A 57,492-nucleotide genomic window follows, 5' to 3' on the forward strand; every position below is an offset into this window, starting at 1 on the left:
CCTCGTGGTCGCGCCCGGTGATGTGATCGGTCTCGTCGGAGTCAACGGCGCCGGTAAATCGTCGCTGCTCCGGCTGCTCGCCGGTCTCGACCAGCCGGAGGAGGGCGAGCTGCGGCTCTCCCCGCCCACCGCCACGGTCGGCCACCTGCCGCAGGAACCGGAGCGCCGCCCCGACGAGACCGTGCGCGAGTTCCTGGCCCGCCGCACGGGCGTCGCCGATGCCCAGGCCGCGATGGACACCGCCACGCAGGCCCTCGTCGACGGGGCGCCCGGTTCCGACGACGCGTACTCCGAGTCGCTGGAGCGCTGGCTCGCTCTCGGTGGCGCCGACCTGGACGAGCGGGCCGAGGAGGTCGCCGCGGACCTGGGTCTCACCGTCGGACTCGACCTGCCGATGACCGCACTCTCCGGCGGCCAGGCCGCCCGCGCGGGACTTGCCTCGCTCCTGCTCTCCCGCTACGACATCTTCCTGCTCGACGAGCCCACCAACGACCTCGACCTGGACGGTCTGGAACGGCTGGAACGGTACGTCTCCGGGCTGCGCGCCGGCACGGTCGTCATCAGCCACGACCGCGAGTTCCTGATGCGCACGGTCACCAAGGTCCTTGAACTCGACCTCGCCCAGCAGCAGATCAACCTGTACGGCGGCGGCTACGCGGCCTACCTGGAGGAGCGCGAGCGGGCCCGCCGGCACGCCCGTGAAGAGTTCGAGGAGTACGCGGACAAGCGCTCGGCGCTCGAAGGCCGGGCCCTGATGCAGCGTTCCTGGATGGACAAGGGCGTCAGGAACGCCCGCCGCAAGGCCACCGACTCGGACAAGATGGCCCGCAAGTTCCGCAGCGAGTCGAGCGAGAAGCAGGCCGCGAAGGCCCGGCAGACCCAGCGCATGATCGAACGCCTCGATGTCGTGGACGAGCCGCGCAAGGAGTGGGAGCTGCGGATGGAGATCGCCTCCGCCCCCCGTTCCGGCTCCGTCGTGGCCACCTTGCGCGAGGCCCAGGTCGTCCTCGGTGACTTCGCGTTCGGACCGGCCTCGCTCCAGATCGACTGGGCGGACCGGGTCGCCATCACCGGTGCCAACGGAGCCGGCAAGTCGACCCTCCTCGCGGCCCTCCTCGGCCGCCTCCCGCTGGACTCGGGGCACGCGAGCCTGGGCTCGGGTGTGGTCGTCGGCGAGGTCGACCAGGCACGGAAGCTGTTCCACGGCTCGGAGTCCCTCCTGGAGGCGTTCTGCGCGGCCGTCCCCGACACGGAACCCGCCGAGGTCCGTACGCTGCTCGCCAAGTTCGGCCTGCGCGCCGACCATGTGATGCGCCCCGCGACCACACTCTCCCCGGGCGAACGGACCCGGGCGGCGCTCGCCCTCCTCCAGGGCCGCGGCGTCAATCTCCTGGTGCTGGACGAGCCCACGAACCACCTGGACCTACCGGCGATCGAACAGCTGGAGTCCGCGCTCGACTCCTACACGGGGACACTGCTGCTGGTCACGCACGACCGCCGGATGCTGGAGGCGGTACGCACTACGCGCCGCGTCGAGGTGGCGGCGGGCCGGCTGACGGAGATCTGACGGGGCGAGGTCTCCAGCCCCTCCGTACCCCGTCCAGCCCCCCGGTTACGAGAAGGGGCGGGGTGGGGAGAAGGCCCGCCGCAGGCACCCCTCTCCCCACCCCGCCCCGATCCGGACCAGGCGTCGGCCGCAGCTACCGCTTCTTGCCGTCCTGCCCGGGATTCAGCAGCCCGGCCCGCCGCAGCGCGTCGGCCATCGCTCCGTTCGCCGTCGTCGCGGCCGGAGCCTGACGGGCGCCGCCGCCACCGTTGCCACCGCCGCCACCGCGCCTGTCACGCCCCTGGCCGCCTGGCTGACCGCCACGCGCGCCCGGTCCGCCCTGCCCCTGCCGCTGCCGCGGCGGACGCCCGCCGCGCTCACCGGCCGGGCCGCGTTCGCCACCGGAACCGGCCCCGGCCCCGGCGCCCGCCTCGTCGTCCAGCCGCAGCGTCAACGAGATCCGCTTCCGCGGGATGTCGACCTCCATGACCTTGACCTTCACGATGTCACCCGGCTTCACGACATCGCGGGGGTCCTTCACGAAGGTCCTCGACATCGCCGACACGTGCACCAGGCCGTCCTGGTGCACTCCGACGTCCACGAACGCGCCGAACGCCGCGACGTTCGTCACGACGCCCTCGAGCACCATTCCGGAGGCCAGGTCGCCGATCTTCTCGACGCCTTCCTTGAAGGTGGCCGTCTTGAAGGCCGGACGCGGGTCGCGCCCCGGCTTCTCCAGCTCCTTGATGATGTCGGTGACGGTCGGCAGCCCGAACTTCTCGTCCACGAAGTCGTCGGCCCGGATGGACCGCAGCACGCCCGTGTTGCCGATCAGCGAGGCGACGTCACTCCCCGTCCGCTTCACCATCGCACGGACCACCGGGTACGCCTCCGGGTGCACGCTGGACGCGTCCAGCGGGTCGTCGCCCCGGATCCGCAGGAAGCCCGCGCACTGCTCGTACGCCTTGGGGCCCAGCCGGGCCACGTCCTTGAGGCCCTTGCGGGAGCGGAACGGGCCGTTGGCGTCGCGGTGCGCAACGATGTTCTCCGCGAGCCCCGAGCCGATGCCGGAGACCCGGGAAAGCAGCGGCGCCGACGCGGTGTTGACGTCGACACCGACCCCGTTCACACAGTCCTCGACGACCGCGTCCAGCGACCTCGACAGCTTCACCTCGGACAGGTCGTGCTGGTACTGCCCGACGCCGATGGACTTCGGGTCGATCTTCACCAGCTCGGCAAGGGGGTCCTGGAGGCGGCGCGCGATGGACACGGCGCCGCGCAACGAAACGTCCATGTCCGGAAGTTCCTGCGAGGCGAAGGCGGAGGCCGAGTACACCGACGCGCCGGCTTCCGACACCATCACCTTGGTCAGCTTCAGCTCCGGGTGTTTGTCGCACAGTTCACCGGCGAGCTTGTCCGTCTCGCGCGATGCCGTGCCGTTGCCGATCGCGATCAGATCGACGTCGTGCGCCTTCGCCAGCTGCTCCAGCTTCGCCAGCGCCTGGTCCCACTTGTTGGCGGGGACGTGAGGGTAGATCACATCGGTCGCGACGACCTTGCCCGTCGCGTCGACGACGGCGACCTTCACTCCCGTACGGAAGCCTGGGTCCAGCCCCAGTGTGGCCCGCGTCCCGGCCGGCGCGGCGAGCAGCAGATCGCGCAGGTTGGAAGCGAATACGCGCACCGCCTCGTCCTCCGCCGCGGTGCGCAGCCGCAGCCGCAGATCGATCCCGAGGTGGACGAGGATCCGGGTCCGCCAGGCCCAGCGCACGGTGTCGCCCAGCCACTTGTCGCCGGGGCGCCCGCGGTCGTTCACCCCGAATCGGCGGGCCACCATGTTCTCGTAACTGGACGGGCCGGGCGTATCGGACGGTTCCTCCGGCTCCAGGACCAGGTCGAGGACGTCCTCCTTCTCGCCCCGGAGCATCGCCAGCACCCGGTGCGAGGGCAGCGCGGTGAACGGCTCGGCGAAGTCGAAGTAGTCCGCGAACTTGGCGCCGGCCTCCTCCTTGCCGTCCCGCACCCTGGCCGTCAGCCGCCCGCGCGACCACATGCGCTCACGGAGGTCACCGATCAGGTCGGCGTCCTCCGAGAAGCGCTCGGTGAGGATGGCGCGGGCCCCCTCCAGGGCCGCCGCTGCGTCAGCGACCCCCTTGTCCGCGTCGACGAAGGCCGCGGCCGCGGCGAGCGGGTCCGTCGACGGGTCGTCGAGCAGCCCGGAGGCGAGCGGTTCCAGGCCGGCCTCCCGGGCGATCTGGGCCTTGGTCCGCCGCTTCGGCTTGAACGGCAGGTAGATGTCCTCAAGGCGCGCCTTCGTGTCGGCGGCCCGGATCTGCGCCTCCAGCGCCTCGTCGAGCTTGCCCTGCTCCCGTACGGATTCGAGGATCGCCGCACGGCGCTCCTCCAGCTCCCGCAGATAGCGCAACCGTTCCTCTAGCGTGCGCAGCTGCGCATCGTCGAGCATCTCGGTCGCTTCCTTGCGGTAGCGCGCGATGAACGGCACGGTCGATCCGCCGTCGAGCAGCTCGACGGCCGCCTTCACCTGTCGCTCGCGTACGCCGAGCTCCTCGGCGATCCTGCCTTCGATGGACGTCGTCACGGTTCTACCGACTCGCCTTCTCCTGCTGGCTGTGCTGGTCGGGCCCGGGGCCGGCCGTGCCGGCCGGCCCGGAGCCACTCGTCTGCATTGTGCCGGGTGGCCGGGCGCCGTGTCGCCCGACCACCCCAGTTACCAGCCGCCGGTTTCCGGCAGGTCAGCCGGTCGCGTCCGACGGGAACGCGCCGGCTGCCAGCGCCGTGCCGAGGAATCCGCGGCCCAGCTCGGTCAGCCGGGCCACCCCCGCCCCGCCGAGGTGCTCGTACGGGGCCAGGTCCATCCGGTCCGTGGCCTCCTCCAGGCCGGCCCGCAGCGCGGTGCCCGCCTCCGTCAACTCGCCCTCGACGGTGAGAAGTCCGCGCTCGCGCAGTCGCGCTGACGCGTCCTCCCAGTCGGTGCGCCGCCAGCCCCGGGTGGCCAGGATCCAGCGCGGTGCCATGCCCTTGCCGGTGGCGGTGTGGCTGACGAGCGCCTCCAGCGGGTCGAGGCCCGCGGCGAGCAGCGCGACGAGGTGGGCGTCGCCGCGGTGCTCGCGCAGCAGGGTCGCGGCGTGCCAGTACGCCAGGTGCGGCTGCTCCGGCACCGGGAGATCGGCGTGCGCCGCGTAGAGCGGCCGGGCGTGTCGCGTGCAGCCCTCCGTGGCGCGCAGGGCGAGCTGTGCGGCCTCGGCCATCTCCGGGGAGGCGATGACCTCCGCGCCGAGCAGCCGGTGCAGCGTCGAGTCGGCGGCACGCAGCCGCGCCGCAAGGACCGCCTCGGGTGAGGCTATGTCCCAGACGGCGGGCACGTGCCGGGCCACGAGCTCGTGGTTGAAGTTGTAGAAGGTGGCGGTGACCGTGCCCGGACCGACCGCGCCCAGAGCGGCCGCGCGCGCGGCGAAGTAGGCGGCGGAGGGGTCGTCGATCCCGATCCCGCCGAGCTCCTCACCGAGGTCGGGGGAGAAGTAGAGCGCGGAGTGCAGCGGGTTGAGGGCGTTGTGGCAACGGCGGCCGGCGCGGGGCGGGAGAGTACTCATGCCCGCACGTTACCGACTGGTCGGTACGGGCCGGAACCCCGGGGAGCCGGTGACCTGCGCCGCATTCGGGCGTGGCAGGAAAGGTGGGAATCTCGTCATTGCGGCCAGCCGTGGGGCCGCCCAGGATGGCCGGTATGAAGCAGCGATCCGTACTCGTCGTCCTCTTCGACGGCATTCAGAGCCTCGATGTGACCGGGCCCATGGAGGTCTTCGCCGGTGCCTCCCGGTTCCCGGAGGTCTCGTACGAGCTGCGCACCGCCTCCCTGGACGGCGCGCCGGTGCGTTCCTCCTGCGGCCTGACGCTGGTCCCCGACGCCACCCTCGCCGACGCCGGAACGCCCCACACGCTTCTCGTCCCGGGCGGCCAGGGCACCCGGGACCCCGACCGCGCCCTCGTCGACTGGCTGCGCGTACACGGCCCGCGCCCCGAACGGCTCGTCTCCGTCTGCACCGGCGCCCTGCTCCTCGCCGCGGCCGGACAGCTGGACGGGCACCGGGTGACCACCCACTGGGACGTCTGCGACCACCTGGCTCGCACCTACCCAGCCGTCGAGGTCGAACCCGAGCCGATCTTCGTACGCGACGGGCGCCTCGCCACGTCCGCCGGGGTCACCGCGGGCATCGACCTCGCGCTCGCACTCGTCGAGGAGGACCACGGCCGGGAGGTGGCACTCACGGTGGCCCGGCACCTGGTGGTCTTTCTGCGCAGGCCCGGGAACCAGTCCCAGTTCAGTGCCCAGCTCACCGCCCAGACGGCTCGTCGCGAACCGCTGCGCGAGGTGCAGCACTGGATCACCGAACACCCGGGCGCGGACCTCTCCGTCGAGTCCCTCGCCGCGCGTGCCCGCCTCTCGCCGCGCCACTTCGCCCGCGCCTTCCAGACGGAGACCGGCATGACTCCCGGCCGGTACGTCGACCGCGTCCGCCTCGAACAGGCCCGTCGGCTCCTGGAGGACACCACCGACGGCGTCGCGGGGATCTCGCGCGCCTGCGGATACGGCACGCCGGAGGCGATGCGCCGGGCGTTCGTCAGGGCCCTGGGCGCGGCACCCGCCGAATACCGGCGGCGCTTCAGCTCCCACCCGGCGGGCGAGGCCCCCGACATCACCGAGTACCTCACTCACTGACCGAAAGGCAGGCAGCCACCCATGCAGATCGCCATCCTCCTCTTCGACCGCTTCACGGCGCTGGACGCCGTCGGACCGTACGAGATCCTGTCCCGCGCGCCCGGTGCCGAGACCGTCTTCGTCGCCGAGTCGGCCGGTGCGGTGCGCAACGACAGCGGCAGCCTGGCGCTGGTCGCCGACCGGACACTGGACGAGGTCCCGGCCCCCGATCTGGTGATCGTCCCCGGCGGCCCCGGGCAGAGCGCCGAGATGGACAACGGGTCCCTCCTCGGCTGGCTGCGCCGGGCCGATGCCACCAGCACGTGGACGACCTCCGTCTGTACCGGATCGCTGCTGCTCGCGGCCGCCGGAATCCTGAAGGGGCGGCGCGCCACGTCGCACTGGCTGGCCCTCGAACAGCTGAAGGAGTACGGCGCCGAGCCGACGGGCGAACGCGTGGTCACCGACGGCAAGTACGTCACCGCCGCAGGCGTCTCGTCGGGCATCGACATGGGCCTCACCCTGCTCGGCCGGATCGCCGGTGACGAGTACGCCCAGGCCGTGCAACTGCTCACGGAGTACGACCCGCAGCCGCCGTACGACGCGGGATCACCCGCGAAGGCCCCGGCCGCGCTCGTCGAGGAGTGGCGCGCCAAGAGCCGCTTCATTCTCGAGTAGCGGGGGCGCTTTCTCCGTCCGGCCAGGTGAAGCGCGGCGAACGGCGCTCCAGGAAGGCGGCGACACCCTCCGCGGTGTCGCCGCTGCGGCGTGCCTGTTCCGCCCAGTGCGCGTCCCGGTCCACGCGCCCCGCGGCGAACTCCTTGGCCGCCGCCTGGGTCAGCTGGGAACGGGACACCAGGGTCCGTACGTAGTCGTCCACGCGCTTGCCCAGCTCGCCGACGGGCAGCACCTCGTCCACGAGGCCTGTCCGCAGCGCCCGGTCCGTCCCGATCAGCTCGCCGGAGAACAGCAGGTGCTTGGCCGTCGCCGGGCCGGTCAGCGCGACCAGCCTGCGGGTCGACGACGCGGCGTAGACGATCCCGAGCCTGGCCGGGGTGACGCCGAACGACGCCCCCTCCTCCGCGAACCGCAGGTCACAGGCGGCCGCCAGCTGGCTGCCCCCGCCCACGCAGAAGCCGCGCACCGCGGCGAGCGTCGGCCGCGGGAAGGCGGCCAGCGCCTCCTCGGCGGCCACGGCGAGTCCCTGCGGAGCGCCCGAGGGGTCGCGGAGCGAGGAGATGTCCGCACCCGCGCAGAAGGTGTCGCCGGCACCCGTCAGCACCAGGGCACGCACCGACGGGTCGGCGGCCAGCCCTTCGAGCAGCACGGGCAGCGTCTGCCACATGTCGGCCGTCATGGCATTGCGCTTGGCGGGGTTGCTGATGACGACGGTGGCGACGCCGTCCGCGACGGTGCGCTCCAGCCGGGGTTCCGTTCGGTCCATACGCCGGATGCTATCCATGCCACTCGAACCTATGATCAAGAAGGGGCCGCGAAGAAAGCACGCACCCCGAGGAGCTTCTGGTGGCCGATCCCGTGAAAGAGGGCAGGAAGCTCAACCGGAGTTTCAGCGGTCTGGCCCTGCTCGGCATCCTGCTCGTCGTCGCCGGCCTGGTCGGCCTCGTCTACACGGGCGTCGCGACGCTCACCTCGATGATTCTCTTCGGCTGGCTGCTGCTGATCGGCGGTCTGGTCGGGCTGCTCCACGCGGTCCAGTCGCGTGGCACCAGCTACTTCTGGCTGGGCGTGGTGGTCGCGGCGCTGAACATCGCCGCCGGAGTCGTCGTCATCCGTCACCCCCACGGCACAGCCGAGGCGCTGACCATGTTCGCCGCGCTGCTCTTCCTGACGGGCGGGGTGTTCCGCCTCGTCGGCAGCGTCGTGGTGCGAGGGCCCCAGTTCGGCTGGACGCTGCTGCAGGGTGCCTTCGGGCTGCTGCTCGGGCTGCTGGTCCTCTTCGACTGGCCGCACAGCAGCCTCTACGTGCTCGGCTGCTTCTTCTCGCTCGCCCTGCTCTTCGACGGGCTCGGGCTCATTGCGGTTGGTGTCGGGGGCCGCCGGATCGTGTCGATGGTCTCGGATCAGATGGCGCCCGGCACAGACGCGGACGGGCTCCCGGAGGAAGGTCAGAAGCGGTCCGAAAGCTGACGCACCCACACCGATTCGGTCAAGTTCCGTCGATTGGAGTCGACTTCTGTTCAGTGGTACGGACCGAACCGACTACGCCCCGCACCCTGTACTCGACGTGCAGTCACCACTGAGTGGAGAGCGGGTACTGGATAATGGAGAGCCGCGGGAGTGTCCCCGCCCGGCCCGTGTCGTACGAGGGGGTCTGGCGGTTCACCGCCCCGGCCACGGACGTCTCCGTACCCCAGGCCCGGCACGCCGTACGCGATCTGCTGGAACGCCAGGGCGTCCCCCTCGACGACGACATCGCCCAGGGTCTGCTGCTCATCGTCTCCGAGCTGGCGACCAACGCCGTGAAGCATGCCGCGCTGCTCTCGCCGGAGCTCGCGGTCGAGGTCGCCGTGGGCGCCGAATGGATCAGGGTGTCCGTCGAGGACAACCACCCCTACCGGCCGACGGCTCTGGAGACGGATTACGCGCAGACCGGCGGGCGCGGGCTGCTGCTGGTCCGTGAGATCACCCGGGAAGCGGGCGGGACCTGCGACGTGGAGCACACCGCAGGCGGCGGAAAGGTCATCTGGGCGGCGCTGCCGCTCAGTACGCGTCTGTGACCCCTCCGCGCCGGCGGTCCGCGCCTACCAGCCGGCAGCTGGTCCGGTCAGCTCCCGGATCGCGGGACGGGCGGCGTCCAGCACGGTCATGAACCAGGCGGAGAAGGGGGCCTGGGCATGCCGCTCGGCCAGCTCCCCGGCCGTCACGAAAGCCGTCTCGCCCACCTCTTCCGGATCCGGGCGCAACTGCTCCTGCGCCATGCCCACGAAGAGGTGGTTGAACTCCTGCTCGACCAGACCCGACGCGGGATCCGGGTGGTTGTAACGCACCGTGCCCGCCTCGGCCAGCAGTGAGGGCGAGATGCCCAGCTCCTCGTAGGTCCGCCGGGCGGCGGCGGCGAAGGGCGCCTCGCCCGGATACGGGTGGCCGCAGCAGGTGTTGGACCAGACACCGGGGGAGTGGTACTTGCCGAGTGCGCGGCGCTGGAGCAGCAGCCGGCCCTGCTCGTCGAAGAGGAACACGGAGAACGCCCGGTGCAGTTGGCCGGGTGCCTGGTGGGCGGCGAGCTTCTCCGCCGTGCCGATGGTGGTGCCGTTCTCGTCGACCAGTTCGAGCATGATCGCTTCTGCTGTGCCGGTCGACGAGCTGTTCGCCGCGGTGGCTGGTGTGGTCGGCATACCCATCCTTCGCTATGGTCCCGGCCCCGTGCGCCGGTCCCGTCGAGTCTGCTCAAGTCTGCCGTACAAAAGCGGCTTGTCCGCACTTAGGGTCCTGGCATGTCCGGCACCGCCCGGGCGCGCGGGGCCGGACGGTGCATCAGACCCCGAACGCGGCCGGATACTCAATCGTGCCCTGCGGAACAGGCACGGAATCATCGAGGACCAGGGCCATCATCGCCTCGTCCGGCACTTCGAACCCCGGCCGGATTCCGTACCGCGACGCGGACACGAAACCGAACCTCGGGTAGTACTCGGGATGGCCGAGGACCAGGACGAGTGTCTCCCCGCGCCGCCGTGCGGCATCGAGCAGGGCCCACACCACGGCCTGTCCGGCGCCCATGCGCTGATGCTCCGGGGCGGTGGCCACCGGGGCCAGCGCCAGTGCCGGTACGCCTGCGACCAGACAGCGGGTGAGCAGGGCGCAGGCGGCGAGGGAGCCGTCGGCGGCCTCGGCGACGTACGAGAGTCCGGGCAGCCAGGCCGAGGGGTCCCTGCGCAGGGCGTCGACCAGATCGGCCTCCGCCTCCGTCGGGAACGCGGCGGAGTTGACCGCGTGCACGGCGGCGGTGTCGGCAGCTGCCTCGGGACGGACCGTCCAGCGGGCGACGGGGCGCGGACGCTCCGGACCGCGGTCGTACGGAGAGGGAGGCGCGGTGTCCTCGGGGGAGTGGTTCTTGTCGGTCAACGTGGGAAACCCTTGGGTGAGCGGGCTCCGGCCGACGGGCCGACTCGGTACGAGCCGGGGTGTCAGCCTGGAAACCTGGAGTGGGAGCGGGACCGGTGGCTGCGCCGGGCGGGCGCCTTCGCGGCGGTCATCAGCCCCAGCTCCTTGCCCGTACACGGGATCTCACGCGGCCGGAGGTTCGTGCACCGCTCCGAAAACCCTACACCTCGGGCTCATCCGGCCTCCCCGCGTCAGTGGCAGAGCTTCGCCTCGTGCTCGGCGTGGCCGCTCGGCTCCAGCTGAAAGGTGCAGTGCTCGACGTCGAAGTGGTCGCCGAGGCAGCCCTGCAGTTCGTGGAGGAGCTTCTCGTGCCCGATCGAGTCGAGGAACTCCTGATGCACCACCACGTGGGCGGAGAGCACCGGCATCCCCGAGGTGATCGTCCAGGCGTGCAGATCGTGGACGTCCAGCACCCCGGGCAGGGCCGTGATGTGGTCGCGCACCTCGCCCATGTCGACCCCTGGGGGCGCGGACTCCAGCAGCACGTTCAACGTCTCGCGAAGCAGCTTCACCGTGCGCGGGACGATCATGAGACCGATGACCAGCGAGGCGACCGGGTCCGCGGCCTGCCAGCCGGTCGCCAGGATGATCCCTGCCGAGACCAGCACGGTGACCGAGCCCAAGGCGTCCGCGAGCACCTCCAGGTAGGCGCCGCGCACATTGAGGCTGTCCTTCTGCCCGCGCATGAGCAGCGACAGCGACACCATGTTCGCGACCAGTCCGACCAGGGCGAAGGCGATCGTCAGCCCACCCCGGGTCTCGGCCGGAGTGATGAAACGCTCCACCGCCTCGTAGAGCAGATAGCCGCCCACCCCCAGCAGCAGGACACAGTTGGCCAGCGCTGCGAGGATCTCGGCCCGGGCGTAGCCGAAGGTCCGGTTGGGCCCGGCCGGCTTGTTGGCGAAATGGATCGCCAGCAGCGCCATGCCCAGCCCCAGCGCGTCGGTCGCCATGTGGGCCGCATCGGCGATCAGCGCGAGGGAGCCCGACAGGGCACCTCCGACGACCTCCATGACCGCCACGGCGAGCGTGATGCCCAGCGCGATCCTCAGCCGGCCCTTGTACGCGGCGGCTGCCGTGCCGGTGGGCGCGTGCCCTCCGTGCGCATGTCCGTGATCGTGCCCTGCCCCCATGGGGACGCCTCCCGGTCGTCTGCGGGCCCGGACGCGAGCGGCCCGGGCACTGTCAGTGAACTACGGGTGGGGGGTATCGGGCAACACGGCACTGAACACCGTTGTCAAATGCTCTGACCTGCAGAAATGGTCGCAGGTCAGAGCGGCGGAGCCACCCGCCCGGCCACCTATGACGCGGAGGTTCCGGGATGGTGCAGCAGCCAGCCCTGCCAGGCCGACCCGACCATCTCCCGCACTCCGCGCCGCGCCGTCCAGCCCAGCTCGCCCGTCATCCGGTCACACGAGGCGACCGCTTTCGCGGCGTCCCCGGCCCGGCGCGGCTCGATCTCCGGCTTCAGCTCGTGGCCGGTGATCTCCGCGACCAGACCGGCGAGCTCGCGCACCGAGACGCCCTCGCCGCGGCCGATGTTCACGGTCAGGTCCCCGGGACCGTCCTGCGCGGCCAGCCGCCGGGCAACGGCCAGGTGCGCGTCGGCCAGGTCGGCCACGTGGATGTAGTCGCGGATGCAGGTGCCGTCAGGTGTGGGGTAGTCGTCACCGAAGATCCGCGGCGCCTCGCCGCGCGTCAGCCGGTCGAAGAACATCGGGATCACGTTGAAGACGCCCGTGTCCGACAGCTGCGGCTCGGCGGCGCCCGCCACGTTGAAGTAGCGCAGGCAGCCGGTGGACAGTCCGTGCGCCTGCCCGGCCGCCCGTACCAGCCACTCGCCGGCGAGCTTGGTCTCACCGTACGGATTGATCGGGACGCAGGGAGCCTCCTCGGTGATGAACTCCACCTCCGGAACGCCGTAGACCGCGGCCGACGACGAGAACAGGAAGCGCCGCACCCCGGCGGCCACGACGGCCTCCAGGAGGACGGTCAGCCCGCCGACGTTCTCCCGGTAGTACAGGAGCGGCTTCTCGACGGATTCACCGACCTGCTTCCTCGCTGCGAGATGCACCACACCCGTCACCTGGTGCTCCGCGAGCACCCGGTCGAGCAGCGCGCGGTCTGTCGCCGAGCCCCGGATCAGTGGGACGTCGTCAGGCAACCGGTCCGGATTGCCGGCCGAGAGGTCGTCGACCACGACGACCTGCTCCCCGGCCCCCCTCATCGCCCGCACCACGTGTGCCCCGATATATCCAGCTCCGCCTGTGATCAGCCATGTCATGCCGGTCAGACTAAGACCAACCGGCGAAGGGCTGTCCCCCACCCGCGTTTTGTCAGGCGAGGCGGCCATCGACGATGATGATCGCGGACGGGCCCGCATGATGCCGGTCCGCGCGGAACGGAGCCCAAACGGGCAGTGAAATCCTGCTTCCGTTCATCCGATAGCCTCTGCCGACATGCCGCCGGCCGCATTTCAGGGCCGCACTGTCGCGCGCCGACCCGTGTCAGCACCAAGGAGTGAGTTCGTCTGTCGACCGCCATTCTCACAGGTGCTCCGGTGCCCGGATCGTCGCTCCAGGATGATCTGAGGTCACTGGGCTTCGACGTACAGATCGCTGCCGACGTCACCGAGGCGGTCCGGTTGCTGTCCGCGGTTCCGGCCGAGAGCCGCGTCGCCCTCGTCGATCCCCGTTTCGTCGGCCACGTCCACGCCCTACGGCTCGGACTGACCGATCCCCGCTTCCCCGCCGCCGCCGTGCCCGGTGCGCTCACCGCGCAGCCGGAGGCGCGCCCCGCCCTGGTCCGTGCCCTGCGCACCACCACCGAGGCGATCGGCGCCGGCGTTGCCGCCGGGCCGCCCGGCAGTACCGTCGTGGTCACCGACCGCACCGTGCCGGGGCGGCTCGCAGCCACGATGGACGCCGAGGGCACTGCTGTCCAGCGCCCGGAGCTCGGCTCGCTCGTCGCCGCCGTTCCGGCGGACGAGGCCGCGCGGGCCACCGCGCAGTCCGGCGTCGCCGCCGTCGACGACGAGGCGGTCCGGCTGCGCAGCGCCGTGAAGGCCCGCGACGGCTTCTTCACCACGTACTGCATCAGCCCGTACTCGCGCTACATCGCCCGATGGTGCGCGCGCCGCGGGTTCACCCCGAACCAGGTCACCACCGCGTCCCTGCTGACCGCACTGGTCGCGGCGGGCTGTGCGGCCACCGGCACCCGTGGCGGATACGTCGCCGCCGGGCTGCTGCTCCTCTTCTCCTTCGTGCTGGACTGCACCGACGGGCAGCTCGCCCGCTACTCGCTGCAGTACTCGACGATGGGCGCGTGGCTGGACGCCACGTTCGACCGGGCCAAGGAGTACGCCTACTACGCGGGCCTCGCGCTCGGTGCCGCCCGCGGCGGTGACGACGTGTGGGCGCTGGCCCTCGGCGCGATGGTGCTCCAGTCCTGCCGCCACGTCATCGACTTCTCGTTCACCGAGGCGAACCACGACGCGATCGCGAACGCCAGCCCCACGGCCGCCCTCTCGGACAAGCTCGACAGTGTCGGCTGGACTCACTGGGTGCGCCGCATAATCGTGCTCCCGATCGGTGAGCGCTGGGCGATGATCGCCGTGCTGACCGCGCTGACCACCCCGCGGATCGTCTTCTACGCCCTGCTCGTCGGCTGCGCTTTCGCGGCCTGCTACACCACCGCCGGCCGGCTGCTGCGCTCCCTGACCCGCAAGGCCCGCCGCACCGACCGTGCCGCCCAGGCCCTCGCCGACCTCGCCGACTCCGGCCCGGTCGCCCAGCTCGTGGCGGCCCGCGGTCCCCGGATCCCCGGCGCCTGGGGCGCCCCGGTGGTGGCGGTCGTCGGGACCGGCGCGCTGATCGCCGCCGCACTGCAGCAGCCCTTCGGCAGCCGGCAGATGATCGCCGCCGCGGTGTTCTACGCGATCTGCTCCGGCATAGCGGTGGCTCGCCCCCTCAAGGGCGCACTCGACTGGCTCGTACCGCCCGTCTTCCGCGCGGCGGAGTACTGCACGATCCTCGTCCTGGCAGCACGCAGCGACATCGACGGTGCGCTTCCCGCGGCCTTCGGCCTCGTTTCGGCGGTCGCCTACCATCACTACGACACGGTGTACCGCATTCGAGGCGGCACCGGCGCCCCGCCCCAGTGGCTGGTGCGCACGATCGGCGGGCACGAGGGCCGGACCCTGGCGGTGGCCGTACTCGCAGCCGTATTCACGGGGGCCTCCGGCTTCACCGTGGGTCTCACCGCCCTCGCGGTGGCCGTGGCACTGGTCGTGCTGGTGGAGTCCATCCGCTTCTGGGTGTCCTCCGCGGCGCCCGCCGTTCACGACGAAGGAGAACCCGCATGATCGGCCTCGTACTGGCAGCCGGCGCAGGACGGCGCCTTCGCCCCTACACCGACACGCTCCCCAAGGCCCTCGTGCCGGTGGACGGCGAGAAGACGGTCCTCGACCTCACGCTGGCCAACTTCGCCGAGATCGGTCTCACCGAGGTCGCGATCGTCGTCGGCTACCGCAAGGAGGCCGTCTACGACCGCAAGGAGGAGCTGGAGGCGAAGTACGGCCTCACGCTCACCCTCGTGGACAACGACAAGGCCGAGGAGTGGAACAACGCCTACTCCCTGTGGTGCGCCCGCGAGATCCTCAAGCGCGGGGTGATCCTCGCCAACGGCGACACCGTCCACCCGGTCTCCGTCGAGCGGACCCTGCTGGACGCGCGCGGCAACGGCCGGAAGATCATCCTCGCCCTCGACACGGTGAAGAACCTCGCCGACGAGGAGATGAAGGTCATCACCGACGGCGACAAGGGCGTCCAGCGCATCACGAAGCTGATGGACCCGGCCACCGCGAGCGGCGAGTACATCGGCGTCACCCTCATCGAGGCCGAGGCCGCCGAGGAACTCGCCGACGCGCTCAAGGCGACCTTCGAACGTGACCCGGACCTCTACTACGAGGACGGCTACCAGGAGCTCGTCAACCGCGGCTTCACCGTCGACGTGGCCCCCATCGGCGAGGTGACCTGGGTCGAGATCGACAACCACGACGACCTCGCAAAGGGCAGGGAGATCGCGTGCCGGTACTGACCCGACTCATCCCCTCCCCGGTCTTCGTCGACATCAGCCGGGGGGCCATGGACGATCTGGCCGGTCTCCTCGTCGACCAGCGGATCTCCGCGTCCGGCAGGCTCGCCATCGCCATCAGCGGCGGCTCCGGGCAGGCGTTGCGCGAGAAGCTCGCCCCGGCTCTGCCCGGCGCCGACTGGTACTGCGTCGCCGGGGGCGACATCGATTCCGCGGTGAAGCTGGCCGACGAGATCAAGGGCAAGCGCTACGACGCCGTGGTCGGCCTCGGCGGCGGAAAGATCATCGACGTGGCGAAGTACGCCGCGGCCCGGGTCGGTCTGCCGCTGGTCTCGGTCGCCACGAACCTCGCCCACGACGGTCTCTGCTCGCCCGTCGCCACCCTGGACAACGACAACGGCCGCGGCTCCTACGGCGTCCCGATGCCGATCGCCATGGTCATCGACCTCGCGGTGATCCGCGAGGCCCCGGACCGTTTCGTGCGCTCCGGCGTCGGCGACGCGATCTCCAACATCTCCGCGATCGCCGACTGGGAACTGTCGCACGAGGTCAACAACGAGCAGATCGACGGACTGGCCGCCGCCATGGCCCGTACCGCCGGAGAAGCCGTCCTGCGGCACCCCGGCACCGTCGCCGACGACGAGTTCCTCACGGTTCTCGCCGAGTCGCTGGTGCTCTCCGGCATCGCCATCTCGATCAGCGGGGACACCCGCCCGTCGTCCGGCGCCTGCCACGAGATCAGCCACGCCTTCGACCTGCTGTTCCCCAAGCGCGCTGCCAGCCATGGCGAGCAGGTCGGCCTCGGCGCGGCCTTCGCCATGCACCTGCGGGGCGCCCGTGAGGAGTCCAGGCTCTTCGCCGACGTGCTCCGACGGCACGGTCTGCCGGTCCTGCCCGAGCAGATCGGCTTCACGGCCGACGAGTTCGTGCAGGCCGTCGACTACGCGCCGCAGACCCGCCCGGGACGCTTCACGGTCCTGGAGCACCTCAACCTGTCCACCGACCAGATCAGGGACGCGTACGCCGACTATGCCAAGACCATCAGTAGCTGAACTCCGTCCTGTCGTTCACCCCCCGGGCGTCAAGGACCGGCGCAGCGGCGAGCACTGGGCGGGCCGGATATACATGCGCGAGGTCTCGCTGCGTGTGGACCGGTACCTGGTGAACACCAAGGTGACCCCCAACCAGTTGACCTACCTGATGACCATCGCCGGTGTGCTCGCCGCTCCGGCCCTGCTCGTCCCGGGCATCCCCGGTGCGCTGCTCGGCGTCCTCATGGTCCAGCTCTACCTGCTGCTGGACTGTGTCGACGGCGAGCTCGCCCGCTGGAAGAAGCAGTTCTCCCTGGGCGGGGTCTATCTGGACCGGGTCGGCGCCTACCTCTGTGACGCCGCCGTGCTGGTCGGTTTCGGCCTGCGCGCCGCGGACCTGTGGGGCACCGGGCGGATCGACTGGCTGTGGGCCTTCCTGGGCACGCTTGCCGCGCTGGGCGCCATCCTGATCAAGGCCGAGACCGACCTGGTCGGGGTCGCACGCCACCAGGGCGGGCTGCCGCCGGTCAAGGAGGCGGCCTCCGAGCCGCGCTCGTCCGGCATGGCGCTTGCCCGCCGGGCCGCCGGCGCGCTCAAGTTCCACCGTCTGATCCTCTGCGTCGAGGCGTCGCTGGTCATTCTGGTCGCGGCCGTCCTGGACGCCGTCCGGGACGACCTCTTCTTCAGCCGCCTCGCGGTCGCGGTGCTGGCCGGCATCGCCCTGCTGCAGACCCTCCTCCATCTCGTGTCGGTCCTGGCATCGAGCAGGCTGAAGTGAGCACCCCCATGAAACTCGGCGCGGTCATCATCACGATGGGCAACCGCCCGGCCGAGCTGCGCGCCCTGCTCGATTCGGTCGCCAAGCAGGACGGCGACCGGATCGAGGTGGTCGTCGTCGGCAACGGCTCCGCCGTCCCGGACGTCCCTGCAGGAGTGCGGACCGTCGAGCTGCCCGAGAACCTGGGCATCCCCGGCGGCCGCAACGTGGGCATCGAGGCCTTCGGACCCTCCGGCGCCGATGTCGACGCCCTGCTCTTCCTCGACGACGACGGGCACCTGCCGCGCACCGACACCGCCGAGCTGTGCCGGCAGGCGTTCGAGGCCGATGCGAGGCTCGGCATCATCAGCTTCCGGATCGCCGACCCCGACACCGGCGAAACGCAGCGCCGCCATGTGCCGCGGCTGCGCGCCGCCGACCCGATGCGGTCCTCGCGGGTGACGACCTTCCTCGGCGGCGCCAACGCCGTACGCACCAGGGTCATCGCCGAGGTCGGACCGCTGCCGGGCGACTTCTTCTACGCGCACGAGGAGACCGACCTCGCCTGGCGGGCACTGGACGCCGGCTGGCAGATCGACTACCGCGCGGACATGGTCCTCAACCACCCCACGACCGCTCCGTCGCGGCATGCCGTCTACCACCGCATGGTGGCCCGGAACCGGGTCTGGCTGGCCCGGCGCAATCTGCCCGCGCCCCTGGTCCCCGTGTATCTCGGCGTGTGGCTGCTGCTCACCCTGCTCCGCAAGCCCTCGGGCCCGGCGCTGAAGGCATGGTTCGGCGGCTTCCGCGAGGGCTGGTCGACACCCTGTGGACCGCGCCGTCCGATGAAGTGGCGTACGGTGTGGCGGCTGACCAGACTCGGCCGCCCTCCGGTGATCTGAGAAGTCGCCTCTGGGAGCATGAGGCGTAAGTTTTCTTGTCGGGACCTGTCCGCCCTGAGCCGCGCCCGCGACTGGCTGCGCGTTTTGAATACGAGAGTTTCATCTGGTGAGTGACACAACCCGTGACGGTGCTGTTGCGTTGAGCACCCCGCCATCGGCCGACGACGGCCTGAGCCCTGCCGAGCTGGCTGCCAAGTACGGTCTGACGGTCAGCGGTGCCCGGCCCGGGCTCTTCGAGTACATGCGCCAGCTCCGCGGACGACGCCACTTCATCATGGCGTTCTCCCGGGCCAAGCTGACCGCCCAGTACAGCCAGGCCAAGCTGGGCCAGTTGTGGCAGGTGGCCACCCCGCTCCTGAACGCCGCGGTGTACTTCCTCATCTTCGGCCTGATCCTCGGCACGAAGAAGGGGATGACGCAGGAGGTCTTCATCCCGTTCCTGGTGACCGGGGTCTTCGTCTTCACCTTCACCCAGAGCTCGGTGATGGCCGGGGTCCGCGCCATCTCCGGCAACCTCGGACTGGTGCGGGCGCTGCACTTCCCGCGCGCCTCGCTGCCCATCTCGTTCTCGCTCCAGCAGCTCCAGCAGCTGCTGTACTCGATGATCGTGCTGGTCGCCGTGACCGTGGGATTCGGGAGCTACCCGAGGCTGTCCTGGCTGCTGGTGATTCCCGCGCTGGTCCTGCAGTTCTTCTTCAACACCGGACTGGCACTGATCATGGCGAGGCTCGGGTCCAAGACGCCCGACCTGGCCCAGCTGATGCCGTTCGTCATGCGGACCTGGATGTACGCCTCCGGCGTCATGTTCTCCATCCCGGTGATGCTCGCCGACAAGCCGGCCTGGATCGGTGATGTGCTGCAGTACAACCCGGCGGCCATCTACATGGACCTGGTCCGGTTCGCCCTGATCGACGGCTACGGCTCCGACAACCTGCCGGCGCACGTCTGGGTGGTGGGTCTCGCCTGGGCGCTCCTGGTGGGTGCCGGAGGCTTCGTGTACTTCTGGAAGGCAGAGGAGCGGTACGGCCGTGGCTGAGGACAACACCGCGGGGCGCGTCCCCACCGTGATCGCCGACGACGTGCACATCGTGTACCGCGTCAACGGCGGCGGCGGTGGCAAGGGCGGCGCCACCGCAGCACTGAGCCGGATACTGCGCCGCGGCAAGGGCGAGGAGCGCGGGATCCGCAAGGTGCACGCCGTACGCGGCGTCTCCTTCACCTCGTACCGGGGCGAGGCCATCGGCCTCATCGGGACGAACGGCTCCGGCAAGTCCACCCTGCTGCGGGCCATCGCCGGACTGCTGCCGACCGAACACGGCAAGGTGTACACGGACGGACAGCCTTCGCTGCTCGGTGTGAACGCGGCGCTGATGAGCGACCTGACGGGCGAGCGCAACGTCGTGCTCGGCGGGCTCGCGATGGGGATGAGCCGTGAGGAGATCCGCGAACGCTACGACAGCATCGTCGAATTCTCCGGCATCAACGAGAAGGGCGACTTCATCACCCTGCCGATGCGGACGTACTCCTCCGGTATGGCCGCCCGGCTGCGTTTCTCCATCGCCGCCGCCAAGAACCACGACGTCCTCATGATCGACGAGGCGCTGGCGACCGGTGACCGCAAGTTCCAGATCCGCTCCGAGGCGCGTATCCGGGAGCTCCGCAAGGAGGCCGGCACGGTCTTCCTGGTCAGTCACAGCAACAAGTCGATCAGGGACACCTGCGACCGGGTGCTTTGGCTGGAAAAGGGCGAACTGCTGATGGACGGCCCGACCGACGAGGTCCTCAAGGCGTACGAACGCGAGACGGGCAAGTAGGGCGTCGCCGCAGTCGCGTACCGCAGCGGCCTCTGCCGGAACATTCCGGCAGAGGCCGCTGCGCTGCTTGCGGATCGTGGACCCCGTCCCGCGCCTCCACGGCTCGTCGTACGGCGCCCGGCAAGATCTCCTCCCGCCGGATGACGTCAATTTCCTTGCGCGAGGGGAAAGTTGACAGGGCGTAGCTCGCAGGTGCTGCGCGCCCCGCACCCCGGCGCATGGATGAGCGTTGTACAACGTAAGCTGTACCGGTGCTGATTCGTGGCAAGTGGGGCGATACCGCCTGGGTGGACGGCCCGTAGTCGTCCTCCGCACTGGGGAGAGCGGGCGGCGTGTCCGGAATGGGATGTTTTGGGTCGGCAGTGTAGAACGGGAGATGTGACGGCTATGACGGAAGATCTCCAGCTCCGAGGTGCTCACGCCGTCCCCGCGCAGGGCGGTACGCAGTGACCCGTACCCGGCAGGCGCGGCTTGATTCCGCCGTACCCGGAACCCTTGACAAGGCCGCCGACGAGAACTTTCCGGTGGCCCCCTTCTTCCTGCCGCGCGCCTGGCGCGACGACTTGATGGCCGTCTACGGCTTCGCCCGGCTCGTCGACGACATCGGTGACGGCGACCTCGCCCCCGGCGGCGCCGACGCACGGCACCTCGGTCTCGACCCGGCGCAGGGCGAGGACCGGCTCGCGATGCTGGACGCGCTCGAAACCGACCTGCGCCGGATCTTCGCCACCACCGGTGAGAACCCGCACCACCCGCTCCTGCACGCCCTGCGCCCCACCGTGTGGCGGCGCACACTCACCCCCGAACCCTTCCTCGGCCTCATCGAGGCCAACCGGCAGGACCAGAAGATCCGCCGCTACGGGACGTACGAGGAGCTCCTCGCCTACTGCGAGCTCTCCGCCAACCCCGTCGGCCGCCTGGTCCTCCAGCTCACCGGAACCGCGAGTCCCGAGCGCGTCCGCCGCTCCGACGCCGTCTGCTCCGCACTGCAGATCGTCGAGCATCTCCAGGACGTCACCGAGGACCTCGGCCGTGACCGGATCTATCTGCCGGCCGACGACATGGCCAGGTTCCATGTCACCGAATCCGACCTGGCGGCCCCCTCCGGGGGCGCAGCGGTGCGGGCACTGATCGCGTACGAAGCCGAACGCGCCGGGGTTCTGCTGAATGAAGGCACCCCCCTGGTGGGTAGCGTCCACGGCAGGCTCAAGCTGCTTCTCGCCGGATTCGTGGGAGGGGGGCGTGCCGCCCTCACCGCGATCGCGGCCGCCGGGTTCGACGTACTGCCCGGACCCCCCAAACCCACCAAGCCCAGCCTGCTGCGCGAGGTGGGAGTTGTTTTGCGAAGAGCGCGTAGAGAGGGGTGAGCCGGACCGTGGAGGGACAGACGACGTACATGTCGGCACCGGTACAGGCCGCATACAGTTACTGCGAGGCGGTCACCGGACAGCAGGCGCGTAACTTCGCGTACGGCATCAGGCTGCTGCCCGTCGAGAAGCGGCAGGCCATGTCGGCCCTGTACGCCTTCTCCCGACGGGTCGACGACATCGGTGACGGCGAACTCGAGCCGGAGACCAAGCGCGTCCGCCTGGAAGGCACCCGCGCGGTGCTCGACCGGATCCGCGACGGAGCGGTCGACGAGGACGACACCGACCCGGTGGCCGTCGCGCTCGCCGACGCCGCCCGCCGCTTCCCGCTGCCGCTCGAAGGGCTCGACGAGCTCATCGACGGCGTGCTGATGGACGTGCGCGGCGCGACCTACGAGACGTGGGACGACCTCAAGATCTACTGCCGGTGCGTCGCCGGCGCCATCGGCCGCCTCAGCCTGGGCGTCTTCGGTACGGAACCCGGCGCCCCGGGCGCCGAGCGCGCGGCCGAGTACGCCGACACGCTCGGCCTCGCGCTCCAGCTGACGAACATCCTGCGCGACGTGCGCGAGGACGCGGGTAACGGGCGTACCTACCTGCCCGCAGACGACCTCGCCAAGTTCGGCTGCTCCGCGGGCTTCCACCGGGCCACCCCGCCGCCCGGCTCCGACTTCGCCGGGCTGGTCCACTTCGAGGTCCGGCGCGCCCGGGCACTGTTCGCCGAGGGCTACCGGCTGCTGCCGATGCTCGACCGGCGCAGCGGTGCCTGTGTGGCGGCCATGGCCGGCATCTACCGTCGGCTCCTCGACCGGATCGAGCGCGACCCCGAGGCGGTACTGCGCGGCCGCGTCTCGCTCCCGGGCCACGAGAAGGCGTACGTGGCGGTGCGCGGTCTGTCGGGTCTCGACGCGCGCCACATTTCGCGCCGCACGACCAGGGGGCGTGTCTGAATGCGTCACACGGACATCTCGCGCACCATGTGCATCATGGATGATCACTCCGCACGGCGGGCAACCCACTGCCACGCGGATGCGTCCCTGACGGAGAAGACCTGGCAAGAGGGGGACGCATGACGGACGACGCGATGCGTTCCTCCCGCGCGGTCGTGATCGGCGGCGGGCTCGCAGGCATCACCGCGGCCCTGCGCCTGGCCGATGCCGGGCTTGACGTGACCCTGCTGGAAGGGCGGCCCCGGCTCGGCGGCCTCGCCTTCTCCTTCCGCCGCGGGGAGCTGACGGTCGACAACGGCCAGCACGTCTACCTGCGCTGCTGCACCGCCTACCGCTGGTTCCTCGACCGGGTCGAAGGCACGCGTCTGGCCCCGCTGCAAAACCGTTTGGACGTGCCGGTCCTCGACGTGGGGCGGCCCTCGGGCCCCCGGCTCGGACGGCTGCGCCGCAACGGCCTCCCGGTCCCGTTCCACCTCGCCGCCGGACTTGCCGGCTACCCGCACCTCTCGCTCGTCGAGCGCGCGAGCGTCGGGCGGGCCGCGCTGGCGCTCGGCCGGCTGGACCCGGACGACCCCGCACTCGACGACATCGACTTCGGCAGCTGGCTCGCCCGGCACGGCCAGTCGCCCCGCACCGTCGAGGCCCTGTGGGACCTCGTGGGCGTGGCCACGCTCAACGCGACCGCACCGAACTCCTCGCTCGCGCTCGCCGCGAAGGTCTTCAAGACCGGACTCCTCTCCGAGCCCGGCGCCGCCGACATCGGCTGGGCCTCCGTACCGCTCGGGGACGTACACGACACGCTCAGCCGCAAGGCGCTGGACTCCGCCGGCGTCCGCACCGAACTGCGGACGAAGGCCGGAGCGCTCACCCGAACCGACGACGGACGCTGGGTGGTCGACACCGGCGCCGAACGGATCGAGGCGGACACCGTCGTGCTGGCCGTACCGCAGCGCGAGACCCACGACCTGCTGCCCGAGGGCGCGCTCGACGAACCGGAGCGGCTGCTGGAGATCGGCACCTCGCCGATCCTCAACGTGCACGTGGTCTACGACCGCAAGGTGCTCAGGCAGCCGTTCTTCGCGGCTCTCGGCTCACCGGTCCAGTGGGTCTTCGACCGGACAGACGCCTCCGGCCTCACCGGTGCGGGCCAGTACCTCGCGGTCTCCCAGTCCGCCGCCGACGAGGAGATCGAGCTGCCCGTCGCCGAGCTCCGCGCTCGCTACCTGCCCGAGCTGGAGCGGCTCCTGCCCGCCGCCCGCGGGGCCGGCATCAGGGACTTCTTCGTCACCCGGGAGCGTACGGCGACCTTCGCGCCCGCTCCCGGCGTCGGCCGGCTGCGACCGGGGACGCGCACCCGCGCCCCCGGCCTCTTTCTGGCCGGCGCATGGACGGCCACCGGCTGGCCCGCCACGATGGAGGGCGCCGTCCGTAGCGGTGCCGGCGCCGCGGACGCCGCACTCCTGGCGCTCGGCCGCCCCCACGAACATCCGCTGCAGGAGGCGGCATGAGCAGTACCACCGGAACAAGAGGAGAGTCAGTGACCCCGGCGAATCCGGCTTCCGACACCGTGGCGCACACCACGGACGTCACCGCGCTTCTGGAGCGCGGACGGGCCCTTTCCGCGCCGGTGCTCCGGGCCGCCGTTGACCGGCTCGCACCGCCCATGGACACCGTGGCCGCCTATCACTTCGGCTGGATCGATGCCCAGGGCAGGCCTTCCGACGGCGACGGCGGCAAGGCCGTCCGCCCGGCGCTGGCCCTGCTGTCCGCCGAGGCGGCCGGCGCCGCCGCCGAGGCCGGCATCCCCGGCGCGGTGGCCGTCGAGCTCGTGCACAACTTCTCGCTGCTGCACGACGACCTGATGGACGGCGACGAGCAGCGTCGCCACCGCGACACGGTGTGGAAGGTGCACGGCCCCGCCCAGGCGATCCTGGTCGGCGACGCGCTGTTCGCCCTGGCCAACGAGATCCTGCTGGAGCTCGGCACCGTCGAGGCGGGCCGCGCGGCCCGGCGGCTGACCTCGGCCACCCGCAAGCTCATCGACGGGCAGGCCCAGGACATCTCCTACGAGCACCGCGAGCGGGTCACCGTCGAGGAGTGCCTGGAGATGGAGGGCAACAAGACGGGCGCCCTGCTCGCCTGCGCCTGCTCCATCGGGGCAGTGCTCGGCGGCGCCGACGACCGGACCGCCGACGTCCTGGAGGCGTACGGCTACCACCTCGGCCTCGCCTTCCAGGCGGTCGACGACCTGCTGGGGATCTGGGGCGACCCTGACTCCACCGGCAAGCAGACCTGGAGCGATCTGCGCCAGCGAAAGAAGTCCCTGCCCGTCGTCGCCGCGCTCGCCGCGGGCGGACCGGCCTCGGAGCGCCTGGGCGAACTGCTCGCCGCCGACGCGAAGAGCAGCGACTTCGACAGCTTCTCCGAAGAGGAGTTCGCCGCCCGTGCGGCACTCATCGAGGAGGCGGGCGGCCGTGAGTGGACCGCCCAGGAGGCCCGTCGTCAGCATGCGGTCGCCATCGAGGCGCTGCATGGTGTGGACATGCCCGAATCCGTGCGGGCGCAGCTCACGGCGCTCGCGGACTTCGTCGTCGTACGAAAGAGATGATGACCATCCCCTCAATATGACTCGCAGTCGCCGGCCGGCGCCCAGTCACGGGCGCCGGCCGACGGAGACCCCAGCACAGCAGAGGACCAACTGCACGAAGGGGAAGCCATGACAGCGACGACCGACGGAAGCACCGGGGCTGTGGACCCCAGCGCAGCCTCGGCCAGTAATCCGACAACCGAATCAACCATCGCCGCGGACGACGTTCTCGCCGCCGCGCGGCGGGCCGCGGAACGCTCGGTGGAGCACCTCCTCGGCAGGCAGGACGAGCAGGGCTGGTGGAAGGGTGACCTCGCCACCAACGTCACCATGGACGCCGAGGACCTCCTGCTCCGGCAGTTCCTCGGCATTCAGGATCCCGCCACGGTCCAGGCGGCCGGCCACTTCATCCGCGGCGAACAGCTCGGCGACGGCACCTGGGCCACCTTCCACGGCGGTCCCGGGGATCTCTCCGCCACCATCGAGGCGTACGTGGCACTGCGTCTGGCCGGGGACCGGCCGGACGAACCGCACATGGCCCGCGCCGCGGGGTGGGTCAGGGAACAGGGCGGGATCGCGGCGAGCCGCGTGTTCACCCGGATCTGGCTGGCCCTCTTCGGCTGGTGGAAGTGGGACGACCTGCCGGAACTCCCGCCCGAGCTCATGTTCTTTCCCAAGTGGGTCCCGCTCAACATCTACGACTTCGGCTGCTGGGCCCGCCAGACCATCGTGCCCCTCACCGTCGTCTCCGCGAAGCGGCCGGTACGGCCCGCACCCTTCGCCCTGGACGAGCTGCACACCGATCCCGGCGAACCGAACCCGCCCCGCCGCCACGCCCCGGCTGCCAGCTGGGACGGCGTCTTCCAGCGCCTCGACAAGGCGCTGCACCTCTATCACCGGATCGCCCCGCGCAGACTGCGCAAGGTCGCCATGAACGCGGCCGCCCGCTGGATCATCGAACGCCAGGAGAACGACGGCTGCTGGGGCGGCATCCAGCCGCCCGCCGTGTACTCCGTCATCGCTCTGCATCTGCTCGGCTACGACCTCGACCACCCCGTGATGCGGGCCGGGCTCGAGTCGCTCGACCGGTTCGCGGTCTGGCGCGAGGACGGCGCCCGCATGATCGAGGCCTGTCAGTCGCCGGTCTGGGACACCTGCCTCGCCACCATCGCGCTCGCCGACGCAGGGATCGGCGCCGACCACCCCGCGCTGGTGAAGGCGGCGGACTGGATGCTCGGCGAGGAGATCGCGCGACCGGGTGACTGGTCCGTGCGCAGGCCCCAACTGGCCCCGGGCGGATGGGCGTTCGAGTTCCACAACGACAACTACCCCGATATCGACGACACCGCGGAGGTGGTCCTCGCGCTGCGCCGGGTCCGTCACCCGGACCAGGCGCGGGTCGATGCTGCCATCGAGCGCGGGGTGCGCTGGAACGTCGGCATGCAGTCCCGCAACGGCGCCTGGGGGGCCTTCGACGCCGACAACACCAGCGCGTTCCCCAACCGGCTGCCGTTCTGCGACTTCGGTGAGGTCATCGACCCGCCGTCCGCCGACGTCACCGGGCACGTGGTGGAGATGCTCGCCATCGAGGGCCACTCCGGGCATCCCGCGACCCGGCGGGGAATCGAGTGGCTGCTCGCCGAACAGGAGGCGGCCGGCGGCTGGTTCGGCCGCTGGGGCGTCAACTACGTCTACGGGACCGGGTCGGTGGTGCCCGCCCTGATCGCCGCCGGGCTGCCTGCCTCGCACCCCTCCATCCGGCGCGCGGTCGGCTGGCTGGAATCCGTGCAGAACGACGACGGTGGCTGGGGCGAGGACCTGCGCTCGTACAACGAGGACAAGTGGATCGGCCACGGAGCCTCGACGGCGTCCCAGACGGGCTGGGCACTGCTCGCACTGCTCGCCGCCGGACGACGGGACACCGTGTCCGTCTCACGCGGCATCGCCTGGCTGGCCGAGACGCAGCAGGCGGACGGGTCCTGGGACGAGCCGTACTTCACCGGGACCGGCTTCCCGTGGGACTTCTCCATCAACTACCACCTCTACCGGCAGGTCTTCCCGCTGACCGCACTCGGACGGTACGTGCACGGCGACCCGTTCGCGGGCCGCACGGCGGTCCGTGAGGGGACCTGATGGGCGACGCCCCGGGGCCGGCCGGCCCCACCGCCCCGCTGCTCATCGCCTGCGCGCTGGGCATCGAACACCTGGCCCTGCGCACCGGCAGGGCCAGGGCGGGCACCGCATCGGGCCCGGTGACCGTACTGCGCACGGGCATGGGGCCGAAGGCGGCCGAAACGGCCGTGGCGAAGGCGCTCGGCGAGAGCCGGGCGCTCGGCGCCGCGGTCATCGCCTCAGGGTTCTGCGCCGGGCTCGCACCCGGCATGCACCCCGGGGACCTGGTGGTGGCCGACGAGACCCGGACAGCCGGGCAGTCGGTCGCCTGCACCGGTACGGAACTGCTCGCCGACGCACTTGCCAGGGCCGTACCCGGACGCACCGTCCACACCGGTCCGCTGACCGGCTCCGATCATGTCGTCCGAGGACATGAGAGGGCCGCGCTGCGGGCCACCGGAGCGATCGCGGTGGACATGGAGTCCGCCGCGACCCTGCGCATCGCTCGGCGGTCCGGGCCACGCCCGGTTGCGGCCGTACGGGTGGTCGTGGACGCTCCGGAGCATGAGCTCGTCCGCATCGGCACGGTCCGCGGTGGAATATCGGCTTTCCGCGTTCTTCGTGCTGTCCTGCCGGCTTTCTATGAATGGCACCGATCTTTGCTGCTCCCCAGGAGGTGAGCTAGATGGCCATGCCGCTCCGTCAGTCCATCAAGGTTGCGACGTACCTCATTGAACAGAAGCTCCGAAAGCGGGAAAAGTTCCCGCTGATTGTCGAGCTGGAGCCGTTGTTCGCCTGCAACCTCGCCTGCGAGGGATGCGGGAAGATCCAGCACCCGGCCGGAGTCCTCAAGCAGCGCATGCCGGTGGCCCAGGCCGTCGGCGCCGTGCTCGAATCGGGCGCCCCGATGGTTTCCATCGCGGGCGGCGAGCCGCTGATGCATCCGCAGATCGACGAAATCGTCCGGCAGCTGGTGGCGAAGAAGAAGTACGTCTTCCTCTGCACCAACGCGATGCTGATGCGCAAGAAGCTCGAGAAGTTCACCCCCTCGCCCTACTTCGCGTTCGCCGTCCACATCGACGGTCTGCGCGAGCGTCACGACGAGTCGGTCGCCAAGGAAGGGGTGTTCGACGAGGCGGTCGCGGCGATGAAGGAGGCCAAGGCGCGCGGCTTCCGGGTCACGACCAACTCCACGTTCTTCAACACCGACACGCCTCAGACCATCATCGAGGTCCTCAACTTCCTCAATGACGACCTGAAGGTCGACGAGATGATGATCTCGCCCGCCTACGCCTACGAGAAGGCACCCGACCAGGAGCACTTCCTGGGCGTCGAGCAGACCCGTGAGCTGTTCAAGAAGTCCTTCGCGGGCGGCAACCGGGCCCGGTGGCGCCTCAACCACTCGCCGCTCTTCCTGGACTTCCTGGAGGGCAAGGCGGACTTCCCGTGCACGGCGTGGGCCATTCCGAACTACTCGCTCTTCGGCTGGCAGCGGCCCTGCTACCTGATGAGCGACGGGTACGTGCCGACGTACCGCGAACTCATCGAGGAGACCGACTGGGACAAGTACGGCCGGGGCAAGGACCCGCGCTGCGCCAACTGCATGGCGCACTGCGGCTACGAGCCCACCGCCGTACTCGCCACCATGGGGTCGCTCAAGGAATCCCTGCGTGCCGCACGGGAGACCATCGGCGGGAACCGGTGACGTGATGACCGCCGGAGAGCCAGTCGCACTGGGTCTCCCCGAGCCGCCGGCCCGGCCGCTCGCGATGCGCCGCCCCTCGCGGCGCATCCAGGCCGGGCCGGCGGCGGCCGGCGGGTGAAAGCCCGCCGAGCGCATGGACGACGTGGGCACACCACCGAGGGTCCCCACCGTCACCGTGAGCCGAAAACAGGACCAGAGAGGGGGCCCGGGCATGACGCTGCTGCAGTCCATCCGGGGGCCGCGCGATCTCAAGGCACTGAACGAACCGCAGCTCGGTGAACTCGCCGAGGACATCAGGAAGTTCCTCGTCCAGGCGGTGGCCAGGACCGGTGGCCACCTGGGCCCCAACCTCGGGGTGGTGGAGCTCTCCATCGCCCTGCACCGGGTCTTCGACTCGCCCGTGGACCGGATTCTGTGGGACACCGGCCATCAGAGCTACGTACACAAGCTCCTCACCGGGCGGCAGGACTTCTCCAAACTGCGCGGCAAGGGCGGCCTCTCCGGCTACCCCTCGCGTGCCGAGTCCGAGCACGACGTCATCGAGAACTCGCACGCCTCCACCGTCCTCGGCTGGGCCGACGGCCTCGCCAAGGCCGACGAGGTCCTCGGCCGCTCCGGCCATGTGGTCGCGGTCATCGGTGACGGAGCCCTCACCGGCGGCATGGCCTGGGAGGCGCTGAACAACATCGCCGCCGCCAAGGACCGCCCCCTGATCATCGTCGTCAACGACAACGAGCGCTCCTACGCCCCGACCATCGGCGGCCTCGCCAACCACCTCGCGACCCTGCGCACCACCGACGGCTACGAACGGTTCCTCTCCTGGGGCAAGGGCGTCCTGCAGCAGACACCCGTCATCGGGCAGTCGCTGTACGAGTCGCTGCACGGGGCCAAGAAGGGGTTCAAGGACACCTTCGCCCCGCAGGGCATGTTCGAGGACCTCGGGCTGAAGTACATCGGTCCGATCGACGGCCACGACACCGCCGCTGTCGAGTCCGCGCTCCACCGCGCGAAACGCTTCCACGGTCCTGTGCTCGTGCACTGCCTCACCGAGAAGGGGCGCGGCTGTCTTCCCGCGCTCCAGGACGAGGCGGACCGCTTCCACACCGTCGGCGCGATGGACCCGCTGACCTGTGCCCCGCTGGCTCCCGGCGGCCGGCCCGTCCTGGACGTCCGTGTTCGGGGACGAGATCGCCGCGATCGGCGCGGAGCGTCCGGATGTCGTGGCCATCACGGCGGCGATGCTGCACCCCGTCGGGCTGACGAAGTTCGCCGAGGCGTTTCCCGGCCGGGTCTGGGACGTGGGGATCGCCGAGCAGCATGCGACGGTCTCGGCGGCCGGACTGGCGACCGGCGGACTGCACCCGGTCGTCGCGGTTTACGCCACCTTCCTCAACCGGGCCTTCGATCAGTTGCTGATGGACGTCGCCCTGCACAGGTGCGGTGTGACGTTCGTCCTCGACCGGGCCGGGGTCACCGGACCCGACGGGGCCTCCCACAACGGCATGTGGGACATGTCGGTGCTGCAGGTCGTGCCGGGTCTGCGGATCGCGGCACCCCGCGATGCCGACCGGCTGCGGGCCGAACTGCGCGAGGCCGTCGACGTCGACGACGCACCGACCCTGATCCGGTTCCCGAAGGAGTCGGTGGGGGAGCCGGTCCCGGCGATCGGCACGATCGGCGGCATGGACGTCCTGCACCGCGCCGAGGACGCCGATGTGCTGCTGGTCGCGGTCGGCGTGATGGCCCCCGTCTGCTTGCAGGCCGCCGATCTGCTGACGGGTGGCCGGATCCGCTGCACCGTGGTCGACCCCCGCTGGGTCAAGCCGGTCGACGAGCAGCTTGCGCCGCTCGCCGCGAAACACCGGTTCGTCGCCGTGGTCGAGGACAACAGCCGGGCCGGAGGTGTCGGCTCGGCCGTAGGACAGGCACTGCGGGATGCCGGGGTCGACGTACCACTGCGGACGTTCGGCATTCCCGACCAGTTCCTCGCCCACGGTAAACGGGCCGAGGTTCTGGCGGACATCGGGCTCACACCGGTCGAGATCGCGGGCCGGATCAGCGCCGCGCTGGCCGTCCGGGACGCGGACGCGGGTACGGGGCACAACGTCCACGTCCGGAACGCGGACGCGGGCACGGGCATCGGGCACAACGTCCCGGGCAACGGGCACAAGGAGAGCGGGGCATGAAGGAAGACGGGCCCAAGGGCTTCGACCTGGCGCGGCTCCTCGCCGAGCGCGGCGCCGAACGCTACGAGCTGCACACGAACTACCTCAACCACCAGCTCCCGCGCATGCTGCACACCATCGGCTTCGACAAGGTCTACGAACGGGCCGAGGGCGCGCACTTCTGGGATGCGGAAGGCAACGACTACCTGGACATGCTCGCCGGTTTCGGTGTGATGGGGCTCGGCCGGCACCACCCCGTCGTACGCAAGGCGCTGCACGACGTCCTGGACGCCTCGCTCGCCGATCTCACCCGGTTCGACTGCCAGCCGCTGCCCGGCCTGCTGGCCGAGAAGCTGCTCACCCACAGTCCGCACCTGGACCGGGTGTTCTTCGGGAACAGCGGTACGGAGGCCGTGGAGACGGCCCTCAAATTCGCCCGGTACGCCACCGGGAAGCCGAGGATCCTGTACTGCACGCACGCCTTCCACGGGCTGACCACCGGCTCGCTCTCGGTCAACGGCGAAGCCGGCTTCCGGGACGGCTTCGCCCCGCTGCTGCCCGACACCGCCATCGCACTCGGCGACCTCGACGCCCTGCGTCGTGAGCTCAAGCGCGGCGATGTGGCCGGACTCGTCGTCGAACCGATCCAGGGCAAGGGTGTGCATGCCTCGCCGCCCGGCTTCCTCCGGGAGGCCCAGGAGCTGCTGCACAAGCACAAGGCCCTGCTCATCGCTGACGAGGTGCAGACCGGCCTGGGCCGGACCGGTGACTTCTACGCGTACCAGCACGAGGAAGGCGTGGAACCCGACCTGGTCTGCGTCGCCAAGGCACTCTCCGGCGGCTATGTGCCCGTCGGGGCAACCCTGGGCAAGGACTGGATCTTCAAACGGGTCTACTCCTCGATGGACCGGGTTCTGGTCCACTCCGCGAGCTTCGGCTCCAATGCCCAGGCGATGGCGGCCGGACTCGCGGTCCTCGCGGTGATGGAGGACGAGGAGACGGTGGCGCACGCGCGCCGCACCGGTGACCTGCTGCGCGAACGACTGGCCGCGCTGGTCGGCCGGTACGAGCTGCTGCACGAGGTGCGCGGGCGCGGGCTGATGATCGGCATCGAGTTCGGCCGGCCGAGCTCGCTCAAGCTGCGCAGCCGCTGGACCATGCTGCAGGCGGCCCGCAAGGGGCTTTTCGCACAGATGGTCGTCGTGCCGCTGCTCCAGAAGCACCGGATCCTGACCCAGGTCTCCGGGGACCACCTCGAAGTGATCAAGCTGATTCCGCCGCTGGTGATCGACGACGCGGACGTGGACCGTTTCGTGAGCGCCTTCACGGCCGTGATGGACGACGCGCACAGCGGTGGCGGGCTGATGTGGGACTTCGGGCGGACCCTGGTGAAGCAGGCCGTCGCCAACCGCTGATCAGCGGCGGATCCGGCGGCCGGGGAGAGGGGGCGGACGGCTTTTTGCCTCGGAGGCAAGAAATTTGCCTCCGAGGAAAGTTCCTGGCCCAATGGAAGCATGAATCCTCCAGAAGGAGGGGTGGCCGACGAGCTGCCCGGGGTCGCGCCACGTCTGCGCGATCTGCGCCGCAGTCGTGGTCTCACCCTGGAGACGGCCGCCCAACGGGCCGGGCTCTCGCCCGCCCACCTGTCCCGGCTCGAAACGGGCCGGCGCCAGCCCTCGCTGCCCATGCTGCTCGGACTTGCCAGGATCTACGGTACGACGGTCTCCGAGCTGCTCGGCGAGATCCCCCCGGAACGTGACGCGATCGTCCGCGGCGGCAGGTTCGAGGGGGCCGAGGCCGACGGCTGGATGTACCAGCAGGCCGGCGGCCCCGGCCGGGCGATGCAGGCACTGCGTGTCCGGGTCCCGCACGGCGCCCAGGGTGACCTGGTGCGCGTCCATCCCGGCGAGGAGTGGCTGTACGTCCTGACCGGGCATCTCAGGGTGACCCTCGGCGAAACGGTCCACGACCTCGCCCCGGGTGACAGCGCGCACTTCGACTCGCTCACCCCGCACCGGATCGCGGCCGTGGACCGCGACGGTGCCGAGCTGCTGTTCGTCCACACCCTGCTGCAGAGCCCCGCCGCCGAGCTGTGTCTCGGCAGCGGGATCCACCGTCGCTGAGGCGCCGCCCCCGCCACCGGCACGCCGATGGCCAGAGAGGACTTGTCATGTCCGATTCCGAGAACTTCGACCCGCTCGGCCCGGGCCGGCCCAAGAACTACGACCCGCAGGAGAAGAAGATGCCTCGCGGGCTCGTCATCAGGCTCTTCGCCTACCTGGTGGCCGGGCACATCATCGCGGGCTTCCTCTACCTGCTGTTCGCCGTGGGGATGCACAACCAGTAGCAGCGGGGGGATGCACAACCAGTAGCAGTGGGGCGCCACCGGCAGTCTCGGGGGTCACGACCGGCAGCGGCGGGTGCCCCCGGCCGGTCAGACCTCGTCGAGCAGGCGCTCGCGCAGCCGCTCGCGTGTCTGCGGGGTGATCTTCAGGCCGTCGGCGAGGTACCGGTCGGTGCTGCCCCAGGTCTCGTCGATGGTGTTGAAGGCCGCCGCGAGGTAGTCGGGGTGGGCGCCGAAGAGCGGATTGAGCAGCTCCATCACCTCGGCGGACATTCCGGCGGCGGAGGTGTCGCTGCGACGGACCTTGTAGCGGCGGTGCGCGTCGTTGGACTTGAGGTAGTCGGCCTCGATGGCGTCGCGTTCGACGCCGACAGCGAGCAGGGACACCGCGATCGAGAGACCCGCACGGTCCTTGCCTGCGGCGCAGTGCATCAGCGCCGGCACGCTGTCCTCGGCGAGGGCGTGCAGCACCCGGCTGTGCTCGGCCGTGCGGTCCAGGATGATGCGGCGGTACGAGGCGATCATCCGGTGGGACCCCTTGCCGTCGGCCAGGATCGATCGCAGCTCGTCGATGTTGCCGTCGCGCACCATCCGCCAGAACTCCGCGCCGTCCGCCGGGTCGGTGAGCGGGATGCTCACATTGCGCACACCCGGCAGCTCCACGTCCAGGCCGTCCAGCTTGTGGTCGGCGCCGTTGCGGAAGTCGAAGACGGTGTGCAGGCCGAGACCGGAAAGGAACGTGGCGTCCTCGGCCGTCGCGTGTGCCAGGTGACCACTGCGGTAGAGCCGCCCGTACCGCACCCGGCGGCCGTCCGAGGTGGGCAGCCCGCCCACGTCACGGAAGTTGCGGACACCCGCCAGCTCGGGCTCCGTCGACGGGGTCTGCGGCAGCTGCTGCGTCACGGTCACTCCTGGAGGCTCTGCCGCCGGCGCGTGTCGCCTGCGGGTCCACTCTCGTGACGATACGACATTGATTCCTTGGGCAATCATCTTGGTCGCGCCCCTGTTTTCGGGGCTGCGGGACCGTCCACGTGCCCGGCGGCGAGGGGCCGAGACACGCGGCGCACCGGTCGGGGCGTGACGGATGAGCGCAGCATGTCCGTATTGGGGCTTTTGGTGGAACATGCCCTGCTTGCGCGGGAGATGGTTGCCCTCTCGTGAGCGGGATCATATCCGTGACGGTGTGTGGCTGTGCGGCCGTGGGGTATTCCGGACGCCGCGCGGAAAGCCAAGATCCGTAATCCACGGAGTGTGACCGGAATTCCGTGCCGAATTCCCGGAGCGGAATCCGAAGTGGAACCCGTGGCTTGTTTCTGTCGTCCCGGCTCGCTTACGTTCGCTGTCAATCCGGACGGACCGCCTAATCCTGCCGCCGCCCGGAATTCGCACCCACTCACCGCGTGGCAGGAGCGGGGGAACCAGGTAAGCCGCCGACCGGGAAACCGGCCGGCTCGGGGTGAAGTCGCGCCAGCCGCGACCGGACATCTCCAGTCCGAACCCGACAGCTCACCTCGTAGGCGCCGGAGAGGAAACCTTCATGCCCATATCGGGTAAGCACCGCCGTCCCAAGTCCAGCACCATCGCGCGTGGCGTCGTCGCCGCGAGCGCCGGTGGAGCCGTCATCGCGCTTCCGCTGCTCGGCGCCACCGGTGCCCACGCCGCGGAGCAGGCCGTTCCCGCCACCTCGAAGTCGGCCGCCGCGCACGCCACCCCGGCCACGCCGGTCGCGAAGAAGCAGGCCGGCACCACGTCCTACTCCGTGGTCTCCGGCGACTACCTGTCGAAGATCGCTGCCGAGCACAAGCTCAAGGGCGGCTGGGAGAAGCTGTACCAGGACAACCGCAAGGTCGTCGGCGACAACCCGAGCCTGATCTTCCCGGGCATGAAGCTGACCCTCGGCGGCAAGTCCACGAGCCAGGCCACCACCACCTCCACGGGCTCCACCACCCCGTCGAAGGCCGCGCCCAAGGCTCCGGTCAAGACCGTGACGAAGGCCTCCACCGCCTCCAACGTCTCCTCCTCCTCCGACGCCTCGTCGTCCGAGGAGACCTCGGCCCCGGCCGCCCAGAGCAACGACTCCGGTTACGTCCACCCGGTTCCGGGCAACCACACCACCGCCTACCGCGCCTCCGGTGCCAACTGGTCCAGCGGCAGCCACACCGGCATCGACTTCCCCGTCTCCACCGGCACGAGCGTGAAGGCGATCACCTCCGGCACCGTCGTCACCGCCGGCTGGGGCGGCGCGTACGGCAACGAGGTCGTCATCAAGCACGCCGACGGCCACTACTCGCAGTACGGCCACATGTCCTCGCTCTCCGTCTCGGCGGGCCAGACCGTGACCGCGGGCCAGCAGGTCGGCCTGTCCGGCGCCACCGGCAACGCCACCGGCCCGCACCTCCACTTCGAGGTCCGCACGGGCCCCGCGTACGGCTCGGACATCGACCCGATCGCGTACCTGGCGTCGCACGGGATCAACGTCTGATCCGGGCAACACCGGTCCGGTGAACCGGACCTGAGCAGTGCAGAGAGGGACGGTGTGCGGCGGCGCACCGTCCCTCTGCTTATTCCCCCTTTACCAAAAACTGACCGGGTGGTCTATATCACCACCCGTCAACCCCGTATTACGGTCGCGTAGGTCACATTCGGCGGTGCAGGATATGCCCTTGTGGCAGACGATTCGAACAACATCCAGCAGGGCGTCATCAACCGACAGGGCGCCATCGGGTCGTACGCGGCGATTGGCGACAGCTTCACCGAGGGAGTCGGTGACCCCGGCCCGGACGGAACCTTCGTCGGCTGGGCGGACCGGTTCGCGGTACTCCTCGCGGACCAGCTCCCGGACCCCGACGCGGCGGCGGGCAGCGCAGGATCCGCGCACGGGAACTTCAGGTACGCCAATCTCGCCGTACGAGGACGCCTCCTCGACCAGATCGTCGAGGAGCAGGTGCCGCGCGCCAGGGAACTCGCCCCCGATCTGGTGAGCTTCTGCGCAGGCGGCAACGACATCATCCGGCCGGGCACCGACCCCGACGACGTGGCCGAGCGCTTCGAGCGCGCGGTCGCCGACCTGACCCGGTCGGTCGGCACCGTCATGGTCACCACCGGCTTCGACACCCGCAACGTGCCCGTGCTGCGCCATCTGCGCGGCAAGATCGCCACGTACACCGCCCATGTGCGGTCCATCGCCGACCGGTACGACTGCCCGGTGCTCGACCTCTGGTCCCTGCGCTCGGTCCAGGACCGGCGGGCCTGGGACGACGACCGGCTGCACCTGTCGGCGGAGGGCCACACCCGGGTCGCGCTGCGCGCCGCGCAGGTGCTCGGCCTCGACGTGCCCGCCGACCCGGACCAGGAGTGGCCGCCGCAGGCACAGCGCGGAACGCTCGAGGTACGGCGCGACAACATCCACTGGGCGCGCGAGTACCTGGTCCCGTGGATCGGCCGGCGGCTGCGCGGCGAGTCGTCGGGAGACCACGTCGAGGCCAAGCGCCCCGACCTGCTGCCGCTCTGAGGGGCCGCTGTCCTCAGTCGCCCCGGGCATCCGCAGCGCCGGCGGTGGCGACCGGGGGCAGCGGCAGCGCCGGTATGCGTTCCAGCACACCGCCCGCGAAGACGTCGTACAGCGGCAGCGTCTCCAGGTGCACGTACCCGATGTGGCAGTCGCAGACGGCGAGCGGGCACGCCCGCGGCCCCAGCGCCGCGCGGTAGCTGCCGTCGTAGAGATTGCCGAGCTCCGCGGGGACGAAGTGGCAGCGGCGCACCGTGCCGTCGCCGTCCACCGAGATCACCGACTCACCGGTCCGGCAGGGCAGGCCCGCCGAACGGTGCGGATGGCGGCTGTACGGGAACAGCGGGTCGATCCCCGTCCACCGGTCCGCCTCCTCGTCCGTGTAGGTATGCCCCTCGGCGGCGTTGACCCAGAGGTAGACCTCCTCGGGAAGGGCGGCCCGCAGCTGCCGCGCCTCGCCGAGATGGGCGTCGAGCCCGACCACTCCCACGCTGTGGCGGATCCCCAGCGACGCCAGCTCCCCGCACCGGCCCAGAAACCGCTCGTACGGTGTCTGGCCCGGGTGGTACGTGCACCAGAGCGCGATCTTGTCGCGGCCCGCGGCCCCCGCCGAGGCCAGCCACTGCGTACGGCCGCTGAGGTTCGTCTGGATCGCCACGCGGCGGACATGGGGCAGCCGGGCCAGCTCGACCAGCGCCCGGCGGTACCAGGAACGCACCAGCCCCTCGCCCCACGGGGTGAAGAGCACCGAGATCCGGTCACCGGTCTGCGCCGCTGCCCAGGCCGTGAACCGCTCCAGCGCCGCCCGGTCGGCCCGCAGCTGCTCCCGGCTGTCGCGCCGCTTGGCGAAGGGGCAGTACGGGCAGTCGTAGTCGCACGACGCGAGCGGGCCGCGGTAGAGAATCGTCAGGTCCATGCGGGGCTCACTTCAGTTCGTACGCGGCCATCGCGGCCCGTACGGCGGGGGAGAAGAGGTCGGGGCCCAGGGCGTCGGAGTGGGCGAGCCCCTCGGGGGACAGACGCAGCCGGCCGGTGGAGGCCGCGTCCGCGTCGAGCCAGCCCCGGGCCTCGAACCGGGCGAGCTCCTCGGGAAAGTCCCTGTCCGGGTCCGTGCCGAAGCGCTTGCGGTACTCGGACACGCGCAGGCCCTCGGCCTGCAGGACGGACTGCAGGAGATGACGGCGGCGCGCCTCGTCGCCGTCGGCGAACCGGCCCACCTCGGCGTGCGAGAAGTCCTCGGTGGCCGTGTAGCCGTCGATGATCGCCCGCACCTCGCGCATCTCCACCGCGTAGTCGAAGGAGTAGTGCAGCCGAGAGGTGTACGAACGGGCGCCGCAGCCCAGGCCGATCATGCCGTCGGTCTGGCAGGCGTAGTCATCGGGACCGTCGGCCAGCGGGGTGCCGGCGCGGCGGAACATCCGCATCGACACCTGCTCGTAGCCGCGGGCAAGGAGATGGTCGCGGCCGGCCCGGTACAGCCGCAGCCGCTGCTCGTCCCAGGCCGCGTCCGCCACGGCCTCGTCGGCGGCCCCGAGCCTGCCCAGGCCGGTCAGCGGACGGACGTAGAGCGGGTAGAGGTACAGCTCCTCGGGCCGCCACTGCAGTGCCGCGTCCAGCGAGGTGCGCCAGCTCTGCTCGGTCTGGCCGTCGATGCCGTAGATCAGGTCGATGTTGAGGACCGGGATGCGGGTGTCCCGGATCAGGCCGAGGGCCGTCTCCACGTCCGCGCGGCGCTGCGGGCGGGCCGCCGCACGGGCCTCGGCCTCGACGAAGCTCTGCACGCCGATGCTGATCCTGGTCGTCCCCCGGTCGGCGAGGACGGCCAGCCGGTCGGCCGTCGCAGTCGACGGGGACGTCTCCACCGACAGCGGCACCGACCGCAGATCGGCGCCCATGCGCTTCTCCGCGATGTCGCACAGGCGCTCCAGTTCGCCCGCAGTCAGGAAGGTGGGGGTCCCGCCGCCGAACGCGGCGGCGGCGAAGCGCACCGGTTCCCCGTCGCCCAGCGCGTCCCGTACGGCGGTCGCCTGCCGGTCCAGCGCGTCGAGATAGCGGGTGGTGAGTTCGTCGGGCGCACCGATCCGGGTGAAGAGGTTGCAGAAGCCGCAGCGGACCTCGCAGAAGGGTATGTGGAGGTAGAGCGAGAGCGCGTCCTTGTTCTCGCCCGCCCACAGGTCGCGCAGCGCGGGCCTCCCGCCGGGGTGCTCGGCGAGCCTGCCGTACGCCGTCTTGTGAGGATAGGCGTAGACATAGCTCTGGTACGGGCGAGTGGTGTGCGGACTGGTCATCGTGCGGTGGCCCCCGGTTCCAGGAAGAAATGCGCGTACGGAACGGTCCAGACGGACTCGTGACCGAGCCGATGACCGGTGTAGCCGTCGTCGCCGTACGCCGTGCCGTGGTCGGAGCAGACGATGGCGAAGGCCCTGCGTCGGCTGCTCGCTGCGGCGAAGAGCCGTCCGATGTGGGCGTCCACGTACTCCAGCGCGGCCGCGTGGGTGGCGCGGCTGTCGCCCGCGTCGCGGGTCGCGCCCGGCCGGTGGAACCAGTTCGGCTGGTGCAGTGCCGACACATTGACGAAGAGGAACAGCCGTCGGCCGGCCGGGAGTTCCCCGACGACCTGCTCGGCGCGGGCCACCTGCGCCTCGAACGAGGTGGCCGAGGCCACGCCGAACTCCGGCTCCCAGTGTGCCTCCTGGAACATCCCGGGCAGCACCGAGCCGAGCGGGGCCTGCCGGTTGAAGAACCCGACTCCGCCGATGCACACCGTGCGGTATCCCGCCCCGGCGAGAGCGGAGACCAGGTCGGGCGCGTCGAAGACGAAGGTGCGCTCCGCCGTGGTCTCACTGCCGGCGAACCGTGCGGCGAACAGCCGGGGATGTGGCCCGGGAGCGGCCGGAGTGGGCAGGAACCCCGCGAAGATCGCCTGGTGCGAGGCGTAGGTGAAGCTCCCCGGGGCATGCCGCTTCTCCCAGACACCACCCGGCAGATGCCGGGCCAGATTCGGGATGCGCCCGGCGGCGGCGAGCTCCGCCGCGACGTCGTAGCGCAGAGTGTCCAGGGTGACGAGCAGCAGATCGTGGCTGCCCACGACCTCGCTCATGTCGGGGGCGACGGCGCCCGTGACGCCGGAGGAGGACTCGGGTGATTCAGGGTGTTGCGCTGACACGATGGTTCCTTGCTCGGTTCATTACGGCGGCGACCTGCGCCGCATAGGTGTCCAGGCCCTCGGCGCCGCTGCCCGGAAGGCCGGTCAGCCGCGGCAGCAGATCACCGAAGGCGTTGACCTCGCCGACGGCGAAGCGCCGCCAGCCGGTTGCGGGCAGCAGGTCGACGCCGACGCACAGCGTGCCCGGGAAGGCGGCGGCCGCCCGCTCGCACACGGCCAGCGCCCCGGCCCAGCTGCCGCCCGCCGCCTCGACGGCGGCCCGCACCTCGCCGAGATCGCCGCGCGCGCCGCCGAGGTGCAGATTGGTCATGGGGGAGCGGCTGGTGCGGACGACCGCATGGGTCGCCCGGCCGTCGACCACCACGACCCGCAGATCGGCGACCCGGCCCCGCTGCGAGGCCTTCGGGAGCCAGCGCTCGATGTGCAGACCGTCGGGTGCGAGTGCGTCGACGACGGCAGCCACCTCGCGCTCCGTCGTGCAGCGCCGGACCTTGAGCGAGTTGTAGAGGCGGCCGGCCGGGTCGCGCTCGACCGAGGTGGCGGCCCGGATCCGGCCGGGGCCGGCCGTCTCCACGGCCATCACTCCGGAGGCGGAGGATCCGTGCGCGGGTTTCACGAACACGCGCGGCATGCGGTGGTCCGCCATCAGCTCACGCACATCGTCCCAGCCCTGTACAGGACGCGCCGAAGGCCCCGACGTAGGCGAGGCCGGAACGGGTACGCCGGCGGCGTCAAGGACGCCGTGACAGAGACGCTTGTCGAACAGCGCCGCGATGTCGCCGGGGCTGTCCAGCAGGAGCGCACCGGCGGTCGTCGCCGCCCTCGCCACGTCCCGTACGGCGGCGGTGAACCGTGCGTACCAGAGGGCCGAGCCCTCCACCCTGGTCGGGTCGTCGACACCGCGCAGCATCCGCTCGACCTCGGCGTCCTCGCCGGGCGAGTCGATGCGCACCGTCTCTCCGGGCAGGAAGGCCGCCTTCCCCTTCAGCACGTCCAGCCAGGACACCGTGCGGGCCGGCGGCAGCCCGGTGGCGCGCACGGCGTCCTGGAAGAGGCCGACCCGGCGGCTTCCGGGATTGCCGACGACCGCCAGGCGCGGCGCGCTACTCGCTGACCGCGACATAACGGGGCTCGTCGTCCTCGGGATCCCAGTCGTCCGCCTCGTCGAGATCGACATGGACGCCTTCGCGGGCACAGAGCTCCCGGACCCGGGCCGTCACCGGTTCGGTGACGTAGTGGTGGTGCAGATCGAGCGAGGTCAGATGGGTGAGCGGCTGACCGTTGAGAAGAGCCAGGGCCCCCGTGTCACTGAGCGTGCCCATGGAGAGCGAGAGTGACTCCAGCTGTGCGACTACCGGAGCGGACGCCACCGCCGCGGCGATCTCGTCCTGGATCTCGCTGTTCTGCAGGCCGAGATGGCGCAGCCGGGGAAAGCCGCTGCCGGAGAGCACGGGCCTCATGTCCTCCACCGTCGCGTCGCCGCCGTACCACGAGGCGCCGAACCAGAACTCCAGCCGCTCCAGAGCGGGCATTTCGCAGGCGCCGACCGCCCGGACGACATGGCCGGGCAGCCCCCCGGACTCGAACCTCAGCGACTTCAGCGTCAGGTGCCGCAGCGGACGCAGCTGAAGCTTCTCCTCCTCGGGGACGGCATCCCCGCCGCCGCGCACCACCAGCTCCTCAAGGCGCGGGAACGCCTCGACCAGCTCGGTGATGTCCGACATCTCCAGCCAGGACACCTCGCACTCCTCGCCGACGACATCGGCCAGGAACAGCGCGCGCAGCGCCGGGAAGCGGCCCGCGTCCGCGGTGATCAGCTCCGCCACGGGAGCGAAGGAGCTGTAGTCGTCCGGCCACCAGGGGCCGATCAGCAGGGCACGGACTGCGGCCGGGTCGACCGTGTCCAGGAAGTGCTGCCAGATCCCCGGGAATGCGGGGCCCTCCCAGGCGCAGTCCAACCGCCAGGCCACGGAGCCCGCCTCGGGCAACACCGCCGGGGCCGCGCTCTCCCCACCGGGCGGCGGCAGGGTGAGGACGGGCAGGCCGTGGAAGGTTTCGGGGTGCTCGATACCCGTCATCGCGCCATCACTCCGACACCGTGACGTACCGGCCCGCAGCCCCGCGGTCGCCCCACGGAGTGCAGCGCTCCGACAGGTCCACCCGCACGCCGTGCGGTTCCAGGGCCTCCATGACCCGGCGCTCCATCGGCTCGGTGAGGAAGTGGTGGTGCAGGTCGAGGACGTCGAGATGCGTCAGCGGCTGGCCCTCCAGCAGGGCTGCGGCGCCCTCGTCGCCGAGGGTGCCGCAGGACAGGTCGAGGGTGCGCAGCCGGGCCACGAGCGGGGCCGAGGCGACGGCGGCCGCGATCTCGTTCTCCATCTCGCTGTTGCGCAGACCGAGATGGTGCAGGGCCGGGAAGCGCGTCCCCGACAGCAGTGGCTCGAGAGCCAGCACGCCGGTGTCGCCTCCGTAGGCGGAGACACCCAGCCAGAGGTCGAGCCGCTCCAGCGCGGGCAGTTCGCTGTCCAGCACCCCGCGCACCACGTGGGCCGGCAGTCCGCCGGTCTCGATGGTGAGAGAACGCAGCCGCTCGTGCTTCGTGGCGGGGAAGACGAGCTCGGAACCGCCGCGCACCCCGAGCTCCACCAGCGCGGGAAAAGCGGTGAGCAGCGCGGTGACATCACTCTGCTCGATCCAGGAGATCTCCGCCTCCTCCATCGTCAGATCGCCGACGAACACCGCTTCCAGCGACGTCAGCCGCTCGGCTGCGGCAATCACGAGGCCGATCGGATACGACGACCTCTCCTCGTACGACTCGCCCCACTGCCCGATGATCAGCGCGCGGACACCGGCCGGGTCCACCTCGTCCAGGAACGCGGTGAACTCCTGCTCCCAGGTGCGGTCCTCGTCCTCGTACGGCTCGACGAAGACGCGCCAGGCCGCCGCGTCGGCGTCCGGCCGGGAGCCGTCGTCGGTCCCGGACCGGAAATCGACGGCCGGAAGGCCGAGCAACTCGTGCAGGTGGTCCACATCGGACATGGCCCTGATCTCCTGATGACGGCGACGGATTGATGTGCGCAAGGTCTATCAAGCCCCACTGACAACGGGGCGACCGGGCCCTGCCAACGGTGCTCACCGGCCGATTGTCAGACCCCCGCCGTAGCGTTTTCCATGTGGCCGGCACAGCGGGTGCCGTCGCGGAGGGGAGACGTCTGTGTACCGGCAGGGCGACGTACTGATCATGGCGCTGGAGGAGTCCGCGGTGCCCGCGAACCTCCTGGAAGCACCGGGCGAACTGCGCGACGGGCGCGGCCGGCTGGTCCTCGCTCTCGGCGAGGTCACCGGACACGCGCACGCCGTGCCGGGGCCGGGACGCCTGATCCGGGAGGGCGGGGTGTTCGGCCCGATGCTCCTCCACCTGCCCGATGGCGGACGCGTGGTGCACGAGGAGCATGCGGTGATCTCGCTGCCGAAGGGCTGGTTCCGGGTCGTGCGCCAGCGCGAGTACGCACCGGGGGCGGTCCGCATCGTCGCGGACTGAGGGACCGGAAACATCCGGAAGCGCATGACCGTCCGGAAGCTCATGAGCATCCGGAACACAGGAACACAGAGACACAGGAACAGGGGACGGGGAGAACGATGCAGTACGTGGACTCATGGCGGGCCGTGGCGGCGGCGACCGGTGCGGCGGACCGGTCGGCGGCCGAGGAGGGGGTGCGGCTCGCCTACCGCAGAGCGGGTCTGGCCGAGCCTGAGGAGTTCGTCTGGGCCGACTCGCCCAGGGCCGCCGTCGAGGCGGTGGAGAAACTGACCGATCCGGGGCGCTCGGTCCGTGACGACGTGCGCACCCGTCCCTGGGCGGAGGAACGGCGCCGGATGTACGACGAGTTGGGTCCGGCCGGCTGGTCCGCGCTGTGGTCCGCCACCGGCGCCCAGCTCTGGGAGACCACGTCGGCGCTCGCCGACCGCATACGGGCGGGCGTGGTGGCGGATCTCGCCGTGCGGCCCGAGGACGAGTCGGACGTCCGGCTGGTGCTGCTCGACGCGGTCCTGGGCCAGCACGACGCGGCCTGGCTCGCCGCCTTCGACGGCCGGGGCGACCGGCTCGACGGACTCGCAGCCGTCGCGAGGAATGCGGGCTGGTGGTGGCCCTACGAGCGCACCGTGGTGATGAGCGAACGCCCCGGGACGCTGCACCGGGACGAGGCGGGCCGGCTGGACAGCGGTGACGGCCCCGCGCTCGCCTACCGCGACGGCTTCGCCCTGTACGCCTGGCGCGGCATGCCCGTCCCCGCCGCATTCCTGGCGGAGCTGGGCGCACTGACCCCCGAGCGGATCCGTGCCGAGGACAACGCGGAACTGCGCCGCGTGATGCTGGAGTTCTACGGATACGACCGCTATCTCACCGAGTCCGGTGCCGAGCCGGTGCACCGGGACGAGACGGGAATTCTCTGGCGGATCGCGCTCGACGGCGACGAGGACGTGGTCATGGTGGAGGTGGTCAACTCCACTCCGGAGCCGGACGGAACGCATCGCACGTACTGGCTCCGGGTCCCGCCGGGCACCAGGACCGCGAAGGAGGGCGTCGCGTGGACGTTCGGACTCCAGGGCGAGTCCTACGCGCCGGTGCGTCAGACCTGACTGGCCGGCAGGGGGCGGGCAGACGGGACCGGCGGCGGACCGGGGTGCCGAGCCGTCAACCCGCCGGCCGGCCGATCGCCGGCCCGCCAACCGTCAAGCCGTCAGGGTCTGCTGGTCGATGCCCAGTTCACGGGCGAGCGCCTCCTCGGCCCACTCCAGCATCGTGGCCCGGGACAGCGGACCCGCGTACGACGTCATCTGCACCGCGAGACCGTCCAGGAGCGCCGTCAGCCGCCAGGCCACGGACATCGGGTCGTCGCAGTGGAACTCTCCCGCGGCCGCGCCCTCGTCGATGACCTCGGCCAACTCCGCCTTCCACTGCTGGTCGAGATCGCCCGCGACATTGCGCAGCGCCGGGTCGCGGAGGGAGGCTGCCCAGCCTTCGATCCACAGACGCCAGCCCTTGGCCTGGCCCGTCGGGGCGTACCACCGCACTGCGGCGCGCAGTCGGCGGACCGCGGTGGTGCGCCGGCTCAGGAGCTTGCGCAGTTGAGCCAGATCGGCTTCGGCGGCATGCGCGAAGGCGGCGGCGACCAGCTTCTCCTTGGTGGAGAAGTGGTAGAGCACGAGGGCGTTGCTCACGCCGAGCACGGACGCCACATCGGCGATCCGCACCGCCGCGACACCCCGTACCTCGATCTGCTCGACGGCAGCGCGCAGTAGCTCCTCGCGCCGCTCCGCCACACCCAACCGCACTCTTGCCACAGCGTCACCCTAACCAATGGCTGCTCCGACGCAGGCCGGGGGCGGGACCGGAACCGGCCCCGCCCCTTGGCTCTCCCGTTCATCCAACGCTGGACGGCGCGGTCAGCACCAGATGTCCGCGCAGCCCGAGTTGTAGGCGTCGGTCAGCGTCTCCGTCAGTGAGGCCCCGGTGGTGTCCGTGACCGTGGTCCGCAGATCGACCTTCGCCGTTCCCTGCGCCGGCACCGTGACCTTCCAGCGGCCGTCGGACCCGGGCACCGCGGACGCCTGCTTCCAGTCGGTCCCGTCCGTCGCGTACCAGACCTTCAACGACTTCATGTGCAGAGCCCGTTCGCTGCCCTGAGCGGACAGGCCGACCGAGTAGCCGAGCGGCTTCCCGGGGTCGGCCGTGTCCTCACCGTTCAACGGCAGCCGGTAGTCGAGGTCCAGCAGCCGGGCCGCAGTGGCGTCGTGCTCATGGCCGGAGCGGAACCGCCACTCACTTGTCACCCGGGTGCCGAGGACCCAGGTCACCGGATCGGGCGACGTACGCGTGGCATCGACGTTCAACCGGAACCAGTTGTCCTTCGACGGCAGATCGAAGGTGGCCCGGCCCGGTGCACTGTTGTGGGCCAGCTCCCTGCCGCTGTCGTCGAGGAGCGTGGTGCTGCCGCTGTCCGCGCCCGGTGCCGTCTCGGCCCGGTGTCCCGCCGCGTCGGAGAACATCGGCAGAGCGACCTTCAGCTTGTCGCCGTCCCGGGTGACCTGCGCCGCCCCGGCCTGCCTCCCGAGCGCCGGGTTGAAGGGTGCGGACATCCAGTCGTCGCGGTACTCGCGGCCCTTGCGGTACACCGTGGGCGCGCTGCTCAGCGTCCCCAGCGGATAGACCCGGTCGGAGACGTCGTACTGGTAGTGGAAGGTGGCCGTCGTCCACGCCACGTCCGGGGTGAAGTGGAGCGTCTGCTCCGACGGTGGCCGGTAGCTGGTGGACTGCTGATAGAGCGTCAGTCCGTTCCAGGTCGTCCAGGCGTAGAGCCCCTTGGGGTCCAACGGGTAGCCGTGGGTCCGTTCCACGGTCCTGACCGTTGCCAGGTCGGACTGCCGGTCGAACCAGTCGGCGCCCGCGGGCACACGGCCGTCGACCGAGTGGTGCAGATAGTAGGCGTCCGCCGATGTGCTGACACCGTCGACGGTGAGCGTCAGCGGCCCCTCGGCCAGGCGGGACCGCAACGCGGGCAGACTCGCCGAGTCCAGCCGGAGGACCGGCGTCGGCTGATAGACCGAGAGCCCGTATCCGACGTAGACGATGGCGGCCGTGCCCGCGTCCGACAGCTTCCGGTAGAGCGTGTTGTCGGTCCCGGTGTTGCTGCCGGCCGGAGTCCACAGCACGATCTTGCCCTTGAGATCCATCGCGGCCGGGTCGGTGTCCGCTCCGGTGCCGATGTCGACGACCTCACCGGTGGCCGTGCCCAGCCAGCTGTAGATGCTGTACTGCGAGAGCAGCAGCTTCAGTGCGTCGGCCGAGGAGCCCGGTTCGTGCGCGTCCACCTCGCGCTGCTGCCAGCTCAGCCCGCCGAAGAAGGTGAGCCCGTCCAGTGCCGGGCCGGTGGTGGGTACGGCCTCGACCCGGTACTGCCCTGCGGAACTCGGCGCGATCAGGCCGTCGTCCAGTGCCCCGGACCCGGTGCCTGTCCGCGAGACGATGCCGGTCGCCGACTGCAGAGCGACTCGTGCGGACCCGTCGTCCACCCCGATCCGGACCGGTTCTGCATCCTTCGTCTCCAGGGCGAGCGAGGTGTCCTGGCGGACCGTCACCCCGCGGGCGAAGTGGATCGCGGTCGTCCCGACGATCGTGTTGCCCACGGTGTCGTACTCCCAGGTGTGACCGAGGGCGCGGTAGCTGCCGCTCGGCAGGGTCACCGTCCTGGGCGTGGACCCGGTCAGGGAGACCAGCCGCGAGTCACCGGTCCGCTCGTTCTGCAGTACGACTCCGGTCGAGGTGCGCTCGGCGCCCTCGCGCGGTGCCGGGCCGGTGAGAGTGAGGGTGTACGTCTCCGGATCGGCCTCGACCGACACGGGCACGGTCGCCCGGCCGTGCCCGGACCAGGTCGCCGTGACGGCGCCGCTGTACGTCGTGCCGGCCGCCACCCGCGCCGGATCCAGGGTGACCTCCGTCGTCGCGGAGGACCGGGCGGGCACGGTCAGTGACTGTACGGATGTGCGCACGGTGTCGCCGGCCCCGGTGGACAGCCGGAGCCGCAGCGGCCTGTCCGTGGTGTTCGTCCACGTCACCTCCCGGCTCTGCGCGGCGGCCGAGGCGTTCGGGTACGTGGTGTGGGCGGCCAGTGTGGCGGGTTCGGCGACCACACCGGTGGCGAGCGCGGCCGGGACGTCGGTCAGACCGGAGCCGGTGTCACCGGCCGTCGCACCGTCGACCGGTGCCGCGCTGCCGACCAGCGCGGCCTTGAGGCGGGCACCGGACCAGTCGGGGTGCCGCTGGGCCAGCAGGGCGGCGGCCCCCGCGACGTGCGGGCTCGCCATGGACGTACCGGAGAGCGAGGCGTACGAGTCGGTGACGGCCGCATCGTCCAGGGTGCCCGACGCGCGGGCCGCCACGATGTCGCTGCCCGGTGCCGAGATCTCCGGCTTCACCGCAGGCCGGCCCTGGCGCGGGCCGCGCGACGAGAACGAGGACATCTCGCCGGACTTGGTCACCGAACCGACCGTCAGGGCGGCGTCGGCGGCGCCGGGCGCGCTGATCGTCCGGTCGCCGGAGTTGCCCGCCGCGATGACGAAGAGCGTGCCGTGCTCTGCGGAGAGGCGGTCGACCGCGGCCGACAGGGGGTCGGTCCCGTCGGAGGCCACGGACGACCCGAGGCTCATGTTGACGATGCGCGCGTCCTGGTCGACGGCCCATTGCATGCCCGCCAGGATCCAGGAGTCGTAGCCGTAGCCGTCGTTGCCGAGCACCTTGCCCTCGACCAGTTCGGCCCCCGGTGCGACCCCCGCGTAGCGGCCGCCCGATGCGGCCCCGGTGCCTGCGATGATCGATGAGACGTGTGTGCCGTGGCCCTGCAGATCCTGGACGTCGCCGTCCTCGGTGAAGTCCTGCGAGGCGGTGACGGCGCCCTTCAGATCGGGGTGGCCCCGGTCGTATCCCGTGTCGAGGACCGCGACCTTGGTGCCCTTGCCGGTGATGCCCGCGCGATGGGCCCGGTCCGCGCCGATCTGGGCGACGGAGGTGTCGAGCGTGGCCCGCACCCTGCCGTCCAGCCAGACCTTCCCGATGCCCTCGCCGCGGGCGCGTGACGCCGTTCCGAGCTGCTTCCACACGGTGTTCGCCGACTTCTTCGGCACGCTCAGGGCGGTGGTCCCCGCGGTCCGGAAGGCGGTGGCCACGCGCGCGCCCTCGGGGGCGCCCGGGCTGCCGGCGGACGGCGTGGCGCCGCCGACCAGGATCCGCAGCGTGTCGGTGGAGCCGTCCGCGTATCCGGACGCGACCAGCTCGGTCACGTCGAACAGCCGCCGGTCGACCCGGCCCCGGGAGATCTCGCCCGCCGCGTCGATCGGCATCGCGTACTCGTGCCCTGCCACCCGGAACCGGGTGAACCCCATGCCCTGCCGGCCGGGACCCGGCACGATCGAGCTGATCTGCAGGGAGTTCCCGTTACCGCTGTACGTCACCACGTCGCCGGTCAGCAGGGTGACGCTGCGGCCCGCGCTGCCGGTTGCCGGAGTCACGGAAGGGTCCGCGAAAGAGGGGGTGCTGTCGGCCGCGGCCGGCAGTGTTCCGCCGGTCAGAGCGGCGGCGAGTGCTGTGGCGCAGACCGCTGCCCATCTGGTTCGTCTCATTCTCACCTCGTGAACTTGTGTGTTCTCAGGGGGTGGTGAGGTGAGAGTGTCAGGAGCATGGCGATCCGGGGGGCGACTTCCGCTGGCGGGAAGGCGCCATGGCAGCTACTCGCCGTCCGCGACGGCGCACGGACAGCACCGGCCCCGCGGCGCAGGGGTTTCTCGTTGATCGGACTGGATCAGGGTGTGGTGCCGGACCCCGCGAGCCCGGCGCGATCCGAACGAGAAGCCCTGGGTCCGGGCGGCTCCGGTCCCGCGGTCAGCGGTACCAGCCGAAGCGGTCGGCCATCACCGGCAGCCGGTCGGCGACGACGGCGTGTGCCGCCGCGCGCGGAGTGCAGCCGTCCGCCGCGGCGCGGGCCACCACGAGTTCGATGAGGGCGCGCATGGAACGCCGGATGTGTGCGAAGGCCTCGTCCGCGTCGGCGCCGATGTCACCGAACAGGGTCCACCACCACCAGGCGTTGGTGCCGGAGTTGACGACCACATCGGGCAGTACCGTGATCCCGCGTGCGGTGAGCAGTGCCTCCGCCTCGGGCAGGACCGGCATATTGGCCGCCTCTACCACCCAACGGGCCTTGATCCGGGCCTGGTTCGTCAGGTCGACGGCGTAGGAGACGGCCGCGGGCACGAGCACGTCCGCCTCCTGCGCCAGCCAGGCGTCGGCGGGCAGCTCCCGATCGGTGTCGCGCAGCACGTCGCGGTCCACCGTGCCGTAGGCGTCGCGGGCGGCCAGCAGCGCCTCGACGTCGAGACCGGCCGGATTCGCGATCGTGCCCTTGATGTCGGCGACGGCGACCACCCTCAGGCCGGCCCGGGACAGGAACCGGGCGGTCGCCCCGCCCATGGTGCCGAGCCCCTGGAGCGAGACCCGCGCGTCGCGGTACGCGATCCCGGCCCCGTCCAGCGCGGCGAGCGCGGACTCGGCGACTCCGCAGCCCCCGGCCAGTTCGTCCAGGCCGATGCCGTCCACCTCGACGGCGAAGGCGTCGGCCAGCCGCCGGCGCGCCGCGGTCTCGTCGTCGAGCAGCGGGTAGACCGCCTGGACGGTGGAGACGAGCCCGGCCTCCATGGCGGCCCGGTCGACCAGGTCCTGGGTGAGCCCGAGGTCCTCGCCGGTCGTCCAGATGTTCTCCACGTACGGACGCATCGCCCGCAGATAGCGCACCAGGATGCCGTACGCCGCCGGATCGCGGGGGTCGCAGTCGATGCCACCCTTGGCGCCGCCGAGAGGTATGTAGCGCGCACCGGGCCGGGCCGCGTCGAAGTGGAGGGCTTCCTTCATGGTCATGCCGCGGGCCAGCCCGGCCACCTCGTCCAGCGTGCACCCCGCACGCATGCGCAGCCCGCCACTGGACACCCCACGCACCAGCCGGTCCACGACGAGGTGCCCCTGGTGGCCTGTGACGTGGTCCGTCCAGGTCAGTGAGATCAACGGGGCGGGCGGGGACACCGGAGGTGTCGTCATCGGGGCACTCCTCGGTCACGGCGATCGGGGCGGTGCCGTGGATACCGGGGGGCGGACCCGCCGCCCCCGATGCCGGCCGACGATCATTTACTGAATCGCCAGTCAGTATCGGGAGGCGGGGGCGCGCTGTCAATGCCGCCCGCGGCGCCTCACCGGTCCGTGGCCGGAGTGCGCCGTCCGGAGGCGCTCGGCGGCCGCAGCTCGCACCGGTCCTTGAAGCCCTGGCTGGTGAGGCCGAGCGCGGAATTGGACCGCGACCGCATGTTCTCCACCGCGATCATCGTCGTCAGCTCGACCAGGGCACTCTCGCCGAGCGAACCGCGCAGCCGGTCCACCAATTCGTCCTCCACCTGCGGCGGAGTGACGGTCATGGCCTCCGCGTAGGCCAGCACATCGCGCTCCAGCGGGGAGTAGGCGTCGCTGTCGCGCCAGGCCGGGATCTCGCTGAGCTTGCGCGGGTCCATGCCCTGGCTGTGGTTCACCCAGTACCCGAAGTCCATGCACCAGCTGCACCCGACGGTGGCCGCGGACGCCATCACCGCCAGCGCCTTGAGCTGCGGGTCCAGCTTCTTCCAGCGGCCCACGGACAGCTCGAACCGGGAGTAGGCCCACAGCACCCCGGTGTGGTGGGCACTGGCGCGCAGCGGATCGGCGACCTTTCCGTACGTACGGTTCGAGTGCCACGAGACGGCGCGGAACAGGAGGCTGCGGGGCGGGTCGAGCGAGATGCGGGCGGTCATGACCGGTCTCCTTCGGTACGGCTCGGTGCCGGCGGGGCGGTGGGGGCACCGCCGCCGGCCTGCTGACACGGGTGCGACGAGCGGCGGCCGCAGGACGTGACATCGGTGCGCCCGGGGGAGTGACCGGGAGCGGCGGGTGATGGCCGGATCCGGACGTATGCGGACCGAGTCCGCGCCGGATACGGAATCCTGCGGGCGGACCGGACGTTGGATCCGGCATGACGGGATTCGATGCGCAACAGCAGGGGCTGCTACGGCTGGTCGCCGAGGAGGGCGGCGGTGTGCTGGTCACGCTCAGGCGGGACGGCAGACCGCAGCTGTCCAATGTGAACCACTTCTACTACCCCGACGAGCGCATCGTCCGCGTCTCGGTCACCGAGGGCCGGGCGAAGACCCGGAACCTGTTGCGGGACCCGCGGGCGAGCTACCACGTGACCAGCCAGGACCGGTGGGCGTGGACTGTCGTGGACGGCACGGCCGAGCTCACGCCGGTGGCCGCCGACCCCGACGACGCCACCGTGGCGGAACTGATCACGCTCTACCGCGACGTCCAGGGCGAGCACCCCGACTGGGACGACTACCGCAAGGCCATGGTCAGGGACCGCCGGATCGTCCTGCGGCTCCATGTCGAGCACGTGTACGGGCAGCAGCGTGGCTGAAGGGGTCCTTCCGGAGCACCATCCCGTTGGGTGCTCCGCTCTCGCACACTCGTCCCCCCTGTCCATAATGAGACGATACCGACTCCCTCAGGAGATCTTGTGACCGGCGCCGACTCCACACTCCCGCTCCGCACCAGGCTGCGTGCGCTGCGTCCCGCCGCCTTCGGGGCCGACCCCGGCGGCGCCCGTATGGAGCGCATCCGCCGTTCCCCGAACTTCGCCGACGGGGTCTTCCAGAACCCGGTGGGGGCGCGGACCAGACCGTCCGGGTCCGCCCTGGAGTTCGCGAAGGTGTACTTCCGCAAGGAGGAGCGGGTCCTCAGGGCGCCGACGGGGACCGTGCCCGTGCACGCCACCACCCTCGCCGACCTCGCCGAGCCCCCCGCCTCCGGTCTGCGGCTCACCTGGATGGGGCATTCCAGCGTGCTCGCCGAGATCGACGGACGGCGGGTGCTCTTCGACCCGGTCTGGGGTGAGCGCTGTTCGCCCTTCGCCTTCGCCGGTCCCAAGCGCGTGCACCCCGCACCGCTGCCGCTCGGCTCCCTCGGCCCGGTCGACGTGGTGGTGATCTCGCACGACCACTACGACCACCTCGACCTCCCGACCATCCGCTCCCTCGCGGACACGGCCACGGTCTTCGCGGTGCCGCTCGGTGTCGGTGCGCACCTGGAGCGCTGGGGCGTGCCCCTGGACCGGATCCACGAGCTCGACTGGAACGAGTCCACGACCGTCGCCGGAATCAGCCTGACCGCCACTCCGGCCCGGCACTTCTGTGGCCGCGGTCTGCGCAACCAGCAGCACACGCTCTGGGCCTCCTGGGCCGTCACAGGGCCCGAGCACCGGATCTACCACAGCGGTGACACCGGCTATTTCCCCGGGTTCAAGGAGATCGGCGCCAAGCACGGCCCCTTCGACGCCACCATGATCCAGATCGGCGCGTACAGCCAGTACTGGCCGAAGGACCAGACGGACAGCAAGCCGGAACCCGGCGCCTGGCCGGACATCCACATGAGCCCCGACGAGGGGGTCCAGGCCCATCTCGACCTCCAGGGCGACGACCCGTCGGCCGGCGTCATGCTGCCGATCCACTGGGGCACGTTCAACCTCGCCCTGCACCCGTGGGCCGAACCCGCCGAATGGTCCATGCGCGCCACGCAGTTCGCCGGCGTGACGATGGCGGCCCCGCGACCGGGCCAGCCGTTCGAACCCGCCGATCCGCCCGCCGTCGAGCCCTGGTGGCGCGGTGTGGCCGCCGAACCGGCACCGGGGTGGGGCAACTGGCCTCCCGTGCACGTGCAGCTTCCCGGCGGGGCCAAGGCCGCTGCCTCCCTCGACCGCGACCGGGACCGGGCGGCCCAGGCGTAGGACGGACGCGCCGGCCGGAGAGGACGGGGCTCACCGCCACGGCCGGGGCGGTGACGTCCGAACGGGGCGGGAGGGCGGTCGAACGGAGGTACGCTGCGCCCGGAGGAGCTCACTTTCCCGGGGGAGCGGCCATGCTGCGGGTGTACTTCACGTCCGAGGACCTGGCGCGGGTCAGGGTGGCTCCCGGCCCGGACTTCCTCTGGGAGATCAGCAACAGCGTGCAGACGCTGCAACGGCGCGACGGTGAAAGGGTGTTCGGCGCCTGGCGCCGCTGGGTGCGACCGCGACTCTCCGACAGCCCCCGGCTGCTGTCCTCGTTACTGCCCCCGCGTGGCTACTCGCCCGACTTCCTCACCCCCACGTCCGGCGACCGCGCCACGCTGCAGGGAGCCATCGACACCCTGATGAGCACCCCGCGGCCACGGCTGCGGACCGACCTGACCCACTTGGCGTCCTCGCTCCGACTGCCCAGCTGGGTCGACTCGTTGGCGGGAGGCGACACCGAAGCCCTGCGGCGTCTGGGCGGAGCTCTGGGTACGTACCAGCGCGAAGCGCTCGCACCGTACTGGCAGCGCGTCCACGCCCATATCGACGCCGACCGCGCCGTCCGGCTGCACAGTCTGCTCGACGGGGGAACCGAGGGCCTGCTGGCCGGGCTCGGGCCGCAGTTCCGCTGGCGTCCGCCCGTCCTGGAAGTGACGTATCCCGTCGATCAGCACCTGCGCCTGCGCGGCCGGGGGCTCGTACTCCAGCCGTCGTTCTTCTGCTGGCCGACGCCGATCACGCTGGCCGACGGGGACCTGCCGCCCGTTCTCGTCTATCCGATCCACCACGCGGCCGACTGGGCCGGACCGCCCCCGGCCACCGCCTCCGGGTCCCGTTCCGCGGAAGGCTCCGGGCCTCTGGGGCCCCTGCTCGGGCACACCCGTGCGGGCATCCTGCGTGCCACCCGCACCGGCTGCTCCACCGTCGAGGCGGCCCGGCTCCTGGACGTGACCCACCCCGCCGTCAGCCAGCACCTGAACGTGCTGCGTGCGGCGGGACTGGTGGCCACGGTGCGCAAGTCCGGACGCTCCTTCCATGTCGCGACCGCCGAAGGGAGGGCCCTGCTGGCCGCGGAGGAGCGGACCCGTCGGTCACCGGAGCACGGAGCGTGAAGCCCGGACGGTGACCGCTGAGACGTGACGGTCATTCAAGTACCGCCGTAAGTCTGAACTTTCGTCGCTTGCGCCCCTCGTGCGGCAACGGCGACCCTGATCCCGCGGTCCCGCACAGCTGAGCGGTTCCCGAATCCGTTTCTGCTCGCAAGGCCACCCCCACCCTCCTCAGGAGCCTTCATGCGCAAGAGACTTGTGTCCACCGCGATTGCCGTCGCTGCAGTCGGAGCCCTTCTCCAGCCCACCCTGGCCCAGGCGTCGCCCGTACCGCACACCCCGTCCGTTTCCGTACTCGCGCACGGCTCGAAGGCCGGTACGGCCGTCGTGAGCGGACACAACCGTCCGGGCACCCGGCTGGACGTCGCCGCCGGACGTACGCAGAGCGCGCACTGGCTGCAGATCGACTACCAGGTCCAGGAGACCGGCTACTGGTGCGGCCCCGCCGCCACCCGCATCGCGCTCTCCGCCCGGATGGCGCCGCCCAGCCAGGGAGACCTGGCCTGGCAGCTCGGCACCACCGAGGCGGGCACCGACCACATCGGCCAGGTCACGAGCGTGCTCAACGCCAACCTCGGCGGTGGCTGGTACGAGACCAAGGAGATGCCGAACGACCCGCCCACCCAGGCACAGCGGGACCTCCTCTGGTACGACATCGTCTTCGACATCGACCGCAACTACCCGCTGGTGGCCAATATCGTGGCCCCGCCCGGCAATCAGCCGCCCGGCTATCCGTCGGACCAGACGATCTACCACTACTTCACCGTCTTCGGCTACGACGAGGTGGACCGCACCGTACTCATAGCCGACCCCGCCTCCTTCAGCGGCAACCAGATCTACTGGATCTCCTTCGACCAGCTCGCCACGCTGATCCCGCCGAAGGGATACTCGGCATGAGCGCGAACGAGGGCCGTCCCACCCGCAGAAGCGTCATCAGGGCCGTCGGCGGGCTCTCCGCGGCGATGGCGCTGGGCGCCGGCAGTGTCCTCGCCACGGCAACGGCGGCCAGTGCCGCGGGTGACGGATTCGGGCTGCGCATCGTGGACCGCAACGAGAGCGACCCCCGGATGCGCTACTACCGGTTCGCGACGGACGCGATCGGCTGGAACCCGGGAGTCAACGTCCTGCTTCCCGACGGCTACCACACCAGTGGCAGCCGCTACCCCGTTCTCTACCTGCTGCACGGGGGCGGCACGGACCAGGACTTCATCACGTTCGACCGTGCGGGCATCAGGGCCTGGACGGCAGGCAGGCCGGTCATCGTCGTGATGCCCGACGGCGGCCACGCGGGCTGGTACTCCAACCCGGTCAGCTCCAACGCCGGTCCCCGGAACTGGGAGACCTTCCACATCGCTCAGCTGCTTCCCTGGATCGACGCGAACTTCCGTACGTACGCCGAGTACGACGGACGGGCCGTCGCCGGGTTCTCGATGGGCGGCTTCGGCGCGCTGAAGTACGCGGCCAAGTACTACGGCCACTTCGCCTCGGTGAGTGCCCACTCCGGTCCGGCCAGTCTGCGCCGTGACGCGGGCCTGGTCGGCCACTGGGCCAACGCCTCGTCCGCGGCGGTGGAACTGGCCGGCGGCACGGTATACGGCGTACCGCTGTGGGACCAGGCCCGGGTCAGCGCCGACAATCCGGTCGAGCGGATCGAGAGCTACCGGAACAAGCGGGTCTTCCTGGTCGCGGGCACCAGCCCCGACCCGGTCAACTGGTTCGACCAGGTCAACGAGAACCAGGTGCTGGCCGGGCAGCGGGAGTTCCGCGCGCTCCTCGGCAACGCCGGCATCCCGCACGAGTGGCACGAGGAGCCCGGCGGACACGTCTTCCGCGACTACATGTTCCAGCGCGACCTCGACGGCATCATCGCCCGGCTCCGCAAGGCGTAGCGGGCAGCGCCACCCCAACAAGCCCCCTCGACGCCGTCGAGGGGGCTTGCCGCGTCCGCGGGCACCGTGCGGGTGTTCCGGCGTCGTACGGCTGCCGGCGGTACCGCCGATCGGGTGCCGGCCCACTCTGTATTCACCCGGAGAAATCGGTTGCGCGTACGAGAGGTCATACCAGAGCGGGACGGATGGCGGGCAAGTTCCACAACTGCACGTCGCGCTCTCACACCGGGCGACTACCGTGTGTGTCCGGTGATCAACGGTGGGCTCATGTTTTCCGAGCCTGCCCGGCCGATGACCCGAGAATGACCGACCACCGTAGGTGTCACCACATGAATGCCGATTCCTGGTGCCCCACGTACCGAGGACGCTGATGTCTCAACTTCGCGCACCCGACGCGCGACCGGAACGACGAGAGGGCGGGCGGCACGGCCGACCGGGTCCCCGTTCCCACTCGGCCGCGGCCAGGCCGCGCACTGCCCGGCCGTCTCCCGAGACGCGCATACGCCCCCAACTCCTGCGCACCGCAGTCCTGCCTGCCGTCGCCGTCGCACTGGCCGGCGCCGCGGCGGTCATCTACACCGCCCGCGCCGGCGACGTCCGGCCGTCCACGGAGCTCTGGACGGCGCTCGGCGCCGCGGGCGGACTGGCGGTCGTCGCGATGGTGGCCGCCTTCCTGGCCGCCAACCGGGTCGCGACCACCGTCCTCGGCCGCTGCCTGGCCCTGCGCCGGGCCAGCGCACAGGGCCAGGCCGACCTGCAACGGGTGGTGGAACAGCTCCGCAACGGCGAACCCGTGCCCGCGCGGCGCCCCGCGCCGCCCGTCGCCCCCGGCAGCGACCCCTTCGAGCTGCTCGCGCAGGAGCTCGGACGCCAGCAGGAGGGAGCCGTGGCCGCCGTCGTCCAGGCGTCCCGGCTGTCCGAGCACACCGGCGAGGACCAGAAGGTGGAGGTCTTCGTCAACCTCGCCCGTCGTCTGCAGTCACTCGTGCACCGCGAGATCCAGCTGCTCGACGAGCTGGAGAACCAGGTCGAGGACCCCGATCTGCTCAAGGGCCTCTTCCACGTCGACCACCTGGCCACGCGCATCCGCCGGCACGCCGAGAACCTCGCCGTCCTCGGAGGCGCCGTCTCCCGACGCCAGTGGAGCAACCCG

General features: G+C 71.0%; 49 protein-coding genes, 2 pseudogenes and 1 riboswitch (2 of these 52 cut by a window edge). Of the genes and pseudogenes, 33 read left to right on the forward strand and 18 right to left on the reverse strand.

Features of this window, described 5'->3' with window-relative positions; genetic code table 11:
- Positions 1-1,567 carry the 3' portion of an ABC-F family ATP-binding cassette domain-containing protein gene (locus tag SH922_RS36115; RefSeq protein WP_393062761.1) on the forward strand. Its footprint begins 71 nt before the window's first position, so 1,567 of the gene's 1,638 nt are visible here — the last part of the coding sequence; its start codon lies off the left edge, out of view; it ends in the stop codon at positions 1,565-1,567.
- Between the two features lie 133 nt (positions 1,568-1,700).
- On the opposite strand, the gene SH922_RS36120 is transcribed toward SH922_RS36115, so the two are convergent.
- Both SH922_RS36120 and SH922_RS36125 read right to left on the reverse strand, forming a co-directional pair.
- Complete coding sequence (locus SH922_RS36120) at positions 1,701-4,145, reverse strand: Tex family protein (RefSeq protein WP_393062762.1); 2,445 nt, start codon at positions 4,143-4,145, stop codon at positions 1,701-1,703.
- Between the two features lie 154 nt (positions 4,146-4,299).
- Complete coding sequence (locus SH922_RS36125; protein WP_393062763.1) at positions 4,300-5,157, reverse strand: hypothetical protein; 858 nt, start codon at positions 5,155-5,157, stop codon at positions 4,300-4,302.
- Positions 5,158-5,291: 134 nt separating this feature from the next.
- Between SH922_RS36125 and SH922_RS36130 the strand changes: the two genes are divergently transcribed.
- Positions 5,292-6,284 carry a GlxA family transcriptional regulator gene (locus SH922_RS36130; RefSeq protein WP_393062764.1) on the forward strand — a complete coding sequence of 331 codons (993 nt, stop codon included), beginning with the start codon at positions 5,292-5,294 and terminating at the stop codon, positions 6,282-6,284.
- Between the two features lie 21 nt (positions 6,285-6,305).
- Positions 6,306-6,941, forward strand: a complete 636-nt coding sequence (locus SH922_RS36135) for a DJ-1/PfpI family protein (RefSeq protein ID WP_393062765.1) — start codon at positions 6,306-6,308, stop codon at positions 6,939-6,941.
- Here the strand turns inward: SH922_RS36135 and SH922_RS36140 are convergent.
- On the reverse strand, positions 6,928-7,707 hold the full coding sequence (locus SH922_RS36140; RefSeq protein WP_393062766.1) for an enoyl-CoA hydratase/isomerase family protein: 780 nt from the start codon (positions 7,705-7,707) through the stop codon (positions 6,928-6,930). The two genes, SH922_RS36135 and SH922_RS36140, sit on opposite strands and share 14 nt — an antisense overlap.
- 80 nt (positions 7,708-7,787) lie before the next feature.
- On the opposite strand from SH922_RS36140, the gene SH922_RS36145 reads away from it, so the two are divergent.
- Complete coding sequence (locus tag SH922_RS36145) at positions 7,788-8,411, forward strand: HdeD family acid-resistance protein (protein ID WP_393062767.1); 624 nt, start codon at positions 7,788-7,790, stop codon at positions 8,409-8,411.
- A gap of 134 nt (positions 8,412-8,545) precedes the next feature.
- Positions 8,546-9,001 carry an ATP-binding protein gene (locus SH922_RS36150; protein ID WP_328897555.1) on the forward strand — a complete coding sequence of 152 codons (456 nt, stop codon included), beginning with the start codon at positions 8,546-8,548 and terminating at the stop codon, positions 8,999-9,001.
- Between the two features lie 24 nt (positions 9,002-9,025).
- Here SH922_RS36150 and idi read toward each other — a convergent pair whose 3' ends face one another.
- The 4 genes and pseudogenes from idi to galE all read right to left on the reverse strand — a co-directional run bounded on the left by idi (position 9,026) and on the right by galE (position 12,669).
- A complete protein-coding gene (gene idi / locus SH922_RS36155; protein WP_393062768.1) occupies positions 9,026-9,619 on the reverse strand; it encodes an isopentenyl-diphosphate Delta-isomerase in 594 nt (197 codons plus the stop codon).
- A gap of 139 nt (positions 9,620-9,758) precedes the next feature.
- A pseudogene (locus tag SH922_RS36160) lies at positions 9,759-10,262 on the reverse strand (GNAT family N-acetyltransferase); the annotation flags it as partial.
- 314 nt (positions 10,263-10,576) lie between these two features.
- Positions 10,577-11,518: a cation diffusion facilitator family transporter gene (locus SH922_RS36165; protein ID WP_393062769.1), complete on the reverse strand. Its 942-nt coding sequence runs from the start codon at positions 11,516-11,518 to the stop codon at positions 10,577-10,579.
- A gap of 167 nt (positions 11,519-11,685) precedes the next feature.
- Positions 11,686-12,669: a UDP-glucose 4-epimerase GalE gene (galE, locus tag SH922_RS36170; RefSeq protein ID WP_393062770.1), complete on the reverse strand. Its 984-nt coding sequence runs from the start codon at positions 12,667-12,669 to the stop codon at positions 11,686-11,688.
- 276 nt (positions 12,670-12,945) lie between these two features.
- On the opposite strand from galE, the gene SH922_RS36175 reads away from it, so the two are divergent.
- The 18 genes and pseudogenes from SH922_RS36175 to SH922_RS36260 all read left to right on the forward strand — a co-directional run bounded on the left by SH922_RS36175 (position 12,946) and on the right by SH922_RS36260 (position 33,216).
- Entirely contained in the window at positions 12,946-14,748 is a 1,803-nt protein-coding gene (locus tag SH922_RS36175; protein ID WP_393062771.1) for a DUF5941 domain-containing protein, read from the forward strand.
- A complete protein-coding gene (locus SH922_RS36180) occupies positions 14,745-15,482 on the forward strand; it encodes a sugar phosphate nucleotidyltransferase (RefSeq protein WP_393062772.1) in 738 nt (245 codons plus the stop codon). Before SH922_RS36175 ends, SH922_RS36180 begins: the two co-directional genes overlap by 4 nt.
- Complete coding sequence (locus SH922_RS36185; RefSeq protein WP_362541708.1) at positions 15,470-16,531, forward strand: iron-containing alcohol dehydrogenase family protein; 1,062 nt, start codon at positions 15,470-15,472, stop codon at positions 16,529-16,531. Before SH922_RS36180 ends, SH922_RS36185 begins: the two co-directional genes overlap by 13 nt.
- Positions 16,509-17,288, forward strand: a complete 780-nt coding sequence (locus SH922_RS36190) for a CDP-alcohol phosphatidyltransferase family protein (protein WP_330824858.1) — start codon at positions 16,509-16,511, stop codon at positions 17,286-17,288. Before SH922_RS36185 ends, SH922_RS36190 begins: the two co-directional genes overlap by 23 nt.
- An 8-nt stretch (positions 17,289-17,296) precedes the next feature.
- Entirely contained in the window at positions 17,297-18,169 is an 873-nt protein-coding gene (locus SH922_RS36195; protein ID WP_393063788.1) for a glycosyltransferase family 2 protein, read from the forward strand.
- 106 nt (positions 18,170-18,275) lie between these two features.
- Entirely contained in the window at positions 18,276-19,205 is a 930-nt protein-coding gene (locus SH922_RS36200) for an ABC transporter permease (protein ID WP_393062773.1), read from the forward strand.
- Positions 19,198-19,983: an ABC transporter ATP-binding protein gene (locus SH922_RS36205; protein ID WP_350994228.1), complete on the forward strand. Its 786-nt coding sequence runs from the start codon at positions 19,198-19,200 to the stop codon at positions 19,981-19,983. Before SH922_RS36200 ends, SH922_RS36205 begins: the two co-directional genes overlap by 8 nt.
- Positions 19,984-20,429: 446 nt before the next feature.
- Positions 20,430-21,350 carry a squalene synthase HpnC gene (gene hpnC / locus SH922_RS36210; RefSeq protein ID WP_393062774.1) on the forward strand — a complete coding sequence of 307 codons (921 nt, stop codon included), beginning with the start codon at positions 20,430-20,432 and terminating at the stop codon, positions 21,348-21,350.
- 29 nt (positions 21,351-21,379) lie between these two features.
- Positions 21,380-22,300 (forward strand): presqualene diphosphate synthase HpnD, encoded by a 921-nt coding sequence (gene hpnD, locus SH922_RS36215; protein WP_393062775.1) that lies wholly within the window; start codon positions 21,380-21,382, stop codon positions 22,298-22,300.
- A 119-nt stretch (positions 22,301-22,419) separates the two neighbouring features.
- Positions 22,420-23,808 carry a hydroxysqualene dehydroxylase HpnE gene (gene hpnE / locus SH922_RS36220; protein WP_393062776.1) on the forward strand — a complete coding sequence of 463 codons (1,389 nt, stop codon included), beginning with the start codon at positions 22,420-22,422 and terminating at the stop codon, positions 23,806-23,808.
- Complete coding sequence (locus SH922_RS36225) at positions 23,805-24,908, forward strand: polyprenyl synthetase family protein (protein ID WP_393062777.1); 1,104 nt, start codon at positions 23,805-23,807, stop codon at positions 24,906-24,908. The genes hpnE and SH922_RS36225 overlap by 4 nt, the downstream gene beginning before the upstream one ends.
- A gap of 108 nt (positions 24,909-25,016) precedes the next feature.
- Positions 25,017-27,020, forward strand: a complete 2,004-nt coding sequence (gene shc / locus SH922_RS36230) for a squalene--hopene cyclase (RefSeq protein WP_393062778.1) — start codon at positions 25,017-25,019, stop codon at positions 27,018-27,020.
- Entirely contained in the window at positions 27,020-27,679 is a 660-nt protein-coding gene (locus SH922_RS36235; protein ID WP_393062779.1) for a 1-hydroxy-2-methyl-2-butenyl 4-diphosphate reductase, read from the forward strand. The genes shc and SH922_RS36235 overlap by 1 nt, the downstream gene beginning before the upstream one ends.
- 5 nt (positions 27,680-27,684) lie before the next feature.
- A complete protein-coding gene (hpnH, locus tag SH922_RS36240; RefSeq protein ID WP_393062780.1) occupies positions 27,685-28,704 on the forward strand; it encodes an adenosyl-hopene transferase HpnH in 1,020 nt (339 codons plus the stop codon).
- 211 nt (positions 28,705-28,915) lie between these two features.
- Positions 28,916-30,890: pseudogene (gene dxs / locus SH922_RS36245) on the forward strand (1-deoxy-D-xylulose-5-phosphate synthase).
- Entirely contained in the window at positions 30,887-32,284 is a 1,398-nt protein-coding gene (locus tag SH922_RS36250; protein ID WP_393062781.1) for an aspartate aminotransferase family protein, read from the forward strand. The pseudogene dxs and the gene SH922_RS36250 overlap by 4 nt, the downstream one beginning before the upstream one ends.
- 99 nt (positions 32,285-32,383) lie before the next feature.
- Entirely contained in the window at positions 32,384-32,992 is a 609-nt protein-coding gene (locus SH922_RS36255; protein ID WP_393062782.1) for a helix-turn-helix domain-containing protein, read from the forward strand.
- Positions 32,993-33,039: 47 nt separating this feature from the next.
- Positions 33,040-33,216, forward strand: a complete 177-nt coding sequence (locus SH922_RS36260) for a DUF6126 family protein (RefSeq protein ID WP_393062783.1) — start codon at positions 33,040-33,042, stop codon at positions 33,214-33,216.
- Between the two features lie 87 nt (positions 33,217-33,303).
- Here the strand turns inward: SH922_RS36260 and SH922_RS36265 are convergent, their stop codons facing one another.
- Positions 33,304-34,116, reverse strand: a complete 813-nt coding sequence (locus SH922_RS36265; RefSeq protein WP_393062784.1) for a tyrosine-protein phosphatase — start codon at positions 34,114-34,116, stop codon at positions 33,304-33,306.
- Positions 34,117-34,593: 477 nt separating this feature from the next.
- A riboswitch (cyclic di-AMP (ydaO/yuaA leader) is annotated at positions 34,594-34,748 on the forward strand.
- 2 nt (positions 34,749-34,750) lie between these two features.
- Here SH922_RS36265 and SH922_RS36270 point away from each other — a divergent pair.
- Both SH922_RS36270 and SH922_RS36275 read left to right on the forward strand, forming a co-directional pair.
- On the forward strand, positions 34,751-35,695 hold the full coding sequence (locus SH922_RS36270) for a peptidoglycan DD-metalloendopeptidase family protein (protein ID WP_393062785.1): 945 nt from the start codon (positions 34,751-34,753) through the stop codon (positions 35,693-35,695).
- A 183-nt stretch (positions 35,696-35,878) separates the two neighbouring features.
- The gene (locus SH922_RS36275) at positions 35,879-36,724 is read left to right on the forward strand and encodes an SGNH/GDSL hydrolase family protein (protein WP_393062786.1); all 846 of its coding nucleotides are present in this window, start codon (positions 35,879-35,881) and stop codon (positions 36,722-36,724) included.
- Positions 36,725-36,737: 13 nt separating this feature from the next.
- Here the strand turns inward: SH922_RS36275 and SH922_RS36280 are convergent, their stop codons facing one another.
- Genes SH922_RS36280 through SH922_RS36305 form a run of 6 tightly spaced genes read right to left on the reverse strand, consistent with a single transcriptional unit; the run spans position 36,738 to position 42,926 of the window.
- A complete protein-coding gene (locus tag SH922_RS36280; RefSeq protein WP_393062787.1) occupies positions 36,738-37,637 on the reverse strand; it encodes an STM4011 family radical SAM protein in 900 nt (299 codons plus the stop codon).
- 7 nt (positions 37,638-37,644) lie between these two features.
- Positions 37,645-39,009 carry an STM4012 family radical SAM protein gene (locus SH922_RS36285; RefSeq protein ID WP_393062788.1) on the reverse strand — a complete coding sequence of 455 codons (1,365 nt, stop codon included), beginning with the start codon at positions 39,007-39,009 and terminating at the stop codon, positions 37,645-37,647.
- Positions 39,006-39,821, reverse strand: a complete 816-nt coding sequence (locus SH922_RS36290) for an STM4013/SEN3800 family hydrolase (RefSeq protein ID WP_393063789.1) — start codon at positions 39,819-39,821, stop codon at positions 39,006-39,008. Before SH922_RS36290 ends, SH922_RS36285 begins: the two co-directional genes overlap by 4 nt.
- A gap of 46 nt (positions 39,822-39,867) precedes the next feature.
- Positions 39,868-41,010, reverse strand: coding sequence for an STM4014 family protein (locus SH922_RS36295; RefSeq protein ID WP_393062789.1), 1,143 nt, complete (start codon positions 41,008-41,010; stop codon positions 39,868-39,870).
- A complete protein-coding gene (locus SH922_RS36300) occupies positions 40,991-41,965 on the reverse strand; it encodes an STM4015 family protein (protein WP_393062790.1) in 975 nt (324 codons plus the stop codon). Before SH922_RS36300 ends, SH922_RS36295 begins: the two co-directional genes overlap by 20 nt.
- Positions 41,966-41,972: 7 nt before the next feature.
- Positions 41,973-42,926: an STM4015 family protein gene (locus tag SH922_RS36305; RefSeq protein WP_393062791.1), complete on the reverse strand. Its 954-nt coding sequence runs from the start codon at positions 42,924-42,926 to the stop codon at positions 41,973-41,975.
- Between the two features lie 175 nt (positions 42,927-43,101).
- Here SH922_RS36305 and SH922_RS36310 point away from each other — a divergent pair, with 175 nt between their 5' ends.
- Positions 43,102-43,428, forward strand: a complete 327-nt coding sequence (locus tag SH922_RS36310; protein WP_136330525.1) for a hypothetical protein — start codon at positions 43,102-43,104, stop codon at positions 43,426-43,428.
- A 98-nt stretch (positions 43,429-43,526) separates the two neighbouring features.
- Positions 43,527-44,528: a DUF6745 domain-containing protein gene (locus SH922_RS36315; protein WP_393062792.1), complete on the forward strand. Its 1,002-nt coding sequence runs from the start codon at positions 43,527-43,529 to the stop codon at positions 44,526-44,528.
- Positions 44,529-44,621: 93 nt separating this feature from the next.
- On the opposite strand, the gene SH922_RS36320 is transcribed toward SH922_RS36315, so the two are convergent.
- The 4 genes from SH922_RS36320 to SH922_RS36335 form a co-directional block, all read right to left on the reverse strand.
- Positions 44,622-45,212 carry a TetR/AcrR family transcriptional regulator gene (locus tag SH922_RS36320; RefSeq protein WP_393063790.1) on the reverse strand — a complete coding sequence of 197 codons (591 nt, stop codon included), beginning with the start codon at positions 45,210-45,212 and terminating at the stop codon, positions 44,622-44,624.
- A 123-nt stretch (positions 45,213-45,335) separates the two neighbouring features.
- Positions 45,336-49,064 carry a S8 family serine peptidase gene (locus tag SH922_RS36325; RefSeq protein WP_393062793.1) on the reverse strand — a complete coding sequence of 1,243 codons (3,729 nt, stop codon included), beginning with the start codon at positions 49,062-49,064 and terminating at the stop codon, positions 45,336-45,338.
- 259 nt (positions 49,065-49,323) lie between these two features.
- Positions 49,324-50,532, reverse strand: a complete 1,209-nt coding sequence (locus SH922_RS36330; RefSeq protein WP_393062794.1) for a Glu/Leu/Phe/Val dehydrogenase dimerization domain-containing protein — start codon at positions 50,530-50,532, stop codon at positions 49,324-49,326.
- Between the two features lie 149 nt (positions 50,533-50,681).
- A complete protein-coding gene (locus SH922_RS36335; protein ID WP_393062795.1) occupies positions 50,682-51,272 on the reverse strand; it encodes a carboxymuconolactone decarboxylase family protein in 591 nt (196 codons plus the stop codon).
- 218 nt (positions 51,273-51,490) lie between these two features.
- On the opposite strand from SH922_RS36335, the gene SH922_RS36340 reads away from it, so the two are divergent.
- The 6 genes from SH922_RS36340 to SH922_RS36365 form a co-directional block, all read left to right on the forward strand.
- The gene (locus tag SH922_RS36340; protein WP_393062796.1) at positions 51,491-51,931 is read left to right on the forward strand and encodes a PPOX class F420-dependent oxidoreductase; all 441 of its coding nucleotides are present in this window, start codon (positions 51,491-51,493) and stop codon (positions 51,929-51,931) included.
- Between the two features lie 99 nt (positions 51,932-52,030).
- Complete coding sequence (locus SH922_RS36345) at positions 52,031-53,296, forward strand: MBL fold metallo-hydrolase (RefSeq protein ID WP_393062797.1); 1,266 nt, start codon at positions 52,031-52,033, stop codon at positions 53,294-53,296.
- A gap of 131 nt (positions 53,297-53,427) precedes the next feature.
- A complete protein-coding gene (locus tag SH922_RS36350) occupies positions 53,428-54,453 on the forward strand; it encodes an ArsR/SmtB family transcription factor (RefSeq protein ID WP_393062798.1) in 1,026 nt (341 codons plus the stop codon).
- A 180-nt stretch (positions 54,454-54,633) separates the two neighbouring features.
- Positions 54,634-55,347 (forward strand): C39 family peptidase, encoded by a 714-nt coding sequence (locus tag SH922_RS36355; RefSeq protein WP_393062799.1) that lies wholly within the window; start codon positions 54,634-54,636, stop codon positions 55,345-55,347.
- On the forward strand, positions 55,344-56,339 hold the full coding sequence (locus SH922_RS36360; protein ID WP_393062800.1) for an alpha/beta hydrolase: 996 nt from the start codon (positions 55,344-55,346) through the stop codon (positions 56,337-56,339). Before SH922_RS36355 ends, SH922_RS36360 begins: the two co-directional genes overlap by 4 nt.
- Positions 56,340-56,709: 370 nt before the next feature.
- On the forward strand, positions 56,710-57,492 hold the 5' end (the start) of the coding sequence (locus tag SH922_RS36365; RefSeq protein WP_393062801.1) for an ATP-binding protein. Its footprint extends 1,158 nt past the window's final position; only the first 783 of its 1,941 coding nucleotides appear in the window; it begins with the start codon at positions 56,710-56,712; its stop codon lies off the right edge, out of view.

It is taken from the genome of Streptomyces sp. LN549, from assembly GCF_043203805.1.
Taxonomy (GTDB): Bacteria; Actinomycetota; Actinomycetes; order Streptomycetales; family Streptomycetaceae; genus Streptomyces.

What these genes read in the sequence shown, in the direction of transcription:
- SH922_RS36125 (WP_393062763.1), bottom strand. Translation starts at nt 5,157, where the DNA reads ATGAGTACTCTCCCGCCCCGCGCCGGCCGCCGTTGCCACAACGCCCTC.
- SH922_RS36130 (WP_393062764.1), top strand. Translation starts at nt 5,292, where the DNA reads ATGAAGCAGCGATCCGTACTCGTCGTCCTCTTCGACGGCATTCAGAGC.
- SH922_RS36135 (WP_393062765.1), top strand. Translation starts at nt 6,306, where the DNA reads ATGCAGATCGCCATCCTCCTCTTCGACCGCTTCACGGCGCTGGACGCC.
- SH922_RS36140 (WP_393062766.1), bottom strand. Translation starts at nt 7,707, where the DNA reads ATGGACCGAACGGAACCCCGGCTGGAGCGCACCGTCGCGGACGGCGTC.
- SH922_RS36150 (WP_328897555.1), top strand. Translation starts at nt 8,546, where the DNA reads ATGGAGAGCCGCGGGAGTGTCCCCGCCCGGCCCGTGTCGTACGAGGGG.
- idi (WP_393062768.1), bottom strand. Translation starts at nt 9,619, where the DNA reads ATGCCGACCACACCAGCCACCGCGGCGAACAGCTCGTCGACCGGCACA.
- SH922_RS36165 (WP_393062769.1), bottom strand. Translation starts at nt 11,518, where the DNA reads ATGGGGGCAGGGCACGATCACGGACATGCGCACGGAGGGCACGCGCCC.
- galE (WP_393062770.1), bottom strand. Translation starts at nt 12,669, where the DNA reads ATGACATGGCTGATCACAGGCGGAGCTGGATATATCGGGGCACACGTG.
- SH922_RS36180 (WP_393062772.1), top strand. Translation starts at nt 14,745, where the DNA reads ATGATCGGCCTCGTACTGGCAGCCGGCGCAGGACGGCGCCTTCGCCCC.
- SH922_RS36190 (WP_330824858.1), top strand. Translation starts at nt 16,509, where the DNA reads ATGCCAAGACCATCAGTAGCTGAACTCCGTCCTGTCGTTCACCCCCCG.
- SH922_RS36195 (WP_393063788.1), top strand. Translation starts at nt 17,297, where the DNA reads ATGAAACTCGGCGCGGTCATCATCACGATGGGCAACCGCCCGGCCGAG.
- hpnD (WP_393062775.1), top strand. Translation starts at nt 21,380, where the DNA reads ATGTCGGCACCGGTACAGGCCGCATACAGTTACTGCGAGGCGGTCACC.
- hpnE (WP_393062776.1), top strand. Translation starts at nt 22,420, where the DNA reads ATGACGGACGACGCGATGCGTTCCTCCCGCGCGGTCGTGATCGGCGGC.
- SH922_RS36225 (WP_393062777.1), top strand. Translation starts at nt 23,805, where the DNA reads ATGAGCAGTACCACCGGAACAAGAGGAGAGTCAGTGACCCCGGCGAAT.
- shc (WP_393062778.1), top strand. Translation starts at nt 25,017, where the DNA reads ATGACAGCGACGACCGACGGAAGCACCGGGGCTGTGGACCCCAGCGCA.
- SH922_RS36235 (WP_393062779.1), top strand. Translation starts at nt 27,020, where the DNA reads ATGGGCGACGCCCCGGGGCCGGCCGGCCCCACCGCCCCGCTGCTCATC.
- hpnH (WP_393062780.1), top strand. Translation starts at nt 27,685, where the DNA reads ATGGCCATGCCGCTCCGTCAGTCCATCAAGGTTGCGACGTACCTCATT.
- SH922_RS36250 (WP_393062781.1), top strand. Translation starts at nt 30,887, where the DNA reads ATGAAGGAAGACGGGCCCAAGGGCTTCGACCTGGCGCGGCTCCTCGCC.
- SH922_RS36255 (WP_393062782.1), top strand. Translation starts at nt 32,384, where the DNA reads ATGAATCCTCCAGAAGGAGGGGTGGCCGACGAGCTGCCCGGGGTCGCG.
- SH922_RS36260 (WP_393062783.1), top strand. Translation starts at nt 33,040, where the DNA reads ATGTCCGATTCCGAGAACTTCGACCCGCTCGGCCCGGGCCGGCCCAAG.
- SH922_RS36270 (WP_393062785.1), top strand. Translation starts at nt 34,751, where the DNA reads ATGCCCATATCGGGTAAGCACCGCCGTCCCAAGTCCAGCACCATCGCG.
- SH922_RS36280 (WP_393062787.1), bottom strand. Translation starts at nt 37,637, where the DNA reads ATGGACCTGACGATTCTCTACCGCGGCCCGCTCGCGTCGTGCGACTAC.
- SH922_RS36285 (WP_393062788.1), bottom strand. Translation starts at nt 39,009, where the DNA reads ATGACCAGTCCGCACACCACTCGCCCGTACCAGAGCTATGTCTACGCC.
- SH922_RS36290 (WP_393063789.1), bottom strand. Translation starts at nt 39,821, where the DNA reads ATGAGCGAGGTCGTGGGCAGCCACGATCTGCTGCTCGTCACCCTGGAC.
- SH922_RS36295 (WP_393062789.1), bottom strand. Translation starts at nt 41,010, where the DNA reads ATGTCGCGGTCAGCGAGTAGCGCGCCGCGCCTGGCGGTCGTCGGCAAT.
- SH922_RS36300 (WP_393062790.1), bottom strand. Translation starts at nt 41,965, where the DNA reads ATGACGGGTATCGAGCACCCCGAAACCTTCCACGGCCTGCCCGTCCTC.
- SH922_RS36305 (WP_393062791.1), bottom strand. Translation starts at nt 42,926, where the DNA reads ATGTCCGATGTGGACCACCTGCACGAGTTGCTCGGCCTTCCGGCCGTC.
- SH922_RS36315 (WP_393062792.1), top strand. Translation starts at nt 43,527, where the DNA reads ATGCAGTACGTGGACTCATGGCGGGCCGTGGCGGCGGCGACCGGTGCG.
- SH922_RS36325 (WP_393062793.1), bottom strand. Translation starts at nt 49,064, where the DNA reads ATGAGACGAACCAGATGGGCAGCGGTCTGCGCCACAGCACTCGCCGCC.
- SH922_RS36330 (WP_393062794.1), bottom strand. Translation starts at nt 50,532, where the DNA reads ATGACGACACCTCCGGTGTCCCCGCCCGCCCCGTTGATCTCACTGACC.
- SH922_RS36335 (WP_393062795.1), bottom strand. Translation starts at nt 51,272, where the DNA reads ATGACCGCCCGCATCTCGCTCGACCCGCCCCGCAGCCTCCTGTTCCGC.
- SH922_RS36340 (WP_393062796.1), top strand. Translation starts at nt 51,491, where the DNA reads ATGACGGGATTCGATGCGCAACAGCAGGGGCTGCTACGGCTGGTCGCC.
- SH922_RS36350 (WP_393062798.1), top strand. Translation starts at nt 53,428, where the DNA reads ATGCTGCGGGTGTACTTCACGTCCGAGGACCTGGCGCGGGTCAGGGTG.
- SH922_RS36355 (WP_393062799.1), top strand. Translation starts at nt 54,634, where the DNA reads ATGCGCAAGAGACTTGTGTCCACCGCGATTGCCGTCGCTGCAGTCGGA.
- SH922_RS36360 (WP_393062800.1), top strand. Translation starts at nt 55,344, where the DNA reads ATGAGCGCGAACGAGGGCCGTCCCACCCGCAGAAGCGTCATCAGGGCC.